Source organism: Capnocytophaga sp. G1920, from assembly GCF_051417515.1.
In genome coordinates this window covers 170,475-228,145 of sequence record NZ_JBPRKH010000001.1, presented here as the reverse complement: position 1 = coordinate 228,145, position 57,671 = coordinate 170,475, and the positions used below count along the sequence as shown (strand labels likewise).

The window sequence follows — 57,671 nt, the reverse complement described above, 5'->3', positions numbered from 1 at the left end:
ACCAATTTTAAATTCAGGTTGCAAGCCTGTGATGATATTCTGTTGGGTGAAAGTTTCCTTTCGTCCGTTACGTTTTAAGTAAGCGGCATAACCTCCCACATTAGCAACTAATTTCAGATTGAAGTGCTCGCTAAAGTTATACCCAAAAGCAATTTTTGCACCATCGATAGAAGCAGCTTCTATAGTGAATTTGTCGGCAAAACCACCTTTGTATTTAACATAAAGGGCAGGGAATAGCATAGGGTAGCCAAATGTGTTGTTAAGGGCGGCACCTCCCCCTATTTCGAGGTTGGGTTTCCAGTGCCATATAAATACTACAGCACCATTTGCTACTACATTTTCACCTATATGAATAGACGAAAGACGATTTTCGGGGGTATAACTTCCTGCACCGAGTGCCATAAGCATAGACCAACGTGTTTTTAAAGGGCGGAGATGAATAGCGCTCACGCCGAGGTTCATCACCTCTGAAGGGAGTTCTTTCCCGATAGGAAAGTTGTGGTTGTTCATCTTTACAAAAGTACCGCTAAGAGCCACGCCCCAAATGGTAGCACGCTTATAAGGGTCATCTTCAGCGGGCGTTTGCATCGATAGGGGCACCATTGCGCCTACCGAATAAATCATAGCCGAACCATTGCCCGTATTAGTATCAGCTACTGCATCGTAGAATTCAGAGTTGCCAATGTATTCCGTTTTTACGCTAATTTGCGCAAAAGAATTCATTCCCAAAAGCAAGATTATAAAAGTAAATATTTCTTTCACTATAATAAAGATTTAAGTATTACAGTGGCAAAAGTACAGAAAAACGGATTGTTAGAAGATGAAAGAGCTGTTTTTCTATACCAAAAGCAGGAATTGCTATATTAATGAGCTGATTCAATGATTTGTCGATTAGCTAATTTAGCACTACTACTTTGCCATAGCCTGCATTGCTTTCGACGTATTGGTGCGCAGCGACTATATCTTCTAAGGCAAAAACTTTTTCGGGGGCTACGGGTACGTGGTACTGCTCGATATAGGTAAATAATGCCCTTATCTTTTCGGCATTTACGCTACCTGAATAGAAGGTAGTAAGGTAGGCATTGTGCAGGAGGTCGCGGGTGGGGTCAAAATCTTCTAAATACCATTTGCCTCCTAACAGTCCGGTAGAGCAGATGATGCCGTATTCTTTTATATGGGCAAAAGAATCTTTAATGCTGGCAGGACCTACTAATTCTAATATTTTATCAAAACACTCCTCGGTGGCTAAAGTGTTATCGGTATCGGTGATGATGGCATCATATCCTAAACGCAAGAGAGTAGCTACTTTTTCAGCATTATCACCTCTGATAGAGCCTATTACCCTAAGGGCTGGGTATTGGGCTTTTACAAGACGCAAAAAGGCTATCCCAACCCCACTGGCAGCCGCGCGCACTAACACGGTATCGGTAGGTTTGATTTGCAGATTCTGCATAGAGCCAAAAGCGGTGTAGTAAGTTTCGGGTACCGCGGCGAGGTCGCTCCAACTAAGAGAGGAGGTTATAGGATATACCTGTGTATTGGGCAAGAGGGTATATTCGGCATAACTGCCGTCAAAAGCTCTGCCCATTTCGCCCATTAGCGATACAACGGTTTGCCCTACCCTAAGTGTAGGACTAGTGGTAGCTTCCACTACCCCTACGCACTCAATGCCTAAGATACGCGGGAATATGACTGAGGGGGAGTGCCCTTGCCGTGTGAATATCTCGGAACGATTGATGCCAAAGCCTTTTACTTTTACTAACGTCCACCCTTCTTTTAGCGTAGGGATAGGACGTTCTTCTATTTGTAATTGGTGGGCATCGCCTGCTTGGTAAATAACGATTGCTTTCATTTGTATACGCACCACCTTTATTACAGATACCGAGGGTACAGTGACCCGCATCATTGGCCCGAAGGAAGTGAAAGTGAGGGCTCACGCCGAGCAAATATTATAGAAAGGCGACTCACATCAACTCTTTGCTTTCCTCATTTCGCAGGCTCAACGAACAGCAACTGCCGATTTTCCAAAGGAAAGAAAGAATTGATGTTGGCAGCAACAAGCAAGCGTGCGCTGGCTTTTCAGGTCGGCGCTGTTTGCTATATGCTCTGTTTCATGTCGCGTGTAATGCGGAAATTCTTATTTCCCGAGCGTGCTTCAACAATGTAAACAGCGCCCGGGAGAAACTCCATGGTGATGTCTTTCGTATAGACAATGTTCATGTCAGCATACCGCTGGAGTTTCTGATAGGTATAGAATTGAAATGTCACCTTGTGCTTTCCCGCAGCAATAAAACGGCCGTTAATCCATGAAAAGCTTACGCCATGCCCATTATTGATGTCATCAATACTGCGAATTAACACGCCTTCTATTTGGAACATATGATTGACCGCCTGTAATATTAGCTTGCTACGTTTGGGATGGCAACGAAACCAAACATTCTTTTCATACTTGAAAATCAAGCATATCAGGCACGAAAGCAGAATCACTGCTATCAAAGGCGCAAATATTCCATACTCAAAGAAATTTGGAAAAAGTTGTTGTAATTCGCGGTCGTAACAAAATAACAAAACAATACTCACGGCGGTGAGAAATGTAGCTGCCAGAATGCCCAACCTAGACCTTACAGGAAGTGTTGTCACGCTGGGAAACGAGCGGATAGGCGAATATTTAAAGATAAGGTTGTAGACCAATATCACCAATGCGAATGCTCCTAATAGCACAAATATAAGCTCAACGAATGACTCCATAGTATAATTTTTAGGAAACGAAAATTGAAAATCCACTCCACCTCACAGCCGACAGGCAAAAGACAAAGCTTTTTTAATAATTCTCTTCTTAAATTCTGATTGCAAAGATACATATTTTCTTTCTTTTCCTGCAAGCTTGAAACCATTTTTTCTCCTATGAAACATCCCACTTTCATGTAAAGACCTTAATTCCGCAGCATAAATTCTTGTGAGAACTCCAACCGCCTTTCGATACCGTAGTCCTCCTCGACACCCTCACTTCTGACTCTGCTGCCCTCAGCCCTGCCCAAAGCCAATCGCTGTATGAGGAGGTGCTAAGCGAATACGCCGAGGCTTCCTCTACCCATCAGCAGTACCAGCAACTGAAGCAAAACCCTTATTATAACGCCTTACAGGTAAAGTTTGCCTATGCCCTAACTTGTCATAAAAGTCAGGGGGGGCAATGGGATATTGTCTTTATTGAAAAGCCTTACCTCCCCCCTGATTATGTAATTGATGAGAGCTATTACCGCTGGCTTTACACCGCGCTGACCCGCGCCAAACGCAAGGCTTATTTAGTAGGTTTTAGCGATGACGACTTCTGGTCTGCTGAGAGCGATGTGTAATTATCCTTCGCTCATCGTTCGCTTATCCTTCGCTCATCGTTCGGTGGAAGAGAATGTATATTCTTAGTGATTTATGAGCAAACTGCTAGTTGCTAAGCATCATCCAAAACCAAATCTGACCACGCCTCAGGGGTATCAAAATTAACCAGATGAGCGTGTAGCTTGGGGTGGGTGAGGGCTTTCATTTTATTTTAAGAAGAATAAGCTTCTTGTGAGAATATACTTTAATTCATTCAGTGATTTAGAGGAGATAACCTTTTATCACATCTTTGAGCATTTGCATGTGCTAATACTTTTCCAACAGAGGTCAATTGCATCAGGTATTCAATATTATTCCACCATTCTCTAAGGATTTTTAAATTTGTCCGTTTGTTCCATTCTTTCATAAATTTATTTACATTTTCCTGTCTTATCGCTACATCTTGCTTATATAAATCATATATAGACCTAATTGCATTTTTTTGAATATCAGTCAAAGAAATTACAGTATTATTAGAGCTAAGATGTGTTAATTTTGTAGGATCAATATCATTTTTATTAAGAACACATAATCTGACATAGTCAGTATTTAATTCGTGTTCAATTAATATATTAGGCAAATTGTTGCTATTAAGTAATTCAATAGCTCTATAGAATTCTTGAGAGTACTTTTTTATCCCAACATCCATATAACCAGCGAATTGTTCAGAATAATGGTCTTCCATCTTTGGTAACCTTACAAAATTAATAACTCTTATAGTGCTTAAAATATCTAAATGATCAAGCCATTTATTCCCATTAGGAAGTGTAGCATAGATTAATTTACCGAATAAATCATTTAGAATATCCAATCCCTCTTCGATAACTCCAGTCACAGGCTCAATACAAGTTACAGCATGAAAAACAGTTAAACCAAGTAATGCTTCATCTGATATTTCATCAACTATTTTAACAGCTCGTGTAATTCCAGCTCGTGTATTTCTATCAGTCCCATTCTGAAAACGATGAACCAACAGTTCTGATAAAAGGTCATAATCAGCAGGCCTTTCTGTAGAAGCTGCTGTTTTTTGGGCTTCTACGAGCAGTAATTGAAAACTTGGATCTGCAAAAGCTTCCAAAGCACCATCTATTGCTTTCATTTTAGGCAGAAGTTTGTCTTCGAATTCTGAGACTCTTGATTCTGCAACTTTAAGAGCTTCCTCTGTATACTTATTTTTCAACTGTAATATCATTTCCTGACAGATTTCCCTTGCTCTTTTTTCATCAATACCTAGATTGACAGTCATATTATTAGCTTGGAATTGCTGAGAATTGTCACCGGCTTCTTGAACTTGTTTATTTCCCATTATAGTCCCTCCCTACTTGTATCTGTGAAGAATTATTGCCAGCTTTCTGTTTCTGTCTAACAATATTCTTATTAATGCCTATTTTATATCCTACTGTTCCTCCTACTAATAAACCAAGAATCAGTGTTATAATTGCAGTTCCTATTCCGTCAAAAATCCATTCCATAAGTTTATAAATTTTAGAAATTGTAAAAATGATTAAAATTATTTAAATGATATTTATCAAAGTGCAAAAATACAAATTTGAACATACAACTGTTTAAAATTAGGGATTATTTCTTTTCATAAAGAAAAAAGTTGGTCGTCATAACTCTTATCAATTCCTCCATATTCACCCGTCCGACGACTTACTTCAGATAAGGTAGAAGAAGAGGTTTGTTTTTGAGTATTGCACCCTATAAGGGCAAGGACAAGACCTAAGGCTAACTTATTTATCTTTTTCATAAAATCTATTTTAAAAATTAATTTACTATTTGTTAGTGCAAAGATATAAAAATAGTCATCAATTATGATTAAAAAGTATTTTTTACTATTTTTGTCGCCTCATAATTAATGACCTATGGTACAATATTTCCCTTACTTATTACTTTTGATGGTGGCTATTATGCTACTGATAATGTTTGCAAACCGGCTCAAGGTAGCGTACCCTATTCTTTTGGTGTTAGGAGGATTGGCAATTAGCTTTATTCCCAATGTCCCAACCATTACACTGAATCCTGATTTGGTGCTCATTATCTTTTTGCCTCCACTCTTGTATGCCGATGTTTTTTCGCTATCGCTGAAAGAGATGTGGAAATGCCGGCGCATTATCTTTAGCTTTGCCTTTATTGTAGTTTTTATTACGGCTGCTGCGGTGGCGTGGGTAGCCAATATGGTATTCCCTGGGTTTTCATTGGCGTTAGGATTTCTTTTAGGGGGAGTGATAGGCTCTACCGATGCTGTGAGTGCTTCAACGATTATGAAGTTTGTAAAGGTACCCAAACGCATCAGCACAATAATAGAAAGCGAGAGTTTGCTCAACGATGCCTCTTCACTGATTGTGTTTAGGTTTGCCGCTTTGGTAGTTACTACCGGTCAGCTGGTGTGGACGGATATGGCGCTAAATTTCCTTTGGGTAGTTATTGGGGGAGCTCTTATAGGTTTGGCAGTAGCGTGGGTGATGCGCAAGCTGCACAGATTTCTTCCTACCGATGCTAATATGGATATTATCCTTACCCTTATTGCTCCTTATATAATGTATATTGTAGCTAACGAAATGGGAGTGTCGGGAGTGTTGGCAGTAGTGGCTGGGGGTATGTATATGTCGCTCCACCTTACTAGCATTTTTGGTGCCTCCACACGCAACAAAGGGGTGGCGGTATGGGATATTTTAGGCTTTGTGCTCAACGGACTTGCTTTTATGCTGATAGGTCTTGCTTTGCCTGAAGTGCTGATAGGTATAGAAGCCGAAGGTATGAGTCTTGCCACTGCTACCAACTACGGACTGCTCATCACAGGGGTAGTAGTAGGGGTACGACTGCTATCGTCATATGGGGCGGTACTCATCACCCAAGTAATGAAACACTTCATTGCAGTAGCCGACAGGCGAAACCCTGGTACTCGGGTGCCTTTGGTAATGGGCTGGGCGGGGATGCGTGGGGTGCTTTCACTTGCCGTAGCGCTTTCTATCCCTCTTACCTTAGAGAATGGCGAGCCTTTTCCGCATCGCAACCTCATTCTCTACATTACTTTTATAGTGATATTAGCAACCCTACTCGTACAAGGACTCAGTTTGCCAGCGCTTATTCGATGGGCAAAATTTCCCGATTATGAAGACCATATTCCTGAAGCCGAAGCTGAGAGTCTTATTCGTAAATCATTAGCGCAAGCGGCTTTAGATTATATGCAAAAGCATTACAAAGAAGGAATAACCGATAGTTTTCTATTACAGAATCAAAAAGATATATGGCAATACCAGCTCGATATGCCTAAGTGCAACACTACCCCCGAAGTGCGAAAGAAATACATTGCTATTTTGCATTATCAGCGGGAGATATTGCACCAACTGAATAAGAACCCACGTATTGATGAAGAACAAATACGCAATTTCCACCGACAATTGAACTTAGAGGAAGAAAAATGGGAAGTGTGGGAGGACTAATTACTAACGGCTTATTATTGGGTTTATGCTTTCAAACTCTTCAATACTCATAGGCCCTACTGAGCGGATAAGGTATATATAAGTGTCATAGCGAAATATCCTTAGGGTTGTTTCTTCATAACAGAAGATGTTGTAAGAAAAATCGTATAAATCGTATTTGCTCTCCAATAAGCTTTTGCGTTTAGTGAGCTCATATACCAATTGATAGGTGTAATACACCGTTTCTTGCGAAGCCCCAAAAGAAGCTTCTTCGTAGATAAAGGTACGTCCGCCTTGCTTGAATTTTCGCAAGATGTGGTCTTTGCCAAAAGAGAGCCAATGCTCTTCGCGTTTGCGAAAAAGCACACTTAAGAGAATAATGCTGATTATTAATATAAAAACTACCATATTTTACAACGTTTGTTTCACGGAGCAAAGGGCTTCTATTTGCTCAGTTTCCCCCGAAATATATTCAGCAAAGTATTGTTGTAAAGTCATAAATCCATTTATAATTCGCTTATATAGTGCAAAGATACCAAAATCGTGTGTGATGTTATTATTTTACCATATAGAAATCGTCTTTTACTCTTAGCTGTTGGTAGTCTTATTCCGCACTTTACGAAAGAAAAATTGGTTACCAACTTTTCCCGAAGACCCTTCTGTTAGGCAGATGTTTTTTATTTTTGCCATAGTTTACTTAGAGTTTAGAGGTTAGGCTTTAGGGCTATATTAGTGGTACAAAGGTAAGGACAAATTTTCAATTGATAATTAACCATTGACAATTAACCGTTTGAAATAGTGATTGCATTTCAGTGATATTCGCTATAACTCCGTTTAGTGTTCGGTGTAGAGCCACTGTAGAGCCACTGTAGAGCCACTGTAGACCCACTGAAGATTCAATGTAGCTTCGGTATAGGTAGTAATAAAAAGGACACGAGCGTTTTGTTCGCACTAGCTTGTGAGAGAGATTCTTTGCTAATTGAATAGCTTCTGAATATTCTTATACGAATCCTTCACTAACTCTCGTACCTCTGCCTCGTCTTTCCAACACGCTTTTTCTATATCTTCTTCAGTTTGAGGTACCAATTTCTTCTTAAAGGTAGTAGTCATATCATACCAATAGGTCTCTTTCAAAAAATATTGCCCATCGCGTTTGAATATGTGATAAGTAATCGTTCGGAAGCGCTGGATAAGCAGTTTTTTAACACCTGTTTCTTCCTCTACCTCACGCAAAGCACAAGTAGCGATATTTTCGCCCTTTTCTTTCTTTCCTTTGGGCAAATCCCACTTGCCGTGACGCTTAATCATTAGTACTTTTCCTTCCTGATTATACACAATGCCACCCCCTGCTTTTATGGTAGGAATAAGTTGCTTAAATTTCTTCATAAGTTTTTCTTCCTTAGGGTGATATAAGTAGATTTTTTCTACCTCTTTTCGCTTGAGTTCCTCCAAGATAACATCAAGAGTAACATCTTTTATTGGAAAACATTTGACGTTCTCAATATTTTCTCGTACATTTGTCAAAATAATCGACTTTTCGTCTAAAAATATTTCATACATAACCTATGATTTTAGATAGTATTACGGCACAAAATACCGCTGAATTTTTATTGCAAATTAACGCAATTAAATTGAATTCTGAAAATTATTTTACTTGGGCGAGCGGTTGGAAGTCACCAATTTATTGCGATAACCGTATAATCCTCTCATTTCCAGAGGTTCGTTCGTACTTTGCAAGCGTATTGGCAAGGGGCGTAAAAGAGAAATTTCCCGAAGTACAAGTCATTGCAGGGGTAGCTACGGGAGCTATTGGTATCGGTATGTTGGTAGCTAATGCACTCGAATTACCTTTCGTGTATGTACGTCCTGAACCTAAAAAACACGGCAGACAAAACCAAATTGAAGGTTTTTTGCGCCCTGAACAAAAGGTAGTAGTGGTAGAAGACCTAATAAGTACAGGAATGAGTAGCCTTAATGCGGTAAAAGCCCTACGCGATAGTGGTGCTGAGGTATTGGGAATGATAGCCCTTTTCTCTTACAATTTTGATGTAGCCAATGAGCGTTTTACCGAGGAGAAGGTACCGCTTTACACTGCTGGCGATTACGACAGTCTATTAGAAAAAGCCTTGCTTTTTGGTCGTATCAAAAAAGAAGATTTAGAGATGCTCCAGCAATGGCGCAAAAGTCCGGATACTTGGAAACAGTAAAATATTCATAGTAATTTTATGAAATATCTAACAATTATATGGTTGTTTTTTAGTGTAGGAGTCTTTGCACAAAAACAAGTGCGTGGTAGAGTGGTGCGTGATACAATACCTTTGTCAGGAGCTCACGTGATGAATCTTTATACCAATGCTGTTACTACTACTGATGCCAATGGTTATTTTACACTAAAAGCAAGTGAACGTAATACTTTGCAAATTACTTTTGTAGGAATGCAAACTGTTTATCGCACTCTTACAAAAGCTGATTTTGGTTTCGGAGGAGTTTTAATACAGATGAAAGAACAGGTCAATCAGCTTGATGAAGTTGAAGTATCAAAATATCAAGGGGTTTCTGCTCAAAGGTTAGGAATTTTACAGCATACTCCTGTAGAGCGTACTTTTGCTGAAAAACGTTTGTATAGTGCTACTCATAGTGCAGGAGGAAATTTATTAAGCATTGATTTACTCATTAATACTATAAGTGGACGAAAGAAGCTCTTAAAGAAAATTGTAGCCAATGAGCAGAACTTAGCTGTCGCTAGCTATATACGTGAAAATATGAAAGTCTTTCTACAAAAAGAACTCAAACTAAACGAAGAAGAAATAGACGTTTTAGCCTATTATGTAATGGAGAGAACCGAGTTCCACGATCTTGTAAGGAAGAAGGAAAATAAGCAAATGGAGTTTATGCTTATAGAAGCGTGGGGTGAGTATCAAAGATTAGCAAAAACAGAAAAATAAAGAATAAAAAAGATGTATCAAACTCTCTTTGATACATCTTTTTTATTGTAATTACGATACAACTTCTGAGGATTTATCTTCTTCTTCCTCAATAATATCGTGTGGGTCTTTAAACTTGCGCTTACCAAAGATATTTTCAAGATCTTCGCGGAAGATTACTTCACGTTCTAAGAGCAAGTTTGCCAAAGTAGTAAGCTTATCCTTATTCTCGGTGAGAATATCAATAGCACGCTGATATTGTTCTTCTATAATCTTAGAAATCTCTTCATCTATTAGGTGTGCTGTTTTCTCACTATAAGGTTTGGTAAAACTATAATCGGCTTGGGCTGAATCGTAATAAGTAAGGTTACCTATCTTGTCATTAAGCCCATAAATGGTTACCATTGCACGCGCTTGTTTGGTTACCTTCTCAAGGTCGCTGAGAGCACCTGTAGAAATCTTATCGAATATCACTTTCTCTGCAGCTCTACCGCCAAGAGCAGCACACATCTCATCGAGTATCTGTTCAGTACGCACTATTTGGCGTTCTTCTGGTAAATACCAAGCCGCGCCTAACGACTGTCCGCGAGGCACGATAGTTACTTTTACAAGTGGTGCGGCGTGTTCTAAGAGCCAACTTACAGTAGCGTGACCTGCTTCGTGGAAGGCTATTGTCTTGCGTTCTTCGGGAGTAAGAATTTTAGTTTTCTTCTCCAAACCACCTACAATTCTATCCACTGCATCAAGGAATTCTTGTTTGCTTACCGCTGTTTTACCTTTGCGTGCTGCAATAAGAGCAGCTTCATTACATACGTTAGCAATATCAGCGCCAGAGAATCCTGGGGTTTGTTTTGCTAAGAAGTCTATATCTAATGTTTCTGCTGTTTTGATAGGTCGCAAATGTACTTCAAATATCTGTTTGCGCTCATTTAAGTTAGGAAGCTCCACATAAATCTGACGGTCGAAACGTCCTGCGCGCATTAGTGCTTTATCGAGGATATCAGCGCGGTTAGTGGCTGCCAATACGATAACATTAGTATGTGAACCAAAACCGTCCATCTCGGTAAGGAGTTGGTTGAGAGTATTCTCACGCTCATCATTAGCTCCCGTCATTACATTTTTACCACGAGCACGACCTATAGCATCAATTTCATCAATAAAGATAATGCAAGGAGACTTTTCTTTAGCTTGCTTGAAAAGGTCGCGCACACGAGAGGCACCTACCCCTACGAACATCTCTACAAAGTCAGAACCAGAGAGTGAGAAGAAAGGTACTTGGGCTTCACCTGCTACAGCTTTCGCAAGAAGAGTTTTACCTGTACCAGGAGGACCTACTAATAGGGCTCCACGTGGTATTTTACCTCCTAATGAAGTGTATTTATCGGGGTTTTTGAGGAAGTCTACAATCTCTTGTACTTCTTCTTTTGCTCCCTCTAAACCTGCTACATCTTGAAAAGTTACACGCGTTTCTTTCTTTTCATCGAATACACGCGCCTTAGATTTACCAATGCTGAAGATACCACCAGCTCCTCCGCCTCCTGCCATACGGCGCATTACGTAAATCCATAAGCCTATGATGACTATAAAAGGCAAAATAGAGAACAGCAAATCGCCGAAGATGTTTTGCTGGGTTTTGTTCTCACGAGTAGTGCTGAGATTGTTATCTTTTACAATTTGGTCGAATCGGTTTTCGAAATTACTCAAATCGCCTAATTCAAAACGGTATTGGGGTACGTCACCTGCGTTAGCACCTTGCATAAAGGTATTTCCCGTAGGTTTTACCTCTTTGTGCTCTTCTTTTTTAAGAGCATCGGGGGTGAGATATACATTAGCTTCTTTATGGTTTAAGATGATGATTTTGGATACATCACCATTGCTAAGGTATTCCTCAAATTTAGATTGCGGAATCTCTTTGGGTTGTGACCAAAAACTGGCTCCTGAATAATAATTAAAACCTATAAGTATCAGCAGTAATATGGCATATAACCAATAGGCTGAAAAACGAGACCCGTTGCTTTTATTGTCCGACATATTTTTAATAGTTAGTTTCTAAGTTGATAATTTTAGCGTCTCCCCAAAGTCCTTCGAGGTCGTAATGCTCACGTATTTTTGTTTGGAAGATATGCACCACTACATCCACATAATCGATGAGTACCCACTCGGCATTAGCTTCACCTTCTACGTGCCACGGGTGTTGATGATCTTCGGCTTGACTCACTACCTTTTGGATAGCACCAGAGATAGCCGACACTTGGGTATTAGAAGATCCATTGCACAAAATAAAATAATCGCACACGGTATTCTCTACCTCGCGCAAATCCATAATGGTAATATCGGTTCCTTTTACTTTTTCTATACCAGCTATAATATTACTAATAAGCTGATTTGATGATATTTCCTTATTCAATGTTCTTTATTTTTACAGTTTAAACTTGTTGTATCTCTCTTGAAAGCGCGCAAAGATAAGACATTCCTTTTAGAAAAGCAAAAACATTGCCATTATTCTTCTGTCAGTTAGTTTCAGACATTTTGTCACGTAGTTAAAAATGTGGAGGTGCGAGCCGCACGGGCAGGTATGAGCCACACGCGCAGGTGCAATCCGCACGAACAGGTGAACGAATGACGAACGATGGACGAAGAAAAGACGAATGATGGACGAAGAAATGACGAACGATAGACGAAGAAATGACGAACAATGAACGAAGAAATGACGAACAATGAACGAAGAAATGACGAACAATGAACGAAGAAATGACGAACAATGAACGAAGAAATAACGAAAAAATAACGAAGAAATAACGAAGGTAAGGCGAAGGTAAGGCGAAGGTAAGGCGAAGTTACCTAAACGATACGATATTAGGCAAGCGTTGAGAAAAGCTGTGCAGCCTGAAATCGTCGTTGGTAACGCCTGTAAATTTGAAGATATTGTTACCTGTACCTGGGATATTAGGATAATACCCAAAGGAGAATTGTATGGCTCCAAAGGGAAAATAGTCGTTGGAGATATAAAAACCTATGGAAACCTTAGAGTATACTTCTGTTTTTAGAAAGGCAGTGTTTTCCCTACCTATAAAACCTATATCGGCTGAGAGAAACGGGCTAAACCTAAACCCTATAAGCTGAAAAGGAGCATATACTTGCGTTTGTGAGGTGAGAATAAGTTTGCGTGTGCCGTATACTTCACGACTACTAAAGCCTAAGATACCATTAGATTCATTTAAGTTGATCCTGTCGCGCTGGTATACATTTCGGTTAAAACCTACTACAAATGAGGAGCGCAAGAACTGACGAAAATGCCAATCGCCTATGTCGAACAATTTACTGAAATAGGTACCTTCACCTTTTAGTACAGTTTCTTTGTTCGTGCCGTCCTTGAAGAATGTGCCTACCTCAAAGTTGATAGAATGGTAACCACGCTTGGTATAGTTTGCCTCAGCAAAGCCTATACCGAGATAGGGCAAAGTAGCGTAGTTCTTCCGCAGTATCCCTGAGGTGAGAAACAAAGAACGCCCTATTCCTACGTCCTCGATATCGCCGTTGCGAAATATATAGCGGTCTTTCACAAAGCCTGTACTATTGAGACTGAATTGGGTGAGATATAGGTTCTCGTTGCCGTAATATTGCTCGGGGTCTATCTCGGGAGAAGGTTTTTCGTAATAATTGATATTGCGAAAACGCCCAGCTATGATAAAATTATTGATGCGCTTATTTTCTACTTTTCTGAGGGGCTTTACCCAACTACCAAAAGCATCGAAGGTGCGTGTCATTAGGATAGGAATATAGATAGAGTCGCGATAACTAATACCTTCGTCTTCATATCGGTATTCGTAATAACCTAGGCGCCCCGACCAGCGTGCCAAAGGTGAATACAGCGGTCGCTCTACCTGTATGTTCTTTGAAAAATAGTTCTCGTAATCGGAATAATAACCAGTTCGCACATTGATGTAAGTGTTTTTGATGTTTCTCACCACATAATTAAAGCCTTTACCATTGTTCCCGATTCCTGAAAAGTATTGTTGATAGGTGAGCGAGAGTTCGTGTCCTATCCCAAAGAGATTTTGCTCGGTAAGTCGTGTCCAGCCTCTACTGCCTGCCAAGTCGCCGTCGACGTATATAGACCAGCTATCAAGCACATTCACTTGCACATCTACTGAATCGGAGGTTTGACTCACAGGGATAGCACGCACTTGTGCCCTACGGATATACCGCTGATTGCGCAATACACGTTCGGTTTCACTCAGCAAAAGAGTATCTAAGGGCTTGTCCTTTTTAAACAGAAGAAACTTGCGCACCGTGCTCTCGCGGGTTTTCACGTGAAGCGTATTGCCAAAACGTTCCAAACGAGTGTTAGGTACCTTGTTTAAATCTCTTTCGTCAAACCCAAAAGGGTCTAAGGTAGTAATAATGATATTTCTAATGATTTTTCCTTGATAAGAAGGGGCTTTTATAGGGGTAACCGTAGTACTAACAGTAGCTGTGGGGGTGAGTGTTCTACCAGTTGCTTTTTCCTCAATTACAATAAGATTGTTGAGATTTTTAGTAAGTTTATATTTGTTAAAGAAGTTTTTGATTCTCTCATAAAATACTCTGTTTTTAGCTTCTCTTTCAGGTGAAATGCCTCCCAGTACAGAGTCTTTTACCCTTAAAGTATCTATTTCTTGAGAAAGAAGATAATTCATTCCCAAGAGAAAGAGAGCTATAAGAGTAAAGGTTTTTCTCATTTCCTTTTTTGCTGAAAAAACTGTTTTAACAAGGCTGTAGCTTCCTGGCTTAAAATGCCGGTAACTACTTCGGTTTTTGGGTGCAGTTTGCCCCCCATTACGCTGTAGCCTCTATGGGTATCGGGGGCAGCATAGACCAAACGCGATAACTGACTCCAATACAAAGCACCTGCACACATTGCACAAGGCTCTAACGTGAGGTACATAGTGCAACCTGTGAGGTATTTACCTCCCAGATAGTGAGCTGCCATAGTAATGGCTTGCATTTCGGCGTGCGCTGTCACATCGTTGAGGCACTCGGTAAGGTTATGGGCTTTGGCGATAATTCTGTTATCAATGGTGATAATGGCTCCTACGGGAATCTCGTCTTCCTCGAAAGCTAATTGAGCTTCTTCTAAAGCCTTTTGCATAAAGTATTCGTCAGTATTCATTGAAATAAAAATTACTTTGGCAAAGTACAAAAACTTTGCCAAAGTAATGTTAAAAATACGGTTATAAGGTAATTATTTATTACCGCCAAAGAGGTTGCCAATACCTCCCATAATATCATCCATTACATTTCCGCCTTTGTTTTTGTCGAAGAAAGAGTTCATCATTTCACTGATGTTACCTCCTTTACCTGAGAAAAAGTTGGATATCATTGGGGTTAAGTTTTGGAAAATCTTGCTTACATTATCCAATGAAACACCTGTTTTCTCACTGATAGCTTTTAAGGTAGACGATTGCCCGTCGCCTGTGAGTTTGTTTAAAATCTCACTACCTTCGGCTTTGCCGAGCATCGATTTGAGTGAATCCATTACCGAGCTTACTTTATCGCTACCGATACCTGTTTTCTCGCTCAATCCTTTTACGAGTTGTTGAAGGTTATCACCTCCTAAAAAATCTAACATTCCTGCCATATAATAATTATTTTAATAAGGTTATAATTTGTGAGGCTAACTCAAAGCCTATGCGGTTCTGAGCTTCGTTAGTAGCTGCCCCTATGTGTGGGGTAAGCGATACCTGAGGGTGCATTAACACTTGTATAGCGGGGTTGGGTTCGTTTTCAAATACATCTAAACCTGCGAAAGCTACTTTGCCACTATCTAAGGCTTCTATAAGGGCTACTTCATTTAAAGCACCTCCACGTGCTAAATTGATGACTCCTACACCATCTTTCATCAAGGCAAACTCTTTTGCATCGAGTATATAACCTCCTTCTGCTGGGCTGTTGTTGAGAGTGATAAAATCAGCTTTTGCCAGTAGGTGTTCTTTTTCTACGGTTTTGATAGTGAAAGGCAAGGTTTGTCCATCGAAAAAGTCGAGGGTTATTACTGCCTCAGTTACTTTGGGGTCGTAAGCCATTACGTTCATACCTAAACCGATAGCAATGCGAGCTACTGCTTGTCCGCTACGTCCGAACCCTATAATGCCTATGGTTTTACCGCGCAATTCGGCACCATTGTTATAGTTTTTTTTGAGTTCGTTAAACTGAGTGTCGCCTTCCAAAGGCATATTGCGGTTGGCATCGTGTAGAAAGCGTACGCCACTGAAAAGGTGCGCAAAAACGAGCTCGGCTACCGAATTAGCCGAAGAGGCTGGGGTATTAATCACGTGTAGGTTTTTGCTTTTGGCGTGTGCCACATCTATATTGTCCATTCCTACGCCTCCTCTACCGATGAGTTTGAGTGACGGACAGCCATCGATGATATCTTTTCGCACTTGTGTGGCTGAACGCACTAAGAGCACATCGATTGCGTGTTTGTTTATATAGTCTATCAATTGGTTTTGAGCTACCTTAGTAGTGATAACTTCAAAACCTTCTTTTTCTAACGCTTCTTTTCCTGAATCGGAAATTCCATCGTTTGCAAGTATCTTCATCGCCATTATATTAATTTAATTAGTAAATTAGTGAATTAGCAAATTGCCAATTACAATTATACCCTTCTCTGTACAACTTCAAAGATGCGTTCGCCATCGCATTTTAGGGTTTTGGAAGGGAACTTGAGAATGAGGGCATAGTCGTGAGTTGCCATCAGTATGGTTCGTCCTGAGGCGTTGATTTCTTTGAGAACTTGCATTACTTCTACACTGGTCTCGGGGTCTAAGTTACCTGTAGGTTCATCGGCTAAGATGAGTTCGGGGTTGTTGAGCAAGGCACGTGCGATAGCTATGCGTTGTTGTTCGCCTCCTGATAGCTCGTGAGGAAACTTAAAACCTGTATTCTGCATTTTTACTTTTGCAAGTACCTCTTCTATGCGTTGTTGTATTTTTGCTTTATCAGTCCATCCGGTAGCTTTCAGCACAAAAGCGAGATTATCGTGCACGCTTCTATCGGTAAGCAGTTTGAAATCTTGGAATACGACTCCTAGTTTACGGCGGAGCAGAGGGATTTCGTCTTCGGTGAGTTTATTTAGGTTGAAACCTACGACTTTTCCTTGTCCTTTGGTAAGGGGTAAATCGCCGTAGAGCAACTTGATTAAGCTACTCTTTCCTGACCCTGTTTTGCCGATAAGGTACACTAATTCACCTTTCCCAATGGTGAGATTTACATTGGAGAGAATGAGGGTATTCTTTTGATATACTGATACTTCTTTTAAATCTAATACTGGTTCTTCCATTGATATAAGTTCAGTAAGGCAACTATTTACCTTACAAAATTCCTGCAAAGGTAGAAAAAATATTTGTATGATGGAAATTTTTTGGAGAAAAAGTGAAAAAGTGAGGTTATATAGAAAATAGCCGTAGCACAGCAGACGGTCGTAACACGATGGCAGGGAAGTGGGAGAATTAGAAAATGGGAGAATTAGAAAATGGGAGAATTAGAGAATGAGAAAATTAGAGAATGAGGAGATGAGTTTATTTGAAATTCTTGGAGAGAGATATAAGTTAAATTTACAGATTGTAGAGGGTTAAAATGTGTTAAATGTTATAGTTTGTGTTATTGAAAAAAATACAATGATTTGACTTAAACTTTGAGTTTTCAGCAATGTTTGGACAAAATGATTGAGAAAAAAATGTTAAAATGAAGGATTTACCCTATTTTTTAGCAAAGTTTGAAAGAGGAACGAAATGTTAAAATTTACTTCTGCCTATTGACTTTTAAAGAAATACATTATACTTTTGGGGCAAAAATAAAAATAAATAAACTATGAGAAAAAGAACTTTCAAATTTGGAATGTTGGCTTTGGTAGCCCTTGCGCTTACTTATTGCCAACGCGAAGAGGCTCCAGAAGCACCGCAACAAGAACCTGTTCCTACTGTAGACCCTCAAGCGGTAGTGAGCTTAAACGAAGCCAAGAGCCTTTTCGAGGCTTCAGAAAACCAGAAACGCACCACTAACAGTGTGAGCCGTAGCGGGCAACCGTTTGTTGAGTTAGAAACCGATTGGCGGTATTTTTTACAAACACAAACACTAGCAGGTGATGCTTATGCTAAAATACCTATTACGATAATAGGTTCTGACTTGAGTGCCGAAATGCTCTTCTTGAAAGAAAACGGCATAACTGAGCAATACCTCTTTATTACAGAGCCAGACAGCCTTACTAACGACAACCGCATTGTAAATGCTGACTTCTATTTGCTCACTCCTAAAGGAGAGTTTATCTCAGCCTACCGAATGACCGATGGGGTGATTAGCCACCAGTTAGTACCCAAAGTTAAGGCAAATTATAGGCTTGTAGTAGATACTGATGTGACACCAACGGGAAGAAAAAAACGAAGGAAGACACCACCCATAGAATCTATTGATACTAATAATAAAAAAGAAGGCTCTGAAGAAGAAGATGATTTTGGTGGATGCGGAGGAGATGGAGACGATGATCCTATTCAATTAGATCCAGTTGATGTTTATGGCACAATACCTGTTCATTATGGTTCTTATCCTACCTATAACGGAAACGGCTATGAAAATTTTACCAAAGGAAAAGACCCCAAACCCAGTGAAAATGGCATAGGAGGAGGAAATGGAGGATCAAGCAGTAGTGATGTAGGGGTGGGCATTGTAAAGGGAGGAAAGAAGAGTAAAAATATGAGGACAATAGATGATGAAGAGAAAGAAAAAAAAGAAGATGCTCCAGTTCTTGATAGACCTGACCACCCTATATCTGATAATAAATGTTTCTTTAGCACAGTAGACCTCAATAAAGGTGCTACATTAACCATTTATGTAGATGAGCCTAACCCTGGAACTGGAAATGTTAAAAATTGGACAAATGTAGGACATACTTTTATAGGTATCACGCAAGGCGAAAAACAATATACCTATGGTTTCTACCCTAATGTACCTGGGCACAAAACAATATCTAATAACAATGTAGATTCTGTTTTAGGAAAAGATGATAGGCATTCTTTTTCTGTTTCTTTTTCGGCGGAGATTTCTCCAGAACAGCTACAAAAGATTATAGAATTATCTGAAAAATCTTATGACCGTCAATACAATCTAAGCTACAGTAATTGTACTGATTTTGCCATATCCGTAGCAAATTTAGCAAATATCACTTTACCCTATTGTAAAGGAACTTGGACAGGAGGAGGAGGTTCTGCTCCCGGCATATTGGGCAAAGCACTAAGAGATAGTTCAGCATTTAAAAATAAAATTAATACAAGAGGAGGAACAGCTCCCGCAAGTAAAGGAAATGGTTGCTGATATGAAACAGTTATTATATTTAATCTTAGTATTGCCTTTATTAGCGATGACACCCCCTAATAAAGAGGCAAAACAGCGAAAAGTAGTAGAAGAGTATGTACATACACTTCTCAATACCGAAGATGATGCCATAAGATCCATTAGTGACAATGAAGATATTGTAAAACTTACTTCATTACTAAAACTCACGAGAACCTATACAAAAGATGAGATTGATAATGCAATAGATTTTCTGTTGTATGTAAAGCGAACCTTGCAGGGGCATAAATATAAAATACTAAACTTTAAAGAAGCTAATAAAAAACTAAAGAGAGAAGGTGGTGCTATAGCTTCTGATAAGGGAGATGTATATTATATTGATATAGATGGAGAGGGTATATTTTTTCAGGCTGCTGTAGTAGTAGATGATGATTATAAGATTATTAGTATTGCTATAGGAATGTGTGACCACCCGCAAAGGTTATGCTTTCTGTATCTTTAACAGTTAAAAAATAAGGCAATGGTAATAAAACCATTGTCTTATTTTGTAGAAATATGTAAAACTAACCTTATGAAACAGTTATTATATTTAATTTTAATACTCCCTTTACTAGCGATGACTCCTCCTAATAAAGAGGCAAAACAACGAAAAGTAGTAGAAGCGTATGTACATACGCTTCTCAATACTGACGAGGAGATCTTAAATATTTATGAAAACGAGGATATACAACAGATTTTCCCATCGTTTAAACTCACAAGAACCTATACAAAAAAAGAAATTGATGAAATAAAAGAATCTCTTTTGTATATAAAGCAAATCTTACAAGGACATAGATATAAGATACTAAACTTTAAAGAAGCTGATAAAAAACTTAAAACAGAAGGTGGTGCTGTAGCTTCTGATAGGGGAGATGTATATTATATTTATGATAAAGATCTAAAAGGTGTTTTCTTTCAGGCTGCTGTGGTAGTAGATGATGATAACAAGATTATCAGTATCGCTATAGGAATGTGTTTTAATCCTAAAAGATTGTGCTTCTTGTATCTTTAACAGTTAAAAAATAAGGCAATGGTAATAAAACCATTGTCTTATTTTGTAGAAATATGTAAAAACTAACCTTATGAAACAGTTATTATATCTATTACTTTTTTGTTCTTGTGCTGTGATGGCACAAGAACAAAAATATATATTGCTTGACAGTCTTACAGCTAACTTTAAGATAAAACACTATACGCTTGATACTTCTCCTTATGGACCTAGAAGAACTATTGAAATGTATAATGTGTTTTTTTCAAATTATGGTTTAAATAAGGGTGAAGATTATATAATGTTGTTTTCTATACTTCCTGACCTTAGTAGCAAAACTGATTGGGAAGAGATAGATTTTAGAAAAATAGAAAATAATCTTTTTCCTGTTAAAAAGATTTTTACAAGAGCTATCTATAAAGTATTTAGCGTTCCTGAAAAATTTAGTTTTTCTCTTAAAAAAGAAGATGATATTAGTGGGGTGAGATTAGTAAAAAAGGTAAAAGACAAGTATTATGTAGGCAAAATTATCAGAATAGATGACTTTTATTGTATAGAGGTGTCTCGTGAGATTCAATTAGCTACCAAAAATTTTATTCTTAATACCAATCAACCTATAGTACCTATTAACGTATTGAAGCAGAAATATAAAGAATTTAAGCCTTTTCAACAATTTTATTTAGATGATATTTTTGTTATACCTGATATCCTTGAAGGTGTTTACCTCTCTAATATAGAAGAAAAATGGGAGGATACTATGTATTTCTTTTATCAATATTCTTATTATGATAATAGAGGTATTGATGAGCTCGTTTATATTAAAGATAAAGGAATTGTGGCAGGAGCCTATGGCGATTATTTTTACCCAATAGGAAAGATCGATAGAACTGGCACTAAAAGGAGTGATTGGGACAAAGTAATTAACGGTGCTAAAAATCGTCTTTTATGGGCTGAAGAACTCAAAAAAGAATGGGCTGAGAAAGAGAAACAATTAGAAAATTGGAAGAAAGGAAAATGAAACAGTTAATTTTATATTTATTATTATTTTGTTCTTGGGCTGTAGAAGCCCAAGAACAGAAATATATATTGTTAGATAGTTTAACCGCTAACTATCAAGTAAAGAAGTATACTCTTAATACTTCCCCTTATGGACCTAAAAATACTATTGAAGTGTATAATGTATTTTTTCCATCTTATGGATTAAATAAAAACGATGATTATATCATTTTGTTTTCAATACTTCCTGATCTTAGTAGTAAGACAAACTGGGAAGCGATAGATTTTGAGAAGATAAAAAACAATCTATTTCCTACTAAAAATATTTTTAGGAGAGCTGTTTATAAAGTATTTAGTCTTCCTCTCAAGAAAGAAGATGATATTAGCGGGGTAAGATTGGTAAAAAAGATAAAAGACAAGTATTATGTAGGTAAATTTATTAGAGTAGATGACTTTTATTGTATAGAGTTACCTCGTGAGATTCAATTAGCTACCAAGAATTTTATCCTTAATACCAATCAACCTATAGTACCTATTAACGTATTGAAACAGAAATATAAAGAATTTAAGCCTTTTCAACAATTTTATTTAGATGATACACTTGTTATACCTGATATCCTTGAAGGTGTTTACCTCTCTAATATAGAAGAAAAATGGGAGGATACTATGTATTTCTTTTATCAATATTCTTATTATGATAATAGAGGTATTGATGAGCTCGTTTATATCAAAGATAAAGGAATTGTTGCAGGAGCCTATGGCGATTATTTTTATCCAATAGGTAAAAGATCCTATAAGGGGGGAGATTGGCTAAAAGTAATTCACGGTGCTAAAAATCGTTTACTTTGGGCTGAAGAACTCAAAAAGGAATGGAAAGATAAAGAGAAAGAACTTGAAAACTGGAAGAAAGGAAAATGAAGCAGTTATTATACCTATTACTTTTTTGTTCTTGGGCTATAGTGGCACAAGAACAAAAATATATACTATTAGATAGCCTTACCGCTCACTATAAGGTAAAACACTATACCCTTGATACTTCTCCCTATGGAACTAAAAACAGTATTGAGGTGTATAATGTGTTTTCAAAAAAATATGAAACAGACAAAGGAGAAGATTTCATACTCCTATTTTCTGTACTTCCTGATATTGACAGCAAAACTAATTGGGAAAAAATAGATTTTAATAAAATAAAAGACAATCTTTTTCCTACAAAAGAAATTTTTAGAAGAATTATGCACAAAGCCTTAGGTTTTTATCTTGATAAAAATAGAGATATTAGTAAGACGAAATTAGTAAAAATAATAAAGGGTGAGTACTATGTAAGTAAATATTGTTGGATAGAAGATTTTTATTGTATAAATAATCCTTTTAGTATACCTGTGGCTACCAAAAGTTTTATCATAAACACCAATCAAACTATAACTCCTATTGGGGTTCTAAGAGAAAGTTTTATGAAGTTATTTCCTCTTTGCGATGATTTCCCTTTTGAAATAACTTCTGATTTCTCTTATGCTATACCTGAATTCTTTGAAAATACTTATTTAAGTAATATAGAAGAAAAAGGTGGTAATATAATATATCATTTCTATCAATTTTCTAATCATCTACATGCAAACATAACTCGTTTTGCTTATATCAAAGATAAAGGAATCGTAGGAGGTATATATTTAAAATATTTTATAAAAGGTCCTTTTTTTACTGATAAAACAGGTAATTGGAGAAAGTTAAAACGTCTCCCTGAAAACGAATTACTTTGGGCTGAAGAACTCAAAAAAGAATGGGCTGAGAAAGAAAAAGCCAAAAAATAAGGCTTATGAAAAACTTATTTTACTTACTATTATTTTGTTCTTGTGCCACTATGGCACAAGAACAAAAATATATATTACTTGATAGTTTGACTGCTAATTTTGAGGTAAAACACTATACTCTTAATACTTCTCCTTATGGACCTAAAAATACGATTGAAATATATAATGTATTTTTTCCATTTTATGGATTAAATAAAAACGATGATTATATCATTTTGTTTTCAATACTTCCTGATCTTAGTAGTAAGACAAACTGGGAAGCGATAGATTTTGAGAAGATAAAAAACAATCTGTTTCCTACAAAAGAAATTTTCAGAAGAATTATACACAAAGTATTTAATGTCCCCCTCAAGAAAGAATACGATATTAGTAATTCTAAATTAGTAAAAAAGGTAAAAGATAAGTATTATATGAGTAAAAATCTTTGGATAGAAGATTTTTATTGCTTAGATTATCCTCGAGATATGGTAGTTGCTACCAAGAATTTTATTCTTAACACCAATCAACCTATAAAACCCATAAATGTACTAAAGAAAGATTATAAAAAAGTGATTCCTTATGACTCTTTCCCTTTAGATAGAAAAGAAATGAGTTTACTTATTCCTGATGTTTTTGAAAACACATATCTTTCCAATATAGAAGAAAAGTGGAGTGATATAATGTATTATTTTTATCAATTTTGTAATGCAGGAGGTATTAATGAACTTGTTTATATTAAAGATAAAGGAATTGTAGCGGGAGCCTATGGTGATTTCTTCTATTCGAGGGGAAAAAGAGATATTTTAGGTGGCGATTGGGTAAAAATAATAAATGATCCTAAAAATCGTCTACTATGGGCTGAAGAACTGAAAAAGGAATGGAGAGATAAAGAGAAACAATTGGAAAATTGGAAGAAAGGAAAATGAAGCAGTTAATTTTATATTTATTATTATTTTGTTCTTGGGCTGTAATGGCACAAGAACAGAAATATATACTCTTGGATAGCCTTACCGCTCACTATAAGGTAAAACACTATACATTACGCCCTCATTCTTTTTATAAAGGAAAAGAGATTGAGATGTATAATGTATTTAATCAGGGAGTTTTCTTTGGTTATAATTATTTAACCCTGATCTCGGTATTACCTGATATGAACAATGCTAACTCTTGGGTAGAAGTTTCTAAGGAAGAGGTCGAAAAAGCTGCTGTTAAGATAGAAGAGGTTCGCAGAAGTAATAAAAATAAATTCTTAAACTCATTCTCTTTAGTAAAAAAAGAAGACGACAAGTATTATAAAGCGAGATGCTGTTTAGTAGAGGTATTTCAATTGATGGATTATTCTTCAAAAGTACACTTGAACGATAATAACATCATCAATACAAAGCAAGATTTTGTTACTTATGCTGAGTTAAAAAAAGAATTGAACAAAGGAACACATATTACTAAATATGCTCAGCCAATGGAAGATAAAGAATCTTTCTTGGATAGTTGTTTTGAAAGTATTTACCTATCGGGTACAGAAAAACGCGGCAAAGATACTGTTTATCTGTTTTGGACGTTCACTGCTTGGAATAATCGCTCGGGGTTAGAGGCTTATCATCGTGGCATTGACCGCTTTGCTTATATAGAGGGCAAAGGCATTGTAGCAGGAAGTTATGATTTTTTGTTTGACACTCAAAGTCCGCTTCACTCACATAACAGTGAACCTGCTATAAAAAAAGAAGTAGGTAGAGAGTTACTTTGGGCTGAAGAACTCAAAAAAGAATGGGCTGAAAAGGAAAAGTCTAAAAAATAAGGCTTATGAAACAGGTATTATTATACTCATTATTATTTTGTCCTTGTGATGTAATGCTACAAGAAGTGAAAAAGGAATGAGCAAAGAAGAGAACAAAAAATAATTATTATAAGGCAATGGTTTTATTACCATTGCCTTATTTTTTTCAATAGAGTAGGGATTGCAAAGGTGTGTTATCGGAGAATCTCGGAGAGAATCGGAAATTATCGAAGATAGAGTTATGGTATAGTTAGCTTATAGAAAGCTTATAGGAAGCTTATACGAATCTTGGACGATTGGTATAGAAAGGGTATATAAGTAGTTAAGAATGAGGGATTAAGAGCGAAGGGTGAAGAGTTAAAAAGTGTTAATTAGGCGAAGAAAGAAGAGAGGAAAAACGAAAGGTTTAAAGTGAAAAGTGGATAGGAGGGCGAAGGTGATTTCAACTTTACCAAAATCTCAAACTTTGGCAAAGTATGTGGGGATAGTAAATAATGTGAGTTTGAAGTAGAGAAGTGAGGCTGTACCTCAGAAATTAAACAAAATTGATTTCAAAATTAAAACAAAATCAAGGATGTGCCTTGTAAAATGTTTTTTCAAGATTTCATCTTATACAGAAGGTCGTAGCACGGCAAACAGTTCTTTTTAACCAAGAGAGTACCGCAAAAAGCGAGTTAATAAAGCGTTTTAATTGTATAGAAAAGATGTTTGTTAGAAAGCAAAAAAGCGAATGGTGTTTTTATATGAACAAAAAAAGTATTACTTTTGCCTCACGCAAAACAATTTATTGAGAATGAAAACAGAAGAAATTATAACCATTGCCAAACAAACTATCAGTGAAGAAGCTCAGGCAGTTGCTAAATTAGTAGACTATATAGATGACGATTTTACTAAATCGATGGAGTATATACTGCAATCGAAGGGGCGTGTGGTGATTACAGGTATCGGGAAGAGTGCTATTATTGCTAATAAAATAGTGGCGACAATGAATTCTACTGGTACGCCTGCTATCTTTATGCACGCTGCTGATGCGATTCACGGTGACTTGGGCATCATACAACAGGACGATGTGGTGATATGCATTTCAAAAAGTGGTAATACGCCCGAAATAAAAGTATTGGTACCATTGCTTAAACGCGGTAATAACAAATTGATAGCGATTACTTCTAACAGAAATTCGGTTTTAGCCCAACAGGCTGATAGTGTGCTTTACGCTCACGTAGAGAAAGAGGCTTGCCCTAATAACTTAGCTCCGACGACTAGCACTACCGCTCAGTTGGTTTTGGGTGATGCCTTAGCGGTGTGTTTGCTTGAAATGAAGCATTTTGGTAGCAGTGATTTTGCTAAATATCACCCCGGTGGAGCATTAGGGAAACGTTTGTATTTGAAAGTGGCTGACATTGTAGTGCACAACCAAAAACCCGAAGTGGCTCCGGATACTGATATTAAGAAGGTGATTGTGGAAATATCGGAAAAGATGTTGGGGGTAGCTGCTGTGATTGATAATGGACGAATTGTGGGGGTAGTGACTGATGGGGATATCCGCAGAATGCTCAGTAAAACGGATAGTATAAAAGGATTGGTGGCTAAAGATATAATGAGTGCTAACCCTAAGACGATTGACTTGGAGAGTTTGGCTATTGATGCGTTACACCTAATGGAGAAGAATAAAATTACGCAGTTATTGGTAACGCGTGAAGGGCAATACGAGGGGATTATACACTTGCATAATTTGATACAAGAAGGTTTAATATAGATTTTAAGAAAGGTGAGGGAGTTATAATAATTGTTCATTGTCAGGTATTTGGATATTATTTTGTAAAAAATATTGCAGATTATTTGGTCAGGTAAAATAATTGTAGTACTTTTGCACCTCGAATTAAAAATTAATCATTTTATTTATGAATCAATACGAAACTGTTTTCATTTTGAATCCCGTTTTATCTGATACACAGATAAAGGAAGCAGTAGAAAAGTTTGAGAATTTTCTTACTTCAAGGGGTGCAGAATTTGTAGCAAAAGAGAATTGGGGCTTGAAGAAATTAGCTTACCCAATCCAGAACAAGAAAAGCGGATTTTACCACCTCTTCGAGTTTAAAGTAGCTGGTGAAGTAATTGATGCTTTTGAATTGGAATTCCGTCGTGATGAGCGCGTGATGCGTTACTTGACTGTGAAATTAGACAAGCACGCCATTGAGTGGGCTGAAAAGAGAAGAGCAAAGTTAAACACTAAAAAAGCGTAAGAAAATGGCAGTAGAACAAAAAAAAGGAGATATCAAATATCTTACTCCGCTAAACATCGACACTTCAAAACAAAAGAAATATTGTCGTTTTAAAAAATCAGGTATTAAATACATTGATTACAAAGATGCTGACTTCCTCTTGAAGTTTGTAAACGAGCAAGGTAAGTTGTTACCTCGTCGTCTTACTGGTACTTCATTGAAGTTCCAACGCAAGGTGGCTACCGCTGTGAAGAGAGCACGCCACTTGGCATTAATGCCTTATGTAGCCGATTTATTAAAATAATAACAGGAGTAGAAACTATGGAAATTATACTAAAACAAGACGTACATAATTTAGGTTTTAAGGACGATGTCGTTACAGTAAAGAACGGCTACGGACGTAATTACCTCATTCCGCAAGGATTTGCAATTTTGGCTACTCCCTCAGCAAAAAAGGTATTAGCTGAAAATTTAAAACAGAAAGCTTACAAAGAGCAACACATTATTGATGAGGCTAAGAAAACAGCTCAAGCACTTTCGTCATTGGCGGTAAAAATTATTGCCAAAGTAGGTGCTGGAGATAAGCTTTTTGGGTCAATTAATAATGGTGATTTGGCACAAGAATTAGCCAAAGCGGGTCACGATATTGACAAGAAATTTATTTCTATCGCAGGTAACACCATCAAACGTGCTGGGAAATACAATGCTTCTATCCGTTTACACCGTGAAGTAATTGTTGATTTTCCATTTGAAATTATAGCAGAAGTAGCAAAAGTAGAAGCAAAACCTGCAAAAAAGGCTGAAGAGCCCAAAACGGAAATTGCTACTGAGCAACCTGCTGAAAACTAATAAATTATAAGGATTTAAATAGTTCATATCAATTATAATTTTTGATACCTATAAGGGAAATTTACCTTTGTAGGTATTTTTTTTACAATAAAATTTTTGTATATTAAAAATAATGTGTACTTTTGTACCAATTTTAGCAGAATCTCAAAAAATACTATGGAATCCAAAATTAATACAATAGGTCTAACAATATGGGGTTACAAGCAGGGATGCAAGGTGTTAGCCTCACAAGGAGTTAACTTTCAGCTGCAAGAAGTAAAGGACAGATTGAAAGATATCAGTGCCTTTATACGCATACACACCCCGCGTGTAGATTTTTACACATTGCAGTTTAGCAATAGTTACAAGATATACACACAATACCGTTCCTCAAAAGAAGTGAATGGACAAAGCGGTGTGTATATAGCCATTTCATTGTATATACCACATTTTTTACAATGGAGAGGGGTACGACAAGTATTGAACTTGTTAATGGATATGTACTTTGCAGAGCATATCAATTACGAGAACAATATTCCGTTACTCAATGAAAAAGAGGATATATTTCCATATTTTAATCTTCTGAGAGGGTACGAAAAGCAGTTGGTAGAGGAACCAGTAACGGCTTCTTTTGCATTAGACCAAAGCTATATGCCTAAGGTTTTCCCTTATATGGATATTTATGAGGTAGATAAGTACTTCAATATGCCTTACCGTCCTGAGTTTGAGAAATACCAAGACCTTGTGTTCTTGCGCAAAGAATTTGTGGAAGACCCTCGAGCTTATAGTATTGACTTCCTTTTTCCAGAATACGCAATACCTAGAACAAGTACATCTACTTTCCAAACAACCAATGCAGGAGGAAGTAGTGGAGCTTCTCGGTTTGTGCCTTCTAATGCTAATATTAAGATATTGGCTTTTATGAAGAATGGTAAAGACGTGGGAGCTACCTATATGAACGAAGTCTTCTCGGACGATGATACTATTGAAGTGCTTCTTGAAAAATCGAGATACTACGAGATGTTCTCTTATCACGATACGATTAAGAAAGCGATAAAAAGAGGTTATATCAAGAAAGTACAAAACAATTATACTTTTGATTTAATTCCTTTTGCTCCAAAAGAGTTTAAGGTGTACGTAGAAACTCCTCAACGAGAGTTTGAGAAATACATTTCGTTCTTATCATTAGAGAGTACAACTTTTAAAGCTAAGCTATACTCTAATACAAAGGGATATTACTTTTTACTAAAAGGAGATGAGGCACGCAATGTATTCAACCTTAGTTACAATGGTATTGTTTTCAAGAGTAACTATATGGTAGATGATAGGGTGGCCTTATCAGTACCTTTTGAGAAGTATCAGTTTACGATTATTTCGAGCACTATAACTTCAGTATCTCTAAAAATCAATGGTATTGTATTCAGTAAAAACTTGCGCAGTGATTCGCCTGTAGAGATTGTTTTACCGGAGAACTTATACCATTTTGAGTTTGAAAATCAAGATACAGGAAGAGTTATTAGTATATCGAAGAGCGGGGAGGTTAATTTTGATAGAGCTAAAGGAACTTACAATCCACAAATGATTGGCTCAGAGAGTCCTGAGTTTTCTAATGGTTTATCAGTAGTAAACAGAGGGGTTGCTACCACTGAACGAGGCGAAGCGATAGAGATGAACACTAAGTCTCGTGCGTTTTGGATAAAGATTGCTTCGGCAGTTGCTTTTGTTTTAATATTAGTAGGTGTAGGCTATTGGTTTATTTTCCCGATGCTTAAAAATCCTGTGAAGGCTTATGTAGCAATCAATTCGGAGAGTGAAATAGACGAAATGCACTTCTTAACCAATATAGATGAGCGCACTTACGAGATTGAGGATTCTTATATTAGGTTAAAAAAGAGCTTGCCTATCGCTGAGACAAAATTGGTTGTTAGCTTCAAAGAAGAGGGGAAAGACACTCTGTTATTAAATGAAGAACAACTCAATAAGTTAGCTAAAATGGTGGAAGCAAATAGCAAAGATACTCTTAAAATAGATTTGATTTCACCTGCAATGGCATTTCTTTTGGATGTGAATAATTGGAAAGAAACTCACGCAGACCCTAAGGGAAGTCTTTTTATAGCAGAAGCCCAAAAGCGCAATTTCCTTACAGATAAATTACGACCTGAGTTTGAAAAAGCCGTATGGGAAAATTTCTTAAAGGATTTTGATTATTCTGCTTATAATAGTGAACAAGTAGATAGCCTTTTGCGTCCTTATTTAAAAGGAGGTTCTTCTGAATTGAAGTCTTATCAAACAGATTTGCAAAGAATAATTAGAGAAAGTAAAGCACGTGACCAAGTGGAAGTGGCTGTAGAAAGACCTAAGAGAGAAGAGCAACCTGCTACCAAACCTGAAGCAACTGTTGTTAATAGAAATGAAACTACAGTAGGAAGAACACCTAAAACAGTTACCCCTTCTTACAATACTGAAAGACCTGTAACTATAAGTGAGCCACGTGATCCTAAAACAGTGAAACGAGGAGAGAATACTACTCGACCTATCGCTAAAAATGTATCGCTTACAGAAACTTTTGTTACAGATATGAAACGCTTTAATTCACAGGCTTGTTCTGAAGAAGTTGTAGATAGAGTGAAAATGAATTTAAAACGTTTGGAAGGCAATGATTGGAGTGTGGTAATGTTTGAATTTAACCAAGGTAGAAGAGAGATAGAGGAACGTGCGAACCAATATAGTATGTTCTTTACAGCACTTAAAAATGGTACTTCTATTGACCAAGTTAAACCTTCTTACTTTGGAGGACAGACTAGCTTGATTAATTACCTTAAAAAAGGAACCAATTACGAATTGGTAAAAGGGAAGGCTAATCTCAAAACTTTTGCTGATATTCGCCAAGCTATTGTGAATATGGGGGTAGACCCCAAAACAATTCGCTAAGAGATATTGCCTTTTATCTTAAAATACTATACTTATGTTAGAAGTTTTCAATAACCTCGAAGCCTTACTTAAAGGCTTTTGGTTAGTAACTATTCCATTTGTAGAACAATTATAATTATAAGATAAATAATAAAAACTAAGGCGTCATCAATTTGGTGACGCCTTAGTTTTTATTACGTATTGATAGACCGAATAGCTTGTTCTAAGTTCTTCGCTAGTCCAAATAGATAGTTGAACTGTTCTCCATAGAATTGTGTCTCTCGCATTGAGATAGGTGAAGAGGTATCTGTATTTTGAGGAGTGTCTATTATTTCTCTAATGGACTGATTAAATTGTTCAATAGGCGTTTTATAATCAGTTTGAGCAGTAGCCGTAGGTTCAACAAGTAACGTCAAACAGTGTTGCAAGGCTGCTATAAGACTCTCAATTGCCTCGTTGAATACCGCTTTAGGGAAGGTTACTTTCTTGCTGTTCAACCTAATGCCAAACGAAGCCACAGAGGCTAAGAAAGTTTGCTGTATCACGATAATCCCGTATACCGATGGATTTTTATACTGCATAAACTTCGGCTCTTGTAACATTCGTTGGAAGGTGGTATTTAGGTTTGAGAGTGCTAACACAGCTTCTTTGCGCGATACTTTATAGGCAGTGGTAATCCCTTCTCCGGTGTTAAAAATCTCTTTTACTTGCTGTAAGTAACCGATATTAGCTTTTACTGATTTGGTAACCGCTTCTCTATAAGTATTGTGTTCCCACGTAGGCAAAATGAGATAATTACCTGCAAACGATAGTCCAACCCCTATAATGGTATCCAATAGGCGGTCATAAATAAGGCTGTAAACATTAGGTGTAATCAGTGCAAAAATAAATATCGCACTGATAGTGATGAATATAGAGGCGTACATATAGTTCTCCTGAATCAACCCAAAAGCAATAGGCATACACAAAATAGCGACATAGAGGTACAAACTAGGGTAGGGGAGTAGGTAAATCACTGCAAACGAAGCAACCCCACCAATCATAGTGCCATAAACCCTGCTGAGTGAGCGCTCTTGGGTAATCCCAAAACCAGGGCGCATAATAATGAAGATGGTAAGGATAATCCAGTAGGCATTGTTGATAGGGAATATATCACCTATGAGGTAACCCAAAAATACCACTATAGATAGGCGCATTGCGTGCCTAAAAAAGGTAGATTTTAAAGATATATGGTCTTTGAGTCGTCGCCACGAGTAGTTTTGGTAACTCACAAACTTGCGATAAGTACTCTCGTCGCGCACTCCTGCATCGTTGCTGTAATAATTCTCAAAAATATGTCGGATATTTTCAATAGAATGATACTGACTTTCTATGTAGATATAAAAATTTCGCAACAGCAAAGCGCGTTCTTTATCTGCTTCCGATACTTCTGAAAGTGCTTTCAAGGCTTCGTTCTTCTCTTTGGTTTGCGCTAATAAGCCTTTTAAACAGTTGTCTAATTGTATCTTTTTGCGTGACCCAATGTATTCGGACATTTGTTGTAGCTGTCTCGATAGCTCTTTGAGAAAATCTACATAAGTTTGTAAATATTCACGATGCTCGGCAAAAGCCTTGTCCACTTTCTCATATTGTACGGGGTTGGCTAAAGCTAGCTCGAAGATATCCACTAGCTCTATAAACATCAAAAATTGGCGTTGCAGGTAATCGGTTTTACCTGATTTGCTCCGTGAATCAAGTACGGCTTCACGGAGCTTTTCATATTTTTCATTAAGGCTTGTTTGCAGGTTGATGAGCTTTTTGAGTCCTTCGCTTCTGTCTTTGGCGATGAGTAAGTCAGCTCTTACCGAAAAAAACTCTGCCGTAAGAGCAAAGCACTTCCCTAATAGCTGTTCACTGTACAAACGCGGACGTATTTTTAGGAATATATACACTAATACACTGTACCACAAACCTCCTAATAACACACAACCGCTGTACAACACGATACCCCACCCTATTTGTAAGTGGGCTAAAGTAGAGGCTATCTCAAACAATCCCGCGAAAGCTACCATTGTAGCGCGATGTCCGTATAACGAAATATAAGCATTGCCGAAGGTGAGTAGGAATATGGTAGGCAGTAATAAGTACTCGTAAGGAGCCGTGAGGTTTACCAAAGTAGAACTGATAGTTGCTAGTAATGTTGCTATGAAAAGACCACCATAGAGGTGTTTTTGATTCCCTGGAATATCGCTGGGCGAAATCGCAACAATACTCAAAGCTATAGGTATACCAATATCCATTAGGTCAAAGCAATAGCCCAACCCTAAGGGAATAAGCACCGCAATAGTTTTGAGGCACCCTTTGAAGAAAGAAAAACTTTTAAAGAATGATATGATGGAGGTATACATTTTTTACATATATTTGCGGGCAAAATTACAAAACTAATGGCAAATAACCATCTGATAACTGAAATATTAAAGGCAGGAAAGATAATTCTATACCCCACCGATACCGTTTGGGGTTTGGGTTGTGATGCTACAAATCCTGAAGCGGTAGCTAAAATTTTCCAAATAAAACAACGCAGTGAGAGTAAAAGCCTCATCATTTTAGTGAGTGATACAGAGATGTTACAACACTATGTAACGGATATACCTCCTAAGGTGCTTACCTATCTTCAAACCTTGCAAGAGCCTACCACTATTATTTATAGTCACCCTTTGCATTTGGCTAAGAACGTGATAGCTGCTGATAATACAGTAGCCATTAGGGTCGTGCAAGATGTGTTCTGCCAACAGATGATTGCCGATTTTGGCAAACCTATAGTCTCTACCTCTGCTAATATCAGTGGAGAGCCAACACCTTTGTATTACCAACTCATTAATCCCCAAATTATTGCACAATGTGATTATGTAGTACCTTACCGTCAAGACGATACCCAAATAAAAAATCCCTCACGTCTGATTAGGTTTGATACAGACGGAGAGATTCAAATATTAAGATAAATAGTAAGTTACTCTACTATTTTCACAGGTGTTCCGTTATCTATATTAATTTGTCCACTGGTAATCACTTCTTCACCAACAGTAAGTCCGCTGATGATTTCTACCTTATCACCAAAGTTGCGACCGCTTTTCACATTTGCCATTTCAGCTTTAAGCACCTCCTGACCTTTAGCATTTTTGCTACTTACTATTTTAAAAATTTTATTTTGGCTCACACTACCCACGAAAGCAGAATGAGGTACCACAAGAGCTGTAACCTCATCATTACCACTGCCAAACTGTGCAGTCGCATACATTCCCGCTTTTAGCTTTTTGTCTTTGTTGGCTACCAATATTTCTACGGGAAATTTGAGAGCTCCATTAGATTTCGGTGCGATAAAAGTAATTTTCCCCTCTACTAATTCAGAAGAAGTGCTGGGTTTAATTTTAACAACATCCCCCACTTTTAGTTCTCCTACTTGACTTTCATCTACGGTAATTTTCAACTTCAAATTGTCGATATTTACCACGTTGAATAACGTCTGTCCAGCACTTACAAGAGTTCCTTCCTCTACCTCTTTGCTAGTTACAATCCCGTTGATTTTACTACGCACCGCTGTATCACCCGATACAATAGCTGCTGAATTATAGTTCGCTTGGGCGTTTTTGAGTTGCAAGCGCGCTTGTTCCAATTGTTGAGCGGTAACTCCTCCTGTTTGGTAAGCACTTTCAAAGCGCTTTAAATCCGATTTTGCAGTTTCGAGTACCGCTTTGGCATTGTCTAACTGCACATTGGTTCTGTCGGCTTTTGTTTGCGCCAATACTTGCCCTGCTCTCACAAAATCGCCCTCTTTTACGTAAATTTTTATGACTTGTCCTCCTACTTCTGAAGATACATTTAGGTCTTGTTCCGCTACAAAAGTACCGTTAGCCGTAAAAAGGTCGGCTACTTTTTCTTCTGTTACTTTGGCAGCACGTACGGCTACTTGGGCTTCTTTTTGGGCTACAATAGCTACCTCTTCAGCATTTTTCTGTTTGTTAGAATATAGGCGGAGCCCCATTAATCCTACAAGGACTATTATGATAACTGTAGTAATTATTTTTTTCATTTTTCTTAAATTACTGTATTAAGTGTTCTAAATCGGGGGCAAAGGTATAACAAAAAACTTAATAAACAAAAAAAGTTTCCATATTTTTACCTTCATTCACTTTTTTCTCATTCTTCATTGGGTTGTTTTATTTGCTATTAAATGAAGTGAACACTCACTCTATCAAGGTAATTGATGTCTAATAAAGAAGAAGCTCCCCCCACTGTATGAGTATCACTTTTGTAAACACTACACTGCAAATAGCCCAGGTCGTTAAACAGAAGCATTCGTTTTCCATCGGGAGCGCGAAGGTCAAGAGGAACACTAAAATCAATAAATTCGCTGTATTGGTTATAAATCTTTTTGAAAGTATACATATTAAAGATAACCTCAAAAGCTCTATCCTGCCTTATTTCTTCAAATAATTTCCTACTGATATTGCTCACCGCATTGCCATAGTGGTCAATATAAATAATCGTACCGTAAACGAAACGTTTATCAGCAGATATCTCTGGTTTAAAATGAGTAGCCTCTAAATACGTATCGGTTTTCTTGCCTATTTTGTTAAGGGGGATATTTTCGCATATTTTCTGGGCAATCAAAGGGAATGAATACAGCGTAGGGAAAAGTTCAGTGCTTTGTTCGCCTCTTATTTCGTACAGTTCAGCGTTCTTTTTATCTTCTGCTAAAAGATGAAAAATACCGTTATCAGCCCCGATAAAATAATGCCCGTTCAGTTTCATTACCATATGTCTTTTCTCAGGAGTGCGCTCCGCATCTACTCCTATGATATGTATACTCCCTTTTGGGTAATGTACATAAGCATTCTTTAAGATGAAGGCAGCTTGAAACACATCAAAAGGTGATATCAAATGCGAGATATCTACCACGCAAGCTTCGGGGCACTTACTATAAATAGCACCCTTTACAGCTCCCACCGAGTAATCTCGTAAACCAAAATCAGTAGTTAATGTAATGATTTTCATTCCTTTTGTTATAATGATATCAAGTTTAAAACAGCATAAATATATAAGTATGAAGTTAACATACCTCCTTTAAATCTGCAATAATCAATCCTTAAGCTTTCCCCCATTATCCTTCATCATTTCTTCGTCATTTGTTTGCCCTTCCTTCGTCATTTGTTTATCTGCCCGTGTGGCTCGCACCGTCATTTGTTCGTTCTTCCTTCGTCTTTTGTTCGTCTTTTGTTCGTCTTTTGTTCGTCTTTTGTTCGTCTTTTGTTCGTCTTTTGTTCGTCTTTTCTTCGTTAATTGTTTATCTGCCTGTGCGGCTCGCACCTGCCTATCGTGCTACGACTACCCGTGCGGCTCGCACCGTCTTTCCTATAAGCTTTCTATAAGCTTCTCCCAAATTAACCATTAATCATTAACCATTATCTTTTACCTCCAATCTCACTCCCTTTAATTCTTCAATTTGTTGTAATAGCCTATGAATAATCTCCAACCCAGCCATATTCACTTCAAGGTCGTAATGCCAATTAGTAAAACGTTCAAAAGCCGAAAGCTGGTCGTAATGCAGGTAAGTAGTGTTGTCAATCACTTCCGTTTCTATAAGTCCACTTGATTCTAAATCGTCAAAGAATGTGATTTCTATATTGTACAAACGAACGATGTCTTCTTTTGAAATTCTATCTTTCATAATTATGAATTTTTAAGTTGTTCAAATAATGCTTTTTGTTGTTCCGTAAGATTTTTAGGCAATTGTACTTGATAGGTTACAAAAAGGTCGCCAAACGCGCCTTCTTGCTTGTACACAGGAAAACCTTTACCTTTTAAGCGCACCGTAGTGCCATTTTGTGTCTCAGGAGCTACTTTCATTTTCACTTTACCACTAAGGGTATCTATCTGCACTTCGCCACCTAACATAGCTGTATATAGGTCGATATTTACAGTAGTTTTCAAATCGTTGCCATTGCGTTCAAACTGAGCGTCGGGTTCAATATGGAAAGTGATATACAAATCACCGTTAGGTCCTCCGTTATATCCTTCGTATCCGTGACCCTTTAGCTTAATTTGCAACCCTTCATATACCCCCGCAGGTACTGTGATGCGTATATTCTTGCCGTTCACCGTAAAAGTACGTTGCTGAGCAGTTGCCACTTCTCGCAGTGGTAGCGACATATCCGCAAAAATATCCTGTCCTTTAAACTTACCTGAGGCACTACCGTAACCTCTACCAAATCCCGAAGTCCGTCCACCAAACATATCTTTGAAGAAATCAGAGTAGTCTCCCTCAGAATAGTTACCTCCACCAAAACCTTCAAAGCCTCCAAATCCACCTTGTGAGCGTTGCTGTTGTTGGGCTTTTTCGTACTCTTCTCCGTATTTCCAGTGTTCGCCATACTTATCGTATTTAGCACGGTTTTCAGGATTGCTAAGCACTTCGTTAGCCTCGTTAATCTCTTTAAATTTCTGCTCTGCCGTCTTATCGTTGGGGTTCATATCAGGGTGATACTTGCGTGCCAACTTCCGGTAAGCTTTCTTTATATCGTCTTGGGTAGCAGTTTTTTCTACCCCTAAGGTTTTATAGTAATCTATCATCTCTAATAATTTAACAGTCGCAAAGATACTACTTTATTTGATATATTTTGTATACAAATGATAAAAAAATAGGAAGAGATGAACTTATCTCTTCCTATGATTGTGTTTTTGCTTAGGTTCTAAGGCAAGCGTTGGTACAAGCAACAGTGGTGTAACTTATTGTACACTTCGTCGTCAGCGCGTTCTTTGCCTGCGTCGTGTCCTACTTTGGCAATGGCTTTTTGTACATCGCTTTCGCTACATTTGCGTTCGTCAAAAATAAGAGTCATATTCCCACTCTTGATGTTCCAATTAGCGCTCTTTACGCCTTTTACGCTGTAAGCTGCTTTTTCTATGCGCGCTTTGCACTGTTCACAGTTGCCTCCTACGGCAAACTCTACTTTCTTGTTTTTGTTAGGTGCTTGTTGAGCACTTGCGGTAGTGAGTCCAAAGAAACTCAAAGCTACCCATAATAAAATACGTGTTTTCATTCTGAAAAATATTTATTAGTTGTTTGTTTTTAATCATTAGTCGTTAGCTTTCTAACCACTAACCATTATTTGCTAATTATAGAATTTTAAATCTTAATCCTGCGTAATACATCTGTCCGAAAGCAGGAGCGTACTGCATAGTACTATCAAAATACGCACCAAAAGGGTCGTTGGCAGCCAAAATTCCGTTCTCTTGCTTATAATTGGTGATATTTTCACCACCTACATATATCTCAAAAGTCTTAGAGAATACTTTGGTGATTTGGGCATTGAGTGTAGCAAATGAGGGAGCGTAATCGTTAAGCCTATAAGCCACTGGATTCGTAGCCGTAGTAGGTAAGCGTTGTTCTCCTAACCAATTGAAGGTTACATCAAACTTCCATTGCGAATGGTTGTTCTCGTGACGCTCGGGAGTCTCGTAAGCTACATTGGCAAACCAACGGTGTTTTGGAGTGAGAGTTTTCTCCAATTGTCCTTTGGTAAACTGTGTTTGCACATCGTAATACTTGTAGGCTGCTTTAAAGTCCAAACCTTTGGCAGGTGTGATACTGAACTCAGCTTGTAAAGAGTTAGCAAAGCTATTACCATTCAGGTTATAAAACAAGGCTTGTTGGGGAGAGTTATCCAAATCTACTACTACTTGATTGTCAAAATCAGTGCGGTAGAAGTCTATGGAGAACTCAGCGTTCTTGCCCAATACTTTAAATGCTTGCAAAAAGCTCACGCCGTAATTCCAAGCGATTTCAGGGTTCAAACCGTAGAGCTTACCACCATCACCTCCTACGATAGTAAACTCTCGTGCAGAAGCCAAGAGCTGTTGGTTCTCAGCAATCACATTAGCAGCTCGTTTGCCTCGTCCTGCCGATACTCTAAAAGTAGCTTGCTTCCAAGGATTGTAACGCACGTGCAAGCGTGGAGTGATAAAGTTTCCTAAGTGATTATGACTGTCGGCGCGTACCCCTGCCACAAAACTGAAGTTGCTTAAATTGTCGTAAGTGTATTCAAAGAAGGCACCCACCGAGCGGTCTACACGTGAAAAATCCTCTGTGAGAGCCCTAGTACTAAGCATCTCGTTGTAATCGTCGTAAGTACCGTTGAGTCCTGTGGCAAACTTGTGCTTGGTATTGGTGATGATAGAGTTGTATATCAAGTTGCCATACCAACTTTTTTGGTGTATATCATAGCGATTCAAACCAAAGTAGGAATCCTGCTTGTGCGATTGAAAAGAGTTTTGTAAGCCTATGCTCTTATAAGGCGTATCAGGGAATACATACCCTATTTTGTTAGATGCGCTGAGGCGTTCGGAGTTTACTTCACTGCCCCAAGCATTAGTAGTCCCTTTGTCAGTCAGCGGATTAAAGCGCAATTCACCTGCCTGGCGCTCATCTTTCATATAATGGAGGTTCAAAAAGCCTACCCAACCCTTTTGAGCATCGGCGTACTGCCAACGATTCAACAAGTTGATTTGGTTGCCTATCGGGTTATCTATAAAACCATCGTGATTGTGGTCAGCTTTTTGCTGACGCACATTGCCGTGTGCAAAGAGGGTAGTTGCCCATTTATCAGAGAGCTTTTTATTGGTATGTGCATTGATTTCGTAGCGGTTATCCTCCGATGCGTATAAGTTCAAGAAAAAAGGAATGGCACTGATAGGCTTCTCTATTTCATAATTGATTTGCCCCGAAATACTCTCATACCCGTTAATCACACTCCCTGCTCCTTTGGTAATCTGGATACTCTCAATCCACGTACCAGGCACAAACGAGAGTCCGTAGGCTTGCGAAGCTCCGCGCATCGTAGGAATATTCTCCTCTGCCATTAATATGTACGGACTGGTCAAACCTAACATCTTTATCTGTTTGTTACCCGTAACGGCGTCCGAGAAGTTCACATCAATCGACGGATTGGTAGAAAAACTCTCCGATAGGTTGCAACAAGCGGCTTTCAGCAGTTCTCCACTGCTCATTGTGTGCACATCGGCTACTTGCCACTGCGATTTCATTGTATTAGCACGTTTGTAGCTTACTACTACCTCTTCTAAAGTAGTTTCAGGCTCTAACTGAATGTGTAAAGGTGTGTTACCGCTTACTTTCACAGTTTTCTTTTTATACCCTACATAGCTTACTACTAAAGTAGAACTTCCCTCAGGTCGTTTCAAGGTAAAAGCTCCTTCGTTATCGGTAGAAGTCCCTATTTGGGTGCCTTCCCAATATACATCAGCACCTATAAGTGGTGTCTTGTTTTCATCGACTACAGACCCTTTGCTAAAATTTTGAGCAAAGAGCGACAAGGGCAACAACAGCCCTAATAAAAAGATATATTTTTTGTACATTATTGTCTTGTTTTATTCAGTTCAGGAATTAGAATTTAAGGATTAGAAAACAGAGGTAAACTCCTTTACTCCTTACCTCTTATCTCTTATCTCTTATCTTTTACCTGAATAAAACACTCTCTGGCAGTACAATTCGTACAGAGGCGGAGCATTCAGCTGTGTAAAGAAATCAGTAGTGATAGATTTCTTTGCCGTCTCAGTAATGCTTACCTCTTCTAATATGGGTAGGGTAGGGGTAGCTATTACAAAGGGTTGTAATTGCAGCTCCAATACCTTTACTACCGATGTACTATCAGAAATAGAAGAAGTGATAGATGTGTCGTCACAACACTTTTTATGTGAAGTTTCTGTTTCGTTCTCATCGTCATCCGAAGCACAGCAAGAGTCCATTGTAGTACAGTCTTCCTCTTCCTCACTTGCAGAAGTAAGGTACTCTAAGGACACTGACGATAAGGTGTCTTTACAATAATGAAAAGTAATCGCCCACCCTGAATTGGAGAACAGGATAAGCGCTGATAATAATATGTTGATAAGTTTTCTTTTCATTACGGGGGCAAAGATATGACAATTTTTTATATCTCGTTTCTAAAGATAGTATTTTTTAGTAGAAATTCGAGTAGTAATAAAACAACAGCAATTATCGCTAAGGGTCTGAATTTCTCATCTACCTCAGTGTATTTAAACTCTTCAATCTTGGTAGTCTCCATCTTGTTGATTTCATTGTAAATCTGTTGGAGCTTTTGGTTGTCAGTGGCACGAAAGTATCTCCCGTGTGTTACTTCAGCTATCTTTTTCATTAGAGGCTCATCTATTTCCACTTGTAACATACGGTACATTATGCTACCGTCAGGATTGAGTGCGTAAGGAGAGAGCGCCGTTCCATTGGAGCCTATCCCTATTGTATATACTCTAATACCGTACTCAGCAGCCAACTCAGCTGCGGTTTGTGGGTCTATAAATCCTGTGTTGTTCACCCCATCGGTAAGGAGGATAATAACTCTACTCTTGGCTTTACTTTCTTTGAGTCGGTTTACAGCCGTTGCCAGTCCCATACCGATGGCTGTACCGTCTTCTATTTGTCCATAAGTAAGTTCCGAAAGAGCGTTTAAGATAATACCTTTATCCGTAGTCACAGGAGTTTTAGTATAGCTTTCTCCTGCGTAGATAACAAGTCCAATACGGTCATTAGGACGGTCTTTTACAAATTGTGAAGCTACCTTTTTTAGTGCTTCAAAACGGTTAGGCTTTAAGTCTTTTGAAAGCATACTCGCCGATACGTCTATTGCCATTACAATATCTATCCCATCAGTAATCTTTGTGTGTGCATTTTCTGAATGGGTTTGTGGGCGTGCTAATGCTATAATTAGTAAGGCTACTGCCAATAAGCGCAAGGTAAATAAAGAATGGTATAAATGGTCTTTCCACGAACTCATCTTCTTAAAAGCAATAGTGGAAGATATAGTTACATTCGGTTTAGATTTTTTATTCCAATACCAATACCACGCCACCATTAGTGGTAAGACTAATAGTAACCAAAAGAACTGTGGATTGGCAAAAGTAATATTTTTAAGCATATTATTCTGTTTTAAATACAATAGAATTGATAACTCTTTGTGCTATCTTATCGGCGTTAGGTTCGTCTATATGGGTGATAAGAACTTGTTGGAGCGCATTGTTTTCAGTAAAACTGTACAGCTCATAAGAAGCGCTAAAGTATTTACCTTTCTCATTAGGAATACTCATTTTGCCAAAAACTTTTATACCTTTTGCACCGCTGGGCGAGGTGTATTCTTCCTGCAAGGTAGTGATGTTCTTCGCCTTAGCTTTATCCAATTGCGAAAGCACTATTTCATTCACCTTTTGTGGGTCTAAGGTAAGTCCACCGCCTTGTTCCTCTTGTTGAGGTGCTGTATGTTGGGCGTCTTTCTTAAAGGTAATGATATTGGTCATTATGTATAAAGGTGAATTAAGACTGCCGTAATAGAAAGTATATTGCTTATCTATAATCGATTTGTATTCCGCTACGTCTACTATTTGCTTGCGAATGAGTATCTCTGGGGTAGTGAGCTCAGTAATAGGATAACCGTAATCACTTGTTACCCACTCGCTGCGATTGATACTCGCATAAGTATTGAAGTATTTGTTGTACAAGATACTATATCCCATAAGCAATACAGGAGCTAATACTACAAAACAAAGCGCGACGATAAGAGCCACTCGGTTGCGTCTTTTTCTGCGTTCTCTTATTTTCAGTACGCTCATTGCGAAAGCGTCTTGTGTAGGCACTTCCCCTTCGGCTACTACCACAGGGATAGCCTCTTTGGTTTTGATAACCACATTCTCAATGGTCTCACGGTCGTATTCAGCATTGTTGTCCGAGGGCTTACTCTTGGCAAATTTCACCAAGTCGGCATTTTGTAATACCCGTTTGAGGTTGCTGATAGTCTCTTCCGATAAGTGTAGCTTTCCTGCTTCTTGCAAGGCACTAATTTTACCCAAAAGCTCATCTGTGGTACTCTCTTTGGCTAAAATATGTACCTCATCTTCCAAGTATTCTTTTACAATATCGGTAAGCCGAGTATAATAGGCTTTGTGTTGTGATTCTATAAGGTATTTAGAATTTTGTAAGTCTTTTAGGTCTTGTATGGCGCGCTCAAAAGGAGGTAACTTTTTGCGCTCTTCTTCGGCTGATAATTTCTTCTTGCGGAAGACGAAGAAGTATAATCCACCTGCTACTAAAAGGAGTCCTATAATTCCTAAAATAATCCATAACCACATACGTGAAGCCATAGGTGAGGCTACTTCGGTAATAGGTTTAATGTCGTATAAAGGCTGTTTGAGCGTATCTACCGCTACGGTATGTACTTCTACAAGTAGCGAGTCGGTATAGTAGTCTTTGTTACTGATGTGTATCCTTTGTCGCGGAATGGTGTACTTTCCTTCATCAAATTGAGTAAGGTAGTAGGCTTTTTCCAAACGAAACTTACCTCCCTCTTTCAAGGTATCAGTAGGGTCGGCTTTTACCATTTCTAACGGACTAAAACTCTGCCCTTCCGGAAATACCACAGCCGCATCAGCAGGGGCTTCTACCGATATCTTGTATTCTATCTGTTCCCCTATTTTTATGTTCTTTGTATTAGTCTCTACCTTCACCTCTTGTGCGTAAAGAGTAGGAAATACAAATAATATTAATATGAAATATAATATTCGTCTCATTTTACCGCATTAATACTTAATTTAGTCTCTTACCTTATTACCTCTTACTCACATACCCAACTGTAAGCCCTCGATAGCTTTACCTTTTACCTCTTACCTTTTACCTTTTACCTTTTACCTTTTACCTTATTACCTTTTACCTTATTACCTTTTACCTTATTACCTTTTACCTTATTACCTTTTACCTCTTACCTTATTACCTTTTACCTCTTATCTATTTTTAAAGTATCCCAACAGCTTTTGGGTATAACTCTCATCGTCTCTACAGCTCACTACCCCTGCACCCGATTTTTGCCAAAGCGTCTCAAAATAGTTCACCGTCTCGTGATATTGTTTTGCATATTCATTTCGCACTGCCGATGAAGCGGTGTTCACACGCATCAGCGCTCCCGTTTCAGCATCTTTTACCATCACATAACCTAAGTTAGGTAGTTCAGTTTCTTTTTTGTCATAAATGCGAATACCGGTAATATCGTGTTTTCTGGCAGCTATCTGTATAGGTTTCTCATAGCCTTTATCCATAAAGTCCGAGAGCATAAACACAATCGCCTTTTTCTTCGTTACCCTACTGAGGAACTGCAAAGCCTCCGAGATATTAGTCTTAAAACTTTTGGGCTGAAACTCTATAAGCTCTCTGATGATGCGCAACACGTGCGATTTCCCTTTTTTAGGTGGAATATACAGTTCTATTTGGTCAGAAAAGAGTATCAATCCCGTTTTGTCGTTATTCTGTAAAGCTGAGAACGCCAAGGTAGCTGCTATTTCGGTAATCACTTCACTTTTGAACTCTTGTTTCGTACCAAAAAGCTCACTACCGCTCACGTCTATCATCAGCATTAGCGTAAGTTCGCGTTCCTCTTCAAAAACTTTCACAAAAGGCTCGTTGTAGCGTGCCGTTACGTTCCAGTCGATATTGCGAATATCATCACCAAATTGGTACGGACGTACTTCACTGAAAGTCATACCCCGACCTTTGAAGGTAGAGTGATACTCCCCTCCGAAAATATTATCGGAGAGTTTGCGCGTTTTTATCTCTATCTTGCGTACTTTCTTTAATAGTTCTTTAGTATCCAAAATTAATTAACTATTTTAATGCCATTTAAAACTCTCGTAATTGTCTTGTACATCAGCAATGAGTTGCTCATTGATGCTTTGTATATCAAACTCTTTTTCGTCCCACGGCAAGTCGTAACCACACACACCGAGAAAGCCTCTCCTTGTAGTTCTTCACCTCTGCTTTAGGTTCGCCTGTTTCGAGTACTTCTATCATCGCTTGATACCTCCAAATACTGCCACAATCTCCGGGACGTATTTTTATCTTTTATTCACATACCCAGTTGTGAGCCCTCGCTGGCTTTACCTTTTATCTTTTACCTTTTATCTTTTATCTTTTACCTGCTATGGTACTTCAATGGTATTCACTATCTTGTGAATCATCTCTACTGAGGTAATATTCTCAGCCTCTGCTTCATAGGTGATACCGATACGATGGCGCAATACGTCAAATACTACTGCACGTACGTCCTCAGGAATTACATAACCACGACGTTTGATGAAAGCATAACATTTTGCCGCCATTGCCAAGTTGATACTACCACGTGGCGATGCCCCAAAGCTAATAAGTGGTTTAAGCTCTGCCAAGTTGTATTTTTCAGGATAACGAGTCGCAAAAACAATGTCTAAGATGTATTTCTCAATCTTTTCGTCCATATACACCTCGCGCACGGCTGTTTGTGCTTTTAGGATTTGTTCCAAACTCACTGTTTGGTTCACCACTGCATAACTATTGCTGAGGTTGTCGCGCATAATCCGTTGCTCTTCGTCCAATTTAGGATAGTCGATAACCGTTTTAAGCATAAAACGGTCTACTTGTGCCTCAGGCAGTGGGTAAGTTCCTTCTTGCTCTACAGGGTTCTGAGTTGCCATTACCATAAAAGGAGCATCTAACTTAAAGGTCGAATCACCAATGGTTACTTGTCGCTCTTGCATTGCTTCCAATAGGGCAGACTGTACTTTGGCAGGCGCACGGTTAATCTCGTCAGCCAATACAAAGTTCGCAAAGATAGGTCCCTTTTTTATAGAAAACTCGTTTTGTTTGATGTTGTAGGTCATTGTTCCTATCACATCGGCAGGCAATAAGTCCGGTGTAAACTGGATACGGCTAAACGACCCGTGTACTGATTTAGCAAGGGTGTTGATGGATAGCGTTTTTGCTAGCCCAGGTACCCCTTCCAAGAGGATATGTCCTTTGCCTAATAATCCGATAAGCAGGGCATTTACCATATGTTTTTGCCCTACAATCACCTTGTTCATCTCATTGGTGAGCGCATCGATAAACACACTTTCACGCTCTATCATTTCGTTTATCTGACTGATATCTACAGATGTTCTTTGTTCCATAGTAAAAATTATTTTTAGCGTTTTTCTTTAATACAAATACTGTGCCGTCTTGTTATTTAGTACGTCACAAAAGTATTTCTTTCTTACTAAACTAACAAATATTTTTGCAAAATAATTTTCTAAGCTGTGTTTAACCTCCCTTTACCTTATCTTACATCTTGTCATTGCTTTTACGTCCTATACTTTGCCAAAGTTTTCACTTGCCCGTCGTGCTACGACCTTTTACAAAGTTTATTTTTTCTTTACCTTACCTCCGCCTCACATTCATCTTACATTTATAATTTGTTCATTTCTCTTTCATTCATTAATCACTTTTCACCCATTGTAGAGCCACTGTAGAGCCACTGTAGAGCCACTGTAGAGCCACTGTAGAGCCACTGTAGAGCCACTGTAGAGCCACTGTAGAGCCACTGTAGAGCCACTGTAGAGCCACTGTAGAGCCACTGTAGACCCACTGTAACCCCACTCTTTGTCCATCTATCCTATAAGTTTCCTATAATCTTTGTGTAATTCCCTACCCCTAATTCACCATTAATCACTAACCATTAACCATTAATCACTAACCATTAACCATTAACCACTAACCATTAATAATTAACTTTTTTTGCGTAGCATATAAAAAAGTACTACTTTTGTCGCTCTAATAGCAAAGATATAAGAAATGAAGTTTGAAACTAAAGCCATTCACGGCGTAAGAACAGCCAATAAAAATACAGAAAACTGGGGAAGCACCATCAATATGGCTTCTACTTTCCCTATTGAAGAATACGGTGTAGAACAAGAGTTTGAATACGGACGCGTTTCAAACCCTACTCGTAAAGATTTTGAAAGTCTTATAGCTCAATTAGAAAGTGGCATACACGGATTCGGATTTTCATCGGGTATGGCTGCCATTTCTTCTGTTTTTACAATGTTTAAAACAGGCGACCATTTTGTGTTAGGCTTAGATATCTACGGAGGTACTTATCGCATTATGCACGATATTTTCAATAAATTTGGTTTTGAAGCTACTTTTGTCGATATGACCGACCTAACCAAAATAGAGAAAGCCATTCGCCCTAATACAAAAGCCATTTTTATAGAAACACCCTCCAACCCTCTGTTAGACGTTACCGATATATGTGGGGTAATAGAAATCGCCAAGAAACATAATCTGCTCACTATGGTCGATAATACCTTTATGTCGCCCGTGTTACAACGCCCTTTAGAGTTAGGAGCCGACATAGTATTACACAGTGCTACCAAATATTTAGGAGGTCATAACGATATCATCGCAGGAGCTGTGGTGGTAAATGATGAAACCTTAGCCGAGAAAATACGTTTTGCACAAGTAGCCATAGGGGCATTGCTTTCTCCGTTTGATAGCTGGTTGCTCTTGCGCAGTATGAAAACCCTAAAACTAAGAGTCGAAAAAGCTCAAGCCAATACCCTTAAACTATTAAATTTCCTTAAAACGCACCCCGAAGTAGAAAAGGTGTATTATCCTACTGATACACAAAATAAAGGGAAAGCAATACAAGAACGCCAAGCTTCTGGTGGAGGCTCAGTATTTTCTTTTACAGTAAAAACCGAAGCCAAAGCCAAAAAGTTTTTCGAGAGTCTAAAAGTAGCCCTTTTTGCAGTGAGCTTAGGAGGAGTCGAAACATTGGTAACCCACCCCAGTTCGCTTACTCACACCGAGTTTCCCGAAGAAGAAAAAGTAGCACGAGGCGTTACCCGTACACTCATTCGCGTAGCAGTAGGAATTGAAGATGCTGACGACCTTATCGCCGATTTTAAACAAGCCTTAGAAAAATAATTTGTAAAAAAATTGCTGTTGATTCATTATTTATTTGTATCTTTGCCCGCTGGAAGAAAAAGAAGCTAACTTGTGAAGACACCCTATTTTAAACAATCTTTTCTTATTGTTTTATTTGCAACACTCATTTTCATTGTATTTAAGAACTGTTTACCCGCGCGTATTTTTCCCGAAACTAAAGCCTCAGGAAGCAATGTGGTAGTAGATAGCTTAATGTTGGAAGCCATTTCAGGTAAAGAAATCGACAAAGTACTCAGCCAAGCCAATGATTCTTTAGCACAAGAACAACGACTTAAAAAGTCCGACCAGTATCTTTTTTCTTTCTTTAAAAAATTAGAAGAGTTAGAACAAACTAAAAATGGTAAAATAAGAATCGCTTATTACGGCGATTCGATGACTGATGGCGACCTCATCGTGCAAGATTTGAGAGCTCTTTTCCAAAACGCTTTCGGGGGGTTAGGAATTGGCTTTTTGCCCATTGCTTCTGAGTCGGCTAAATCAAGAGGAAGCGTATTCCATTCTTATTCCAATACTTGGAAAACCCAATCTTATGTGAATGTAAAACGCCCTAAACGTCCTTTTGGTGTCTCTGGGCAAGTGTTCTTTACACAAGGCAATGGCACGTGGGTACAATATAGGTCATCAAACCAAGCTCATATTAGTCAGTTGTATGCACCAGCATTGTTCTATGGTGCTTCTGGTAATAAAGAAGCAAAAGTAGAAATTGCCTATAACGATACTGTAAGAGTAGTAAAATCATTAGACACTGATAAATTGCTGAATGTATTGCCTTTAACCGAAGGTGCAAACACTAAATCAGTGCGTATTACTTTCTATAAGTCCGATTCTATTCCTATTTATGGAGTGGGCTCAATGCAAGGCAAAGGCGTATATATAGATAACTTTTCAAGCAGAGGTAACTCAGGCTTACCCTTATCGCTCTTTAATCCTGATTTAATGAGAGCTTTCGATAGAGCGTTAGGCGGATATGACCTTGTAGTATTACACTTTGGTGCTAATGTACTCAATTACGGTACGCTCGATTATTCGTGGTATGAACGCGGAATGACAAAGGTGATTAACCAGATAAGAGCTTGCTTCCCTCATACCTCAATTCTTGTTATCTCTACCGCCGATAAGTCTACTAAAGTAGATATGGAGATGCAAACCGATAAAGCAGTAGTACCTTTGGCAAATGCACAACGGAAATATGCACAAGATACTCGCTCTGGTTTTATTAATTTATATGAACTGATGGGGGGTAGAGGCTCTATGAAACAATGGGTAGAGGCAAATCCACCGTTAGCAGGTAAAGACTATACTCACTTTAATCCAAGAGGAGCTAAAAAAGTAGCCCACCTCATCTATAATAAACTTATGGAAGAGTATGAGCACTATAAAGATCCTCGTAATAGTGAAAAAGCCGATGTGTTCCAAGAAAGAATAAAAGAAATTCAAACAGTACGAACCGTTACTCCTACTACTCAACCTAATGTAAATAGAACAAGAACACAAACTGTAACAACTCAGCGAGTACAATCACCAACTACTCAACGAGTACAAAGTGCGACTACTCAACGAGTGCAAAGTACAACTACTCAACGAGTGCAAAGTACAACTACTCAGCGAGTGCAAAGTGCAACCACTCAACGAGTGCAAAGTACAACTACTCAACGAGTACAATCACCAACTACTCAGCGAGTGCAAAGTGCAACTACTCAACGAGTACAACCATCAACAATTCAGGCAGTACAGAATATTACAAGTAAAGTACATAAAGATACTATTAAAGAAAAAAAAGACAATTTACATAGATAACATAACAAATAGATAACACACTAAAAAAATAGAACAATGAAAAAGCGAACGCCATTCATAAAGAAACTAATAGCTCCTGTATTGTTTATCATTACAGTAGCCCTCTATTTCAATGTTAATTATACTACAGCTATTAATTTATCTTCACTTACTTCAAAGATAGCAAATATAGAGAATAAAGAAGGAATCGATAAAGATGCCTTCAAGGAAGCTATTCCCCAGCCTTTGGCATATGCTGCAGGTGATGATGAGTCTCCTAAGGAGTACAATAATCTGTACAATGCCTCAGCTTTGAACCCTTTTTTCGAAAAGCTTGCTGCTTTGGAGAACTTGAAAGATAGGAAGATTAATATTGTTCATATTGGCGACTCTCACATTCAAGCCGATGTAATGACTAATATTGTAAGACAACGCTTGCAAGAAGAGTTCGGAAATGCTGGTTTAGGTTTGGTATTCCCGTATTCACTTATTAGAACCAATGGGGGACATAATGTGAGCTTTACTTCCAATATCTCTTGGAATAGTGAGAAGAATACTTCTTCTGCAACTGTTGGTATTACAGGTTATTCTCTTTCTACCAGTAACAAGAATTTTGTTATTGAACTGGACTTAAAAAATAAAAACTACACCTTTAATACGGTAAAGATTATTACCCCTAATAACGAACGTTTGTTCGAATTGGCTACCAATGTAGGTAAAGTAGCTCGTTTGAAACCTAGTGTACCTAAAACACTTTCACACAAAGTAGAGCAAGGACAAACACTTTATGGTATTTCAAAGAAATATCACACTTCAGTAGAAAAAATACAACAAGCTAATAACTTAAAAAGCGCACAAATAAGAATAGGACAAGTATTGCGTATCCCTACTAAAGAGATGGTAGCTTCTACTCCTAAACAAAAAGTAGATTTATCTAATGCTACCATTTTAAACGGTAATTCTTTATATAGCTATTATTCTTATGATAATCTAACCCCTTCCGATAAGGTTTATCTCACAGCCAATACCGAGAGCTCTTCATTTACGCTTAATGGAATTGTCTTAGAAAATGATAAAAACGGAGTTATATATCACAGTATAGGGGTAAATGGTGCTCATTTCTCTGATTATAACAAATCACAGCTCTTTTTCGACCAAATCAAAGCCTTAGAACCCGATTTAATCATTATATCTTTGGGTACTAATGAAGCTTATTGTCGAATGTCTGCAACTCGTTATGACGAAGAGGTAAATAAATTTATAAAAGCAATTCGCTCTCAATATGGTCAATGTCCTATATTGCTTACTACACCTCCGCCTTCTCTCTACAAAAAGAAAAATCCTAACCCCTTGTGTATGGAATACGCCGATACCCTCATCGATAATTCAGTAAAAGATAATTACAGTGTTTTCGACCTTTATCGAGCTGTAGGAGGAAATGAAGCGATTCAACGCTTTATTCAGCAAAATCTTATTGCTGGTGACCGCATACATTACACAAGAAGTGGCTATACTGAGCAAGGCGCTCTCTTTTATGATGCTTTTATGAGCAATTACTTGAATTATAAAAAACAATATAAACTATCTTTAAAACCCTATCTAAATTGAGTATAGATGCCTTACTGCAATGGTTTATTGATACATTCACAACTGAAAACATCTCTAAATGGTTTGTTGATAATTTCTCATTCACAACCGAACAAGTAAGACAATGGTTCATTTATGACCCTAATCATCCACTATTATTTAATAGTAGTTTGTTTTTAGGGTTATTTTTGGTGTTTTATTTGGTGTATATTATTACCAAAAAATACGCTCATTTCCGTACTGTTTATGTTACCTTATTTTCCTTATTCTTCTATTATAAGGCAGGAGGTAACTTCTTTGTGTTGCTGATAATCTCCTCATTGTTAAATTATTTCTTTGCAGGACAAATCTATAGAAGACAGAATGCCTCATTGCGCAAGTTCTTCCTGGCAGTGAGTATGGTTGCCGATTTGGGTATTTTAGCCTATTTTAAGTATACTAACTTTTTAATTGATAGTCTCAATACACTACTTCAAAGCAACTTTGCCCTACAAGATATCATCTTGCCTATAGGTATCTCGTTCTATACATTCCAAACAATGAGCTACACTATTGATGTATATCGCCGAGAGATAGAACCTGCTAAATCATTCTTAGATTTTACTTTCTTCGTGTGTTTCTTCCCTCAATTAGTGGCAGGGCCTATTGTGCGTGCCAAGGATTTCATACCACAGATATACAAAAAAATAAGCTTAACGAAAGAAGAAACTTCTTTTGCTTTATTCCTTATCATTGGAGGACTGATTAAAAAAGCAGTTATTTCCGATTATATCTCCCTAAACTTTGTAGATAGAGTTTTTGATGCTCCTAACAGTTATACAGCTTTTGAGAACTTAATGGCAGTATATGGCTATTCTTTACAAATATATTGCGACTTCTCAGGCTATTCCGATATGGCTATAGGTTTAGCGCTACTAATGGGCTTCACTCTCCCCATAAACTTCCGTACTCCTTATCAGTCTAAAAATATCACTGAGTTTTGGAGACGTTGGCACATTTCCTTATCTACTTGGCTAAAAGATTATCTTTACTTTTCAGTAGGAGGGAACCGCAAAGGTACTTTTTGGGGCTACTTCTTCCCAACCGTCTTTTTTGCTTCCACTTTGCTATGGGCATTTCATATGCAAGAAAAAACAATGTTGCCTCTTTACATTACCTTAGGAGCTATCGTTGTGTTTGTATTGGCTATACTTATCTCTAAAAACCGACAAAAATCAGTGCGTAGCCATTTCAACCAGATGACGACAATGCTCCTAGGTGGTTTATGGCACGGTGCTAATTTGCGTTTCATTATTTGGGGGGCGTTACACGGTTTAGCTTTGGCTGTTCATAAAACCTTTACAGAGTTCTTCCCTAATAAGAATCCTGAGAAAAGAACTTTTTTTAAAGGTATCGCTAATATCATTTTTGTAGTGATTACTTTCCACTTTGTAGCTTTTTGCTGGATATTTTTTAGAGCCAAAGATTTCGATATCGCTTTAAGTGTAATCTACAATATCCAGTCTATAACTTATGATCTTCATCAATTTCAAGTTATTGCCAAGGGCTATCAAAATGTATTTTTGTTAATGGCAATAGGCTTTGTTTGGCACTTTTTCCCTACCAGTTTAAACGAATGGCTTAAAAAGGTATTTGGTGCAATGCCTATTCTCTTTAAAGCAATTATTTTGGCACTTACTTTTTGGGTGGTATATGCCACTGCTTCAAGTGGAGCACAACCCTTTATTTACTTCCAGTTTTAGACGATATACATCTAAGTAAAAACTTAGTTTTTTACTCAAATAGAACAAATAAAAAAGTGATTACTTTCTCTTGAAAATAATCACTTTTTTAGTGTTTATATAGTTGTTCTATCCCAACTATAATACGTTTGCTAACGCTTTGTTTACTTCGCGTACTGCTCCGGTACTTTCAGCAAATTTGGCTTTTTCAGCATCGTTGAGTTTTACCTCTACAATTTTTTCTACACCATTTTTACCGATGATTACAGGCACTCCTACACACACATCCTTTTGTCCGTATTCTCCTTCGAGCAATACTGAACAAGGGAAGAGTTTCTTTTGGTCGCAAGCGATTGCTTGTACTAAAGCTGATACGGCAGCTCCTGGTGCATACCAAGCCGAAGTTCCCAAGAGTTTAGTAAGGGTCGCACCACCTACTTTAGTGTCTTCAGCAACCTGATTGAGGCGGTCAGCACTTAAAAACTCAGTTACAGGCACTCCACGATAGCTTGCCAAACGAGTAAGAGGTAACATACCGCTATCGCTGTGAGCAGCGATTACCATACCATCTACGTCTGAAATCGGACTATTGAGCGCTTCTGCCAAACGATATTTAAAGCGAGCGCTATCGAGTGCTCCTCCCATACCAATAATGTGGTTCTTAGGCAACTTAGTAGCTTTATGTACCAAATAGGCCATAGTATCCATAGGGTTGCTTACTACAATCACAATCACATTAGGTGAGTATTTTACCAATTGTTCTACAACCGATTTCACAATGTTTGCATTGGTACCGATAAGCTCTTCACGAGTCATACCTGGTTTGCGAGGAATACCTGAGGTAATCACAGCTACATCACTGCCTGCTGTTTTTGAATAATCATTGGTTACCCCTACAATACGAGTGTCAAACCCATTGAGGGAAGCGGTTTGCATCAAATCCATAGCTTTACCTTCGGCAAAACCTTCTTTGATGTCAATTAAAACTACTTCAGACGCGAAGTCTTTAATAGCAATGTACTCTGCGCAACTTGCTCCTACGGCACCAGCGCCTACTACTGTAACTTTCATATAATCTATTATTTAAGTCAGGAGAAGCCTCCTGATGGTTATTTTCAAGCAACAAAAGTAAGGACTTTTAGCAAATCCTCCAAATTATCTTTAAAAATATTTTTAACATTCTTTTTACTTTTTCATTTTATGCTATATGCTTTTTATGTACTTTTGCACTTTCAAAACTAATAAACCATTCAAAATGAAAGACACTTATTTTGTGGTGGGCATTTCCACCGAAGTCGGTAAAACCGTCGTTTCGGCTATCCTTACCGAAGCTCTCCAAGCCGATTATTGGAAACCAATCCAATCTGGCGATTTAGAAAACTCCGATACTCATAAGGTAAAACGCCTCATTAGCAACTCCCGCACGGTATTTCATCCTAATAGTTATGGGCTACACACACCTGCTAGTCCACATCTTTCTGCTCAGTTAGATGGCGTTCGTATTGAGCTTTCTAAAATTGTACGCCCTACTACCTATAACACCTTAATTATTGAAGCAGCAGGAGGTCTCTATGTTCCTTTAAATGATGAAGATACTATGCTCGATCTTATCCTCCCCACCGATAAGGTAGTGCTCGTCTCTCGCCACTATTTGGGTAGTATTAATCATACAATGCTCACTTATGAAGCCCTTAAAAACAAAGGACTCAACGTTCACGGCATTATTTTCAGTGGTACCCCCACACCGTCTACCGAGGAGTTTATTCTTCATAAAACAGGACTCCCCGTGCTCTTACGTATAGATGAAGAACCTTATTTCGATAAGCAAGTTGTTAAAGAATATGCTAGCAAACTAAAAATATAATACAAAATGTTATATTTTGTAGTGAAAAACAAATTAGTAATTTAATGATAATCAATGTGTCATATACCCTTTGAATAACAATCTTCTAAGATTCGTTCAAGCTTCCTATAAGCTTTGTATAGGTTAAGGATAAATTGAGAAGAGGAAAAATCTATCTATAAATTTGCACAGCTTATAAAATCTTTTTATCTTTGCGCCCGAAAAAAAAAATTACATAATAATCATTAAATTAATATTGGAATGTATTTAACAAAAGAAGTAAAAGCGGAAATTTTCAAAAAGTACGCAGGTTCAGAAACCAACACTGGTTCAGCAGAAGGGCAAATCGCTCTTTTTACCCTTAGAATCAATCACCTTACAGAACACTTGAAAGTAAATCGCAAAGATTTTAATACCGAGCGTTCCTTGATGAAATTAGTAGGTAGACGAAGAAGTTTGCTCGATTATTTGAAGAACACAGATATCGAAAGATACCGTGCGATTATCAAAGAGCTAAACATCAGAAAATAAGCAATAGTAAGGAGGCTTTGTGCCTCCTTTTGTTTATTACAGCAGTTTTTCATTGGTTAGACCCTAAAGCCCACAACACAACAATTATTAATTATTAATTAACAATTAAAGAATGATTCCAGAAGTAAAAAAAGAAATCATCGAATTAGGTGATGGCCGTACCATCACTATCGAAACAGGCAAGTTGGCTAAACAAGCCGACGGTGCTGTTGTGGTGCAAATGGGGAATGCGATGCTATTGGCTACAGTAGTATCTGCAAAAGAAATCAATCCTGAAACTGACTTTTTGCCTCTTACTGTAGACTATCGTGAGAAGTTTGCAGCAGCAGGTCGTTTCCCTGGGGGCTTTTTCAAACGTGAAACGCGTCCTAGCGACCAAGAAATCCTTACAATGCGCTTGGTAGACCGCGTATTGCGTCCGCTATTCCCTAAAGATTATCACGCTGAAACTCAGGTGATGATTCAGCTTATTTCTCACGACGAGAATGTAATGCCCGACGCTTTGGCAGGTCTTGCTGCCTCTGCTTGTTTGGCAGTGTCCGATATTCCGTTCGATGGTCCTATTTCCGAAGTACGCGTAGGTCGTGTAAACGGTAAATTTATCGTAAATCCAAGCCGTGAACAATTAGAAGCTTCTGATATTGATATTATGGTAGGTGCTTCTAAAGACTTTGTGGCAATGGTAGAAGGTGAAATGGACGAGGTGAGTGAAAAGGATATGGCTGAAGCTATCAAATTCGCACACGAGGCTATCAAACCTCATATTGAGGCACAATTGCGTTTGGCTGAAAAAGTAGGAAAGACCGAAAAACGTACTTATGAGCCAGAAGTAGAAAACGAAGAGGTAAAAGCAAAAGTATATCCTTTGGCTTACGAAAAATGCTATGCTATTGCCAAAGAAAATACAACCAAACAAGAACGTGGTGAGAAGTTCAATGCGGTAAAAGAAGAATGCTTGGCACTCTTTACCGAAGAAGAATTAGAAGAGCTTACTCCTATCATCACTCGTTATTTTGACGAGGCTGAAAAAGAAGCCGTGCGCAACCTTATCTTAAACGAAAATATTCGTTTAGACGGTCGTAACACTACCCAAATACGCCCTATTTGGTGCGAAGTAGGCTATTTGCCATCAGCACACGGTTCATCTATCTTTACACGTGGTGAGACCCAATCGCTTACTACCGTTACGTTGGGAACTTCACGCGAAGCAAACGTAATCGATTTGCCTTCAGAACAAGGTGAAGAACGTTTCTACTTGCATTACAACTTCCCTCCTTTCTCAACAGGTGAAGCACGCCCTTTACGCGGAACATCACGCCGTGAGATAGGTCACGGTAACTTAGCACAACGCGCCCTCAAACGTATGATTCCTGAGGATTGCCCATATACCGTCCGTGTAGTATCCGAGATTTTGGAATCTAACGGTTCATCATCTATGGCTACCGTATGTGCAGGTACTTTAGCCTTGATGGATTCAGGGGTACAAATGGTAAAACCTGTATCGGGTATTGCTATGGGACTCATCACCGATGGTGAGCGTTATGCAGTACTTTCGGATATCTTAGGCGATGAAGACCACTTAGGTGATATGGACTTTAAGGTAACCGGTACTGTCGATGGTATTACTGCTTGTCAAATGGACATCAAAATTAAAGGTCTTTCTTACGAAATACTCGAAAAAGCTTTGAACCAAGCCCGCGAAGGACGTATGCACATCTTAGGCAAAATCACTGATACGATTGCAAAACCTAACCCAACAGTGAAACCTCACGCGCCTAAAATCGTTAAGATGGATATGCCTAAGGAATACATCGGGGCATTCATCGGTACGGGTGGTAAGAATATCCAAGACTTGCAAGCGCACACCAATACTACTATTGTGGTAGAAGAAGTGGGCGAATTGGGTATTATAGAAATCTTAGGTACCGACGAAGCAGGTATTCAAGAAGCTATTGAAGCAGTAAATGCAGTGAAATTTGAACCTGTAGAAGGAGAAACTTACACTGTGAAAGTAGTGCGCTTGGTAGAGTTTGGGGCTTTTGTAGAGTTTGTACCTGGTAAAGATTCATTGCTCCACATCTCAGAAGTATCTTGGGACAGAGTAGACAAAATAGAAGACGTTCTTAAAGAGGGTGATATTATAGAAGTGAAATATCTCGGTATCGACCCCAAAACCAAGAAAACAAGAGTATCGCGCAAAGCTTTGTTGCCACGTCCACCGCGTGAAGATCGTCCTAAGTCTGACAAGCCTTACAACGACAAGCCTCGCAACGACCGCAATAAAGGACACAATAATCACCAAAAACCACGTCAAGAATAGGCGTTATGTTATAAGAATTTTTGTATTCATAATATTTTTAAACCGAAGATTTTGTACTTTTATAGTATAAAGTTTTCGGTTTTTCTTTTTTTTAGTATCTTTGCCATCAGATAAAAGATTTCAAAAATGAAACCCTTTCTAATTTCAATAGTAACTGATGTGATTGATGCACCTGTAGCATTGATATATAACATTGTTACTGATAACAAGAACTTTCAGTGGCGAAAAGAAGTGGAAAACATTGAGTTATTAGAAGATGGTTTTATTGAATATTACAAAGGTGGGGGACACACGCTTTTTAAGAATATTCAGAAGAAAGAAAATGAGTATTATGCCTTTACAATGCAACACAAACTATTTTATGGAGAATGGGAAGGAAAGTTTGAATCGTATAACGGAGGTACTAAAGTTTGCTTTCAAGAGAAAATTTATATCAAAAACTTCTTTTTAAGACT

Annotated in this window: 56 protein-coding genes and 1 pseudogene (2 of these 57 cut by a window edge); 26 read left to right on the top strand and 31 right to left on the bottom strand. The window is 38.1% G+C overall.

Annotated elements, in window-relative coordinates; translation table 11 throughout:
- The 3 genes from ACSQ7D_RS01155 to ACSQ7D_RS01145 all read right to left on the bottom strand — a co-directional run.
- Positions 1 to 762: the 5' portion of a DUF6268 family outer membrane beta-barrel protein gene (locus ACSQ7D_RS01155; RefSeq protein ID WP_437135073.1), read on the bottom strand. 180 nt of this gene lie to the left of the window's left edge; the window shows 762 of its 942 coding nt (coding positions 1-762); the start codon lies at positions 760 to 762; the stop codon falls past the left edge of the window.
- A gap of 133 nt (positions 763 to 895) precedes the next feature.
- Positions 896 to 1,852, bottom strand: coding sequence for a zinc-binding alcohol dehydrogenase family protein (locus ACSQ7D_RS01150; RefSeq protein ID WP_437135072.1), 957 nt, complete (start codon positions 1,850 to 1,852; stop codon positions 896 to 898).
- Positions 1,853 to 2,097: 245 nt separating this feature from the next.
- Complete coding sequence (locus tag ACSQ7D_RS01145) at positions 2,098 to 2,748, bottom strand: hypothetical protein (RefSeq protein WP_308766498.1); 651 nt, start codon at positions 2,746 to 2,748, stop codon at positions 2,098 to 2,100.
- A gap of 221 nt (positions 2,749 to 2,969) precedes the next feature.
- On the opposite strand from ACSQ7D_RS01145, the pseudogene ACSQ7D_RS01140 reads away from it, so the two are divergent.
- Positions 2,970 to 3,353, top strand: a pseudogene (locus ACSQ7D_RS01140) (ATP-binding domain-containing protein); the annotation flags it as partial.
- Between the two features lie 233 nt (positions 3,354 to 3,586).
- Here ACSQ7D_RS01140 and ACSQ7D_RS01135 read toward each other — a convergent pair.
- From ACSQ7D_RS01135 to ACSQ7D_RS01125, 3 genes are all read right to left on the bottom strand, one after another.
- Positions 3,587 to 4,678: an LPO_1073/Vpar_1526 family protein gene (locus ACSQ7D_RS01135; RefSeq protein ID WP_437135071.1), complete on the bottom strand. Its 1,092-nt coding sequence runs from the start codon at positions 4,676 to 4,678 to the stop codon at positions 3,587 to 3,589.
- Positions 4,668 to 4,844: a hypothetical protein gene (locus tag ACSQ7D_RS01130; protein ID WP_164997600.1), complete on the bottom strand. Its 177-nt coding sequence runs from the start codon at positions 4,842 to 4,844 to the stop codon at positions 4,668 to 4,670. Before ACSQ7D_RS01130 ends, ACSQ7D_RS01135 begins: the two co-directional genes overlap by 11 nt.
- Positions 4,845 to 4,960: 116 nt before the next feature.
- Positions 4,961 to 5,122, bottom strand: coding sequence for a hypothetical protein (locus ACSQ7D_RS01125; protein ID WP_308766501.1), 162 nt, complete (start codon positions 5,120 to 5,122; stop codon positions 4,961 to 4,963).
- A gap of 115 nt (positions 5,123 to 5,237) precedes the next feature.
- Here ACSQ7D_RS01125 and ACSQ7D_RS01120 point away from each other — a divergent pair, with 115 nt between their 5' ends.
- A complete protein-coding gene (locus ACSQ7D_RS01120) occupies positions 5,238 to 6,818 on the top strand; it encodes a Na+/H+ antiporter (protein WP_437135070.1) in 1,581 nt (526 codons plus the stop codon).
- A 3-nt stretch (positions 6,819 to 6,821) separates the two neighbouring features.
- Here the strand turns inward: ACSQ7D_RS01120 and ACSQ7D_RS01115 are convergent, their stop codons facing one another.
- The 3 genes from ACSQ7D_RS01115 to ACSQ7D_RS01105 form a co-directional block, all read right to left on the bottom strand.
- Complete coding sequence (locus tag ACSQ7D_RS01115; RefSeq protein WP_437135069.1) at positions 6,822 to 7,205, bottom strand: hypothetical protein; 384 nt, start codon at positions 7,203 to 7,205, stop codon at positions 6,822 to 6,824.
- 349 nt (positions 7,206 to 7,554) lie between these two features.
- On the bottom strand, positions 7,555 to 7,749 hold the full coding sequence (locus ACSQ7D_RS01110) for a hypothetical protein (RefSeq protein ID WP_437135068.1): 195 nt from the start codon (positions 7,747 to 7,749) through the stop codon (positions 7,555 to 7,557).
- 23 nt (positions 7,750 to 7,772) lie between these two features.
- On the bottom strand, positions 7,773 to 8,357 hold the full coding sequence (locus tag ACSQ7D_RS01105) for an NUDIX hydrolase (RefSeq protein WP_437135067.1): 585 nt from the start codon (positions 8,355 to 8,357) through the stop codon (positions 7,773 to 7,775).
- A gap of 5 nt (positions 8,358 to 8,362) precedes the next feature.
- On the opposite strand from ACSQ7D_RS01105, the gene pyrE reads away from it, so the two are divergent.
- Together pyrE and ACSQ7D_RS01095 are read left to right on the top strand one after the other, a co-directional pair.
- Positions 8,363 to 9,004, top strand: coding sequence for an orotate phosphoribosyltransferase (gene pyrE / locus ACSQ7D_RS01100; RefSeq protein ID WP_289014126.1), 642 nt, complete (start codon positions 8,363 to 8,365; stop codon positions 9,002 to 9,004).
- Between the two features lie 18 nt (positions 9,005 to 9,022).
- Positions 9,023 to 9,742, top strand: coding sequence for a carboxypeptidase-like regulatory domain-containing protein (locus tag ACSQ7D_RS01095; RefSeq protein WP_437135066.1), 720 nt, complete (start codon positions 9,023 to 9,025; stop codon positions 9,740 to 9,742).
- 51 nt (positions 9,743 to 9,793) lie between these two features.
- On the opposite strand, the gene ftsH is transcribed toward ACSQ7D_RS01095, so the two are convergent.
- The 7 genes from ftsH to ACSQ7D_RS01060 form a co-directional block, all read right to left on the bottom strand.
- Positions 9,794 to 11,752, bottom strand: coding sequence for an ATP-dependent zinc metalloprotease FtsH (gene ftsH / locus ACSQ7D_RS01090; RefSeq protein ID WP_009421535.1), 1,959 nt, complete (start codon positions 11,750 to 11,752; stop codon positions 9,794 to 9,796).
- 4 nt (positions 11,753 to 11,756) lie between these two features.
- Positions 11,757 to 12,128, bottom strand: a complete 372-nt coding sequence (gene rsfS, locus ACSQ7D_RS01085; protein ID WP_437135065.1) for a ribosome silencing factor — start codon at positions 12,126 to 12,128, stop codon at positions 11,757 to 11,759.
- 430 nt (positions 12,129 to 12,558) lie between these two features.
- A complete protein-coding gene (locus ACSQ7D_RS01080) occupies positions 12,559 to 14,442 on the bottom strand; it encodes a hypothetical protein (RefSeq protein ID WP_437135064.1) in 1,884 nt (627 codons plus the stop codon).
- Positions 14,439 to 14,873: a nucleoside deaminase gene (locus ACSQ7D_RS01075; RefSeq protein ID WP_437135063.1), complete on the bottom strand. Its 435-nt coding sequence runs from the start codon at positions 14,871 to 14,873 to the stop codon at positions 14,439 to 14,441. The genes ACSQ7D_RS01080 and ACSQ7D_RS01075 overlap by 4 nt, the downstream gene beginning before the upstream one ends.
- Positions 14,874 to 14,945: 72 nt before the next feature.
- A complete protein-coding gene (locus ACSQ7D_RS01070; protein ID WP_437135062.1) occupies positions 14,946 to 15,341 on the bottom strand; it encodes a DUF937 domain-containing protein in 396 nt (131 codons plus the stop codon).
- A 7-nt stretch (positions 15,342 to 15,348) separates the two neighbouring features.
- Positions 15,349 to 16,308: a D-2-hydroxyacid dehydrogenase gene (locus ACSQ7D_RS01065; RefSeq protein ID WP_437135061.1), complete on the bottom strand. Its 960-nt coding sequence runs from the start codon at positions 16,306 to 16,308 to the stop codon at positions 15,349 to 15,351.
- A 50-nt stretch (positions 16,309 to 16,358) separates the two neighbouring features.
- Entirely contained in the window at positions 16,359 to 17,042 is a 684-nt protein-coding gene (locus tag ACSQ7D_RS01060) for a cell division ATP-binding protein FtsE (RefSeq protein WP_009418270.1), read from the bottom strand.
- Positions 17,043 to 17,572: 530 nt separating this feature from the next.
- On the opposite strand from ACSQ7D_RS01060, the gene ACSQ7D_RS01055 reads away from it, so the two are divergent.
- From ACSQ7D_RS01055 to ACSQ7D_RS00995, 13 genes are all read left to right on the top strand, one after another.
- The gene (locus tag ACSQ7D_RS01055; RefSeq protein WP_437135060.1) at positions 17,573 to 19,069 is read left to right on the top strand and encodes a hypothetical protein; all 1,497 of its coding nucleotides are present in this window, start codon (positions 17,573 to 17,575) and stop codon (positions 19,067 to 19,069) included.
- 1 nt (position 19,070) lies between these two features.
- Complete coding sequence (locus ACSQ7D_RS01050) at positions 19,071 to 19,550, top strand: hypothetical protein (RefSeq protein WP_437135059.1); 480 nt, start codon at positions 19,071 to 19,073, stop codon at positions 19,548 to 19,550.
- Between the two features lie 69 nt (positions 19,551 to 19,619).
- Entirely contained in the window at positions 19,620 to 20,099 is a 480-nt protein-coding gene (locus ACSQ7D_RS01045; RefSeq protein WP_143713230.1) for a hypothetical protein, read from the top strand.
- Between the two features lie 70 nt (positions 20,100 to 20,169).
- A complete protein-coding gene (locus ACSQ7D_RS01040; RefSeq protein ID WP_437135058.1) occupies positions 20,170 to 21,093 on the top strand; it encodes a hypothetical protein in 924 nt (307 codons plus the stop codon).
- Positions 21,090 to 21,989: a hypothetical protein gene (locus tag ACSQ7D_RS01035; protein WP_437135057.1), complete on the top strand. Its 900-nt coding sequence runs from the start codon at positions 21,090 to 21,092 to the stop codon at positions 21,987 to 21,989. The genes ACSQ7D_RS01040 and ACSQ7D_RS01035 overlap by 4 nt, the downstream gene beginning before the upstream one ends.
- Positions 21,986 to 22,879 (top strand): hypothetical protein, encoded by an 894-nt coding sequence (locus ACSQ7D_RS01030; protein ID WP_437135056.1) that lies wholly within the window; start codon positions 21,986 to 21,988, stop codon positions 22,877 to 22,879. The genes ACSQ7D_RS01035 and ACSQ7D_RS01030 overlap by 4 nt, the downstream gene beginning before the upstream one ends.
- 5 nt (positions 22,880 to 22,884) lie before the next feature.
- Positions 22,885 to 23,784: a hypothetical protein gene (locus tag ACSQ7D_RS01025; protein ID WP_437135055.1), complete on the top strand. Its 900-nt coding sequence runs from the start codon at positions 22,885 to 22,887 to the stop codon at positions 23,782 to 23,784.
- Positions 23,781 to 24,653: a hypothetical protein gene (locus tag ACSQ7D_RS01020; protein ID WP_437135054.1), complete on the top strand. Its 873-nt coding sequence runs from the start codon at positions 23,781 to 23,783 to the stop codon at positions 24,651 to 24,653. Before ACSQ7D_RS01025 ends, ACSQ7D_RS01020 begins: the two co-directional genes overlap by 4 nt.
- Before the next feature lie 772 nt (positions 24,654 to 25,425).
- Positions 25,426 to 26,388: a KpsF/GutQ family sugar-phosphate isomerase gene (locus ACSQ7D_RS01015; protein ID WP_009410800.1), complete on the top strand. Its 963-nt coding sequence runs from the start codon at positions 25,426 to 25,428 to the stop codon at positions 26,386 to 26,388.
- A 145-nt stretch (positions 26,389 to 26,533) separates the two neighbouring features.
- Positions 26,534 to 26,875 (top strand): 30S ribosomal protein S6, encoded by a 342-nt coding sequence (rpsF, locus tag ACSQ7D_RS01010; protein ID WP_002671370.1) that lies wholly within the window; start codon positions 26,534 to 26,536, stop codon positions 26,873 to 26,875.
- Positions 26,876 to 26,879: 4 nt separating this feature from the next.
- Positions 26,880 to 27,158 (top strand): 30S ribosomal protein S18, encoded by a 279-nt coding sequence (gene rpsR / locus ACSQ7D_RS01005; RefSeq protein WP_002671374.1) that lies wholly within the window; start codon positions 26,880 to 26,882, stop codon positions 27,156 to 27,158.
- A gap of 17 nt (positions 27,159 to 27,175) precedes the next feature.
- Entirely contained in the window at positions 27,176 to 27,703 is a 528-nt protein-coding gene (gene rplI, locus ACSQ7D_RS01000; RefSeq protein WP_437135053.1) for a 50S ribosomal protein L9, read from the top strand.
- 156 nt (positions 27,704 to 27,859) lie between these two features.
- A complete protein-coding gene (locus ACSQ7D_RS00995) occupies positions 27,860 to 30,613 on the top strand; it encodes a hypothetical protein (RefSeq protein ID WP_437135052.1) in 2,754 nt (917 codons plus the stop codon).
- Between the two features lie 173 nt (positions 30,614 to 30,786).
- Here the strand turns inward: ACSQ7D_RS00995 and ACSQ7D_RS00990 are convergent, their stop codons facing one another.
- The gene (locus ACSQ7D_RS00990; protein WP_437135051.1) at positions 30,787 to 32,979 is read right to left on the bottom strand and encodes an FUSC family membrane protein; all 2,193 of its coding nucleotides are present in this window, start codon (positions 32,977 to 32,979) and stop codon (positions 30,787 to 30,789) included.
- A gap of 36 nt (positions 32,980 to 33,015) precedes the next feature.
- On the opposite strand from ACSQ7D_RS00990, the gene ACSQ7D_RS00985 reads away from it, so the two are divergent.
- Positions 33,016 to 33,573, top strand: coding sequence for an L-threonylcarbamoyladenylate synthase (locus ACSQ7D_RS00985; protein ID WP_437135050.1), 558 nt, complete (start codon positions 33,016 to 33,018; stop codon positions 33,571 to 33,573).
- Between the two features lie 8 nt (positions 33,574 to 33,581).
- On the opposite strand, the gene ACSQ7D_RS00980 is transcribed toward ACSQ7D_RS00985, so the two are convergent.
- The 13 genes from ACSQ7D_RS00980 to ACSQ7D_RS00920 form a co-directional block, all read right to left on the bottom strand.
- On the bottom strand, positions 33,582 to 34,661 hold the full coding sequence (locus ACSQ7D_RS00980; RefSeq protein WP_308766415.1) for an efflux RND transporter periplasmic adaptor subunit: 1,080 nt from the start codon (positions 34,659 to 34,661) through the stop codon (positions 33,582 to 33,584).
- Positions 34,662 to 34,798: 137 nt separating this feature from the next.
- Positions 34,799 to 35,626, bottom strand: a complete 828-nt coding sequence (locus ACSQ7D_RS00975; RefSeq protein ID WP_437135049.1) for an SAM hydrolase/SAM-dependent halogenase family protein — start codon at positions 35,624 to 35,626, stop codon at positions 34,799 to 34,801.
- Positions 35,627 to 35,710: 84 nt separating this feature from the next.
- On the bottom strand, positions 35,711 to 35,938 hold the full coding sequence (locus tag ACSQ7D_RS00970) for a hypothetical protein (RefSeq protein ID WP_437135048.1): 228 nt from the start codon (positions 35,936 to 35,938) through the stop codon (positions 35,711 to 35,713).
- A gap of 88 nt (positions 35,939 to 36,026) precedes the next feature.
- On the bottom strand, positions 36,027 to 36,299 hold the full coding sequence (locus ACSQ7D_RS00965) for a chaperone modulator CbpM (RefSeq protein ID WP_128090805.1): 273 nt from the start codon (positions 36,297 to 36,299) through the stop codon (positions 36,027 to 36,029).
- Between the two features lie 2 nt (positions 36,300 to 36,301).
- Positions 36,302 to 37,201 (bottom strand): DnaJ C-terminal domain-containing protein, encoded by a 900-nt coding sequence (locus ACSQ7D_RS00960; protein ID WP_437135047.1) that lies wholly within the window; start codon positions 37,199 to 37,201, stop codon positions 36,302 to 36,304.
- Between the two features lie 119 nt (positions 37,202 to 37,320).
- A complete protein-coding gene (locus tag ACSQ7D_RS00955; RefSeq protein ID WP_002671387.1) occupies positions 37,321 to 37,671 on the bottom strand; it encodes a heavy-metal-associated domain-containing protein in 351 nt (116 codons plus the stop codon).
- Between the two features lie 76 nt (positions 37,672 to 37,747).
- Positions 37,748 to 40,003: a TonB-dependent receptor gene (locus ACSQ7D_RS00950; RefSeq protein WP_437135046.1), complete on the bottom strand. Its 2,256-nt coding sequence runs from the start codon at positions 40,001 to 40,003 to the stop codon at positions 37,748 to 37,750.
- A gap of 93 nt (positions 40,004 to 40,096) precedes the next feature.
- Positions 40,097 to 40,549 carry an HYC_CC_PP family protein gene (locus ACSQ7D_RS00945; RefSeq protein ID WP_437135045.1) on the bottom strand — a complete coding sequence of 151 codons (453 nt, stop codon included), beginning with the start codon at positions 40,547 to 40,549 and terminating at the stop codon, positions 40,097 to 40,099.
- Positions 40,550 to 40,575: 26 nt separating this feature from the next.
- Entirely contained in the window at positions 40,576 to 41,577 is a 1,002-nt protein-coding gene (locus ACSQ7D_RS00940) for a vWA domain-containing protein (RefSeq protein WP_437135044.1), read from the bottom strand.
- A gap of 1 nt (position 41,578) precedes the next feature.
- On the bottom strand, positions 41,579 to 43,219 hold the full coding sequence (locus ACSQ7D_RS00935) for a hypothetical protein (protein ID WP_437135043.1): 1,641 nt from the start codon (positions 43,217 to 43,219) through the stop codon (positions 41,579 to 41,581).
- 210 nt (positions 43,220 to 43,429) lie between these two features.
- The gene (locus tag ACSQ7D_RS00930) at positions 43,430 to 44,293 is read right to left on the bottom strand and encodes a DUF58 domain-containing protein (protein WP_009411879.1); all 864 of its coding nucleotides are present in this window, start codon (positions 44,291 to 44,293) and stop codon (positions 43,430 to 43,432) included.
- A gap of 324 nt (positions 44,294 to 44,617) precedes the next feature.
- Complete coding sequence (locus tag ACSQ7D_RS00925; RefSeq protein ID WP_002671404.1) at positions 44,618 to 45,619, bottom strand: AAA family ATPase; 1,002 nt, start codon at positions 45,617 to 45,619, stop codon at positions 44,618 to 44,620.
- A 315-nt stretch (positions 45,620 to 45,934) separates the two neighbouring features.
- The gene (locus ACSQ7D_RS00920; RefSeq protein ID WP_437135042.1) at positions 45,935 to 46,096 is read right to left on the bottom strand and encodes a hypothetical protein; all 162 of its coding nucleotides are present in this window, start codon (positions 46,094 to 46,096) and stop codon (positions 45,935 to 45,937) included.
- A 184-nt stretch (positions 46,097 to 46,280) separates the two neighbouring features.
- Between ACSQ7D_RS00920 and ACSQ7D_RS00915 the strand changes: the two genes are divergently transcribed.
- The 4 genes from ACSQ7D_RS00915 to ACSQ7D_RS00900 all read left to right on the top strand — a co-directional run bounded on the left by ACSQ7D_RS00915 (position 46,281) and on the right by ACSQ7D_RS00900 (position 52,543).
- Complete coding sequence (locus ACSQ7D_RS00915; RefSeq protein ID WP_015782746.1) at positions 46,281 to 47,417, top strand: trans-sulfuration enzyme family protein; 1,137 nt, start codon at positions 46,281 to 46,283, stop codon at positions 47,415 to 47,417.
- 72 nt (positions 47,418 to 47,489) lie between these two features.
- On the top strand, positions 47,490 to 49,235 hold the full coding sequence (locus ACSQ7D_RS00910) for a GDSL-type esterase/lipase family protein (RefSeq protein ID WP_437135041.1): 1,746 nt from the start codon (positions 47,490 to 47,492) through the stop codon (positions 49,233 to 49,235).
- Between the two features lie 36 nt (positions 49,236 to 49,271).
- The gene (locus ACSQ7D_RS00905; protein WP_437135040.1) at positions 49,272 to 50,822 is read left to right on the top strand and encodes a LysM peptidoglycan-binding domain-containing protein; all 1,551 of its coding nucleotides are present in this window, start codon (positions 49,272 to 49,274) and stop codon (positions 50,820 to 50,822) included.
- A complete protein-coding gene (locus ACSQ7D_RS00900) occupies positions 50,819 to 52,543 on the top strand; it encodes an MBOAT family O-acyltransferase (RefSeq protein WP_437135039.1) in 1,725 nt (574 codons plus the stop codon). Before ACSQ7D_RS00905 ends, ACSQ7D_RS00900 begins: the two co-directional genes overlap by 4 nt.
- Before the next feature lie 117 nt (positions 52,544 to 52,660).
- Here ACSQ7D_RS00900 and ACSQ7D_RS00895 read toward each other — a convergent pair whose 3' ends face one another.
- Positions 52,661 to 53,593 carry a malate dehydrogenase gene (locus tag ACSQ7D_RS00895; protein ID WP_002671422.1) on the bottom strand — a complete coding sequence of 311 codons (933 nt, stop codon included), beginning with the start codon at positions 53,591 to 53,593 and terminating at the stop codon, positions 52,661 to 52,663.
- 184 nt (positions 53,594 to 53,777) lie between these two features.
- Here ACSQ7D_RS00895 and bioD point away from each other — a divergent pair, with 184 nt between their 5' ends.
- The 4 genes from bioD to ACSQ7D_RS00875 form a co-directional block, all read left to right on the top strand.
- On the top strand, positions 53,778 to 54,386 hold the full coding sequence (gene bioD / locus ACSQ7D_RS00890; protein ID WP_437135038.1) for a dethiobiotin synthase: 609 nt from the start codon (positions 53,778 to 53,780) through the stop codon (positions 54,384 to 54,386).
- 240 nt (positions 54,387 to 54,626) lie between these two features.
- Positions 54,627 to 54,896, top strand: a complete 270-nt coding sequence (gene rpsO / locus ACSQ7D_RS00885) for a 30S ribosomal protein S15 (RefSeq protein WP_437135037.1) — start codon at positions 54,627 to 54,629, stop codon at positions 54,894 to 54,896.
- Positions 54,897 to 55,008: 112 nt separating this feature from the next.
- Complete coding sequence (locus ACSQ7D_RS00880) at positions 55,009 to 57,216, top strand: polyribonucleotide nucleotidyltransferase (RefSeq protein WP_437135036.1); 2,208 nt, start codon at positions 55,009 to 55,011, stop codon at positions 57,214 to 57,216.
- 126 nt (positions 57,217 to 57,342) lie between these two features.
- A protein-coding gene (locus ACSQ7D_RS00875; RefSeq protein WP_437135035.1) for a hypothetical protein crosses the window boundary here: on the top strand, positions 57,343 to 57,671 show its 5' portion. The gene runs 85 nt beyond the window's last position; only the first 329 of its 414 coding nucleotides appear in the window; the start codon lies at positions 57,343 to 57,345; its stop codon lies off the right edge, out of view.

Excerpts from the sequence above, each read along its gene's own strand:
- ACSQ7D_RS01150 (WP_437135072.1), bottom strand. The coding sequence starts at position 1,852 with ATGAAAGCAATCGTTATTTACCAAGCAGGCGATGCCCACCAATTACAA.
- ACSQ7D_RS01145 (WP_308766498.1), bottom strand. The coding sequence starts at position 2,748 with ATGGAGTCATTCGTTGAGCTTATATTTGTGCTATTAGGAGCATTCGCA.
- ACSQ7D_RS01135 (WP_437135071.1), bottom strand. The coding sequence starts at position 4,678 with ATGGGAAATAAACAAGTTCAAGAAGCCGGTGACAATTCTCAGCAATTC.
- ACSQ7D_RS01130 (WP_164997600.1), bottom strand. The coding sequence starts at position 4,844 with ATGGAATGGATTTTTGACGGAATAGGAACTGCAATTATAACACTGATT.
- ACSQ7D_RS01125 (WP_308766501.1), bottom strand. The coding sequence starts at position 5,122 with ATGAAAAAGATAAATAAGTTAGCCTTAGGTCTTGTCCTTGCCCTTATA.
- ACSQ7D_RS01120 (WP_437135070.1), top strand. The coding sequence starts at position 5,238 with ATGGTACAATATTTCCCTTACTTATTACTTTTGATGGTGGCTATTATG.
- ACSQ7D_RS01115 (WP_437135069.1), bottom strand. The coding sequence starts at position 7,205 with ATGGTAGTTTTTATATTAATAATCAGCATTATTCTCTTAAGTGTGCTT.
- ACSQ7D_RS01105 (WP_437135067.1), bottom strand. The coding sequence starts at position 8,357 with ATGTATGAAATATTTTTAGACGAAAAGTCGATTATTTTGACAAATGTA.
- pyrE (WP_289014126.1), top strand. The coding sequence starts at position 8,363 with ATGATTTTAGATAGTATTACGGCACAAAATACCGCTGAATTTTTATTG.
- ACSQ7D_RS01095 (WP_437135066.1), top strand. The coding sequence starts at position 9,023 with ATGAAATATCTAACAATTATATGGTTGTTTTTTAGTGTAGGAGTCTTT.
- ftsH (WP_009421535.1), bottom strand. The coding sequence starts at position 11,752 with ATGTCGGACAATAAAAGCAACGGGTCTCGTTTTTCAGCCTATTGGTTA.
- ACSQ7D_RS01080 (WP_437135064.1), bottom strand. The coding sequence starts at position 14,442 with ATGAGAAAAACCTTTACTCTTATAGCTCTCTTTCTCTTGGGAATGAAT.
- ACSQ7D_RS01075 (WP_437135063.1), bottom strand. The coding sequence starts at position 14,873 with ATGAATACTGACGAATACTTTATGCAAAAGGCTTTAGAAGAAGCTCAA.
- ACSQ7D_RS01070 (WP_437135062.1), bottom strand. The coding sequence starts at position 15,341 with ATGGCAGGAATGTTAGATTTTTTAGGAGGTGATAACCTTCAACAACTC.
- ACSQ7D_RS01065 (WP_437135061.1), bottom strand. The coding sequence starts at position 16,308 with ATGGCGATGAAGATACTTGCAAACGATGGAATTTCCGATTCAGGAAAA.
- ACSQ7D_RS01060 (WP_009418270.1), bottom strand. The coding sequence starts at position 17,042 with ATGGAAGAACCAGTATTAGATTTAAAAGAAGTATCAGTATATCAAAAG.
- ACSQ7D_RS01055 (WP_437135060.1), top strand. The coding sequence starts at position 17,573 with ATGAGAAAAAGAACTTTCAAATTTGGAATGTTGGCTTTGGTAGCCCTT.
- ACSQ7D_RS01050 (WP_437135059.1), top strand. The coding sequence starts at position 19,071 with ATGAAACAGTTATTATATTTAATCTTAGTATTGCCTTTATTAGCGATG.
- ACSQ7D_RS01045 (WP_143713230.1), top strand. The coding sequence starts at position 19,620 with ATGAAACAGTTATTATATTTAATTTTAATACTCCCTTTACTAGCGATG.
- ACSQ7D_RS01040 (WP_437135058.1), top strand. The coding sequence starts at position 20,170 with ATGAAACAGTTATTATATCTATTACTTTTTTGTTCTTGTGCTGTGATG.
- ACSQ7D_RS01035 (WP_437135057.1), top strand. The coding sequence starts at position 21,090 with ATGAAACAGTTAATTTTATATTTATTATTATTTTGTTCTTGGGCTGTA.
- ACSQ7D_RS01030 (WP_437135056.1), top strand. The coding sequence starts at position 21,986 with ATGAAGCAGTTATTATACCTATTACTTTTTTGTTCTTGGGCTATAGTG.
- ACSQ7D_RS01025 (WP_437135055.1), top strand. The coding sequence starts at position 22,885 with ATGAAAAACTTATTTTACTTACTATTATTTTGTTCTTGTGCCACTATG.
- ACSQ7D_RS01020 (WP_437135054.1), top strand. The coding sequence starts at position 23,781 with ATGAAGCAGTTAATTTTATATTTATTATTATTTTGTTCTTGGGCTGTA.
- ACSQ7D_RS01015 (WP_009410800.1), top strand. The coding sequence starts at position 25,426 with ATGAAAACAGAAGAAATTATAACCATTGCCAAACAAACTATCAGTGAA.
- rpsF (WP_002671370.1), top strand. The coding sequence starts at position 26,534 with ATGAATCAATACGAAACTGTTTTCATTTTGAATCCCGTTTTATCTGAT.
- rpsR (WP_002671374.1), top strand. The coding sequence starts at position 26,880 with ATGGCAGTAGAACAAAAAAAAGGAGATATCAAATATCTTACTCCGCTA.
- rplI (WP_437135053.1), top strand. The coding sequence starts at position 27,176 with ATGGAAATTATACTAAAACAAGACGTACATAATTTAGGTTTTAAGGAC.
- ACSQ7D_RS00995 (WP_437135052.1), top strand. The coding sequence starts at position 27,860 with ATGGAATCCAAAATTAATACAATAGGTCTAACAATATGGGGTTACAAG.
- ACSQ7D_RS00990 (WP_437135051.1), bottom strand. The coding sequence starts at position 32,979 with ATGTATACCTCCATCATATCATTCTTTAAAAGTTTTTCTTTCTTCAAA.
- ACSQ7D_RS00985 (WP_437135050.1), top strand. The coding sequence starts at position 33,016 with ATGGCAAATAACCATCTGATAACTGAAATATTAAAGGCAGGAAAGATA.
- ACSQ7D_RS00980 (WP_308766415.1), bottom strand. The coding sequence starts at position 34,661 with ATGAAAAAAATAATTACTACAGTTATCATAATAGTCCTTGTAGGATTA.
- ACSQ7D_RS00975 (WP_437135049.1), bottom strand. The coding sequence starts at position 35,626 with ATGAAAATCATTACATTAACTACTGATTTTGGTTTACGAGATTACTCG.
- ACSQ7D_RS00965 (WP_128090805.1), bottom strand. The coding sequence starts at position 36,299 with ATGAAAGATAGAATTTCAAAAGAAGACATCGTTCGTTTGTACAATATA.
- ACSQ7D_RS00960 (WP_437135047.1), bottom strand. The coding sequence starts at position 37,201 with ATGATAGATTACTATAAAACCTTAGGGGTAGAAAAAACTGCTACCCAA.
- ACSQ7D_RS00955 (WP_002671387.1), bottom strand. The coding sequence starts at position 37,671 with ATGAAAACACGTATTTTATTATGGGTAGCTTTGAGTTTCTTTGGACTC.
- ACSQ7D_RS00950 (WP_437135046.1), bottom strand. The coding sequence starts at position 40,003 with ATGTACAAAAAATATATCTTTTTATTAGGGCTGTTGTTGCCCTTGTCG.
- ACSQ7D_RS00945 (WP_437135045.1), bottom strand. The coding sequence starts at position 40,549 with ATGAAAAGAAAACTTATCAACATATTATTATCAGCGCTTATCCTGTTC.
- ACSQ7D_RS00940 (WP_437135044.1), bottom strand. The coding sequence starts at position 41,577 with ATGCTTAAAAATATTACTTTTGCCAATCCACAGTTCTTTTGGTTACTA.
- ACSQ7D_RS00935 (WP_437135043.1), bottom strand. The coding sequence starts at position 43,219 with ATGAGACGAATATTATATTTCATATTAATATTATTTGTATTTCCTACT.
- ACSQ7D_RS00925 (WP_002671404.1), bottom strand. The coding sequence starts at position 45,619 with ATGGAACAAAGAACATCTGTAGATATCAGTCAGATAAACGAAATGATA.
- ACSQ7D_RS00920 (WP_437135042.1), bottom strand. The coding sequence starts at position 46,096 with ATGGACAAAGAGTGGGGTTACAGTGGGTCTACAGTGGCTCTACAGTGG.
- ACSQ7D_RS00915 (WP_015782746.1), top strand. The coding sequence starts at position 46,281 with ATGAAGTTTGAAACTAAAGCCATTCACGGCGTAAGAACAGCCAATAAA.
- ACSQ7D_RS00905 (WP_437135040.1), top strand. The coding sequence starts at position 49,272 with ATGAAAAAGCGAACGCCATTCATAAAGAAACTAATAGCTCCTGTATTG.
- ACSQ7D_RS00895 (WP_002671422.1), bottom strand. The coding sequence starts at position 53,593 with ATGAAAGTTACAGTAGTAGGCGCTGGTGCCGTAGGAGCAAGTTGCGCA.
- bioD (WP_437135038.1), top strand. The coding sequence starts at position 53,778 with ATGAAAGACACTTATTTTGTGGTGGGCATTTCCACCGAAGTCGGTAAA.
- rpsO (WP_437135037.1), top strand. The coding sequence starts at position 54,627 with ATGTATTTAACAAAAGAAGTAAAAGCGGAAATTTTCAAAAAGTACGCA.
- ACSQ7D_RS00880 (WP_437135036.1), top strand. The coding sequence starts at position 55,009 with ATGATTCCAGAAGTAAAAAAAGAAATCATCGAATTAGGTGATGGCCGT.